The 56,236-nt window shown below is 63.2% G+C and carries 60 protein-coding genes, 1 tRNA gene and 1 pseudogene (1 of these 62 cut by a window edge); 51 read left to right on the forward strand and 11 right to left on the reverse strand.

Annotated elements, in window-relative coordinates; all coding sequences use genetic code 11:
* The 6 genes and pseudogenes from ABSH63_RS04445 to ABSH63_RS04470 all read left to right on the forward strand — a co-directional run.
* A partial coding sequence (locus tag ABSH63_RS04445; RefSeq protein ID WP_352888226.1) for an integrase core domain-containing protein occupies positions 1-109 on the forward strand: 109 nt, incomplete at its 5' end.
* A 33-nt stretch (positions 110-142) separates the two neighbouring features.
* Positions 143-394 (forward strand): annotated as a pseudogene (locus ABSH63_RS04450) (Tn3 family transposase); the annotation flags it as partial.
* 295 nt (positions 395-689) lie between these two features.
* Positions 690-1,721 (forward strand): CBASS cGAMP-activated phospholipase, encoded by a 1,032-nt coding sequence (locus ABSH63_RS04455; protein WP_211307163.1) that lies wholly within the window; start codon positions 690-692, stop codon positions 1,719-1,721.
* A gap of 9 nt (positions 1,722-1,730) precedes the next feature.
* The gene (locus tag ABSH63_RS04460; RefSeq protein WP_110263733.1) at positions 1,731-2,900 is read left to right on the forward strand and encodes a CBASS cGAMP synthase; all 1,170 of its coding nucleotides are present in this window, start codon (positions 1,731-1,733) and stop codon (positions 2,898-2,900) included.
* Between the two features lie 2 nt (positions 2,901-2,902).
* The gene (locus tag ABSH63_RS04465) at positions 2,903-4,588 is read left to right on the forward strand and encodes a ThiF family adenylyltransferase (RefSeq protein ID WP_352887818.1); all 1,686 of its coding nucleotides are present in this window, start codon (positions 2,903-2,905) and stop codon (positions 4,586-4,588) included.
* Positions 4,573-5,061: a Mov34/MPN/PAD-1 family protein gene (locus ABSH63_RS04470; protein WP_170123871.1), complete on the forward strand. Its 489-nt coding sequence runs from the start codon at positions 4,573-4,575 to the stop codon at positions 5,059-5,061. The genes ABSH63_RS04465 and ABSH63_RS04470 overlap by 16 nt, the downstream gene beginning before the upstream one ends.
* A 34-nt stretch (positions 5,062-5,095) precedes the next feature.
* On the opposite strand, the gene ABSH63_RS04475 is transcribed toward ABSH63_RS04470, so the two are convergent.
* Positions 5,096-5,464 (reverse strand): hypothetical protein, encoded by a 369-nt coding sequence (locus ABSH63_RS04475; RefSeq protein WP_110263736.1) that lies wholly within the window; start codon positions 5,462-5,464, stop codon positions 5,096-5,098.
* A 183-nt stretch (positions 5,465-5,647) separates the two neighbouring features.
* Here ABSH63_RS04475 and ABSH63_RS04480 point away from each other — a divergent pair, with 183 nt between their 5' ends.
* The 5 genes from ABSH63_RS04480 to ABSH63_RS04500 all read left to right on the forward strand — a co-directional run bounded on the left by ABSH63_RS04480 (position 5,648) and on the right by ABSH63_RS04500 (position 9,135).
* Positions 5,648-5,872 (forward strand): helix-turn-helix domain-containing protein, encoded by a 225-nt coding sequence (locus ABSH63_RS04480; RefSeq protein WP_110263737.1) that lies wholly within the window; start codon positions 5,648-5,650, stop codon positions 5,870-5,872.
* Between the two features lie 262 nt (positions 5,873-6,134).
* A complete protein-coding gene (locus ABSH63_RS04485) occupies positions 6,135-6,491 on the forward strand; it encodes a hypothetical protein (RefSeq protein WP_110263738.1) in 357 nt (118 codons plus the stop codon).
* Between the two features lie 274 nt (positions 6,492-6,765).
* Positions 6,766-7,299 (forward strand): hypothetical protein, encoded by a 534-nt coding sequence (locus tag ABSH63_RS04490; protein ID WP_352887819.1) that lies wholly within the window; start codon positions 6,766-6,768, stop codon positions 7,297-7,299.
* Between the two features lie 12 nt (positions 7,300-7,311).
* Positions 7,312-8,064 (forward strand): metallophosphoesterase, encoded by a 753-nt coding sequence (locus tag ABSH63_RS04495; protein ID WP_352887821.1) that lies wholly within the window; start codon positions 7,312-7,314, stop codon positions 8,062-8,064.
* A 99-nt stretch (positions 8,065-8,163) separates the two neighbouring features.
* On the forward strand, positions 8,164-9,135 hold the full coding sequence (locus tag ABSH63_RS04500; protein ID WP_352887822.1) for a 5' nucleotidase, NT5C type: 972 nt from the start codon (positions 8,164-8,166) through the stop codon (positions 9,133-9,135).
* Between the two features lie 105 nt (positions 9,136-9,240).
* On the opposite strand, the gene ABSH63_RS04505 is transcribed toward ABSH63_RS04500, so the two are convergent.
* Entirely contained in the window at positions 9,241-9,534 is a 294-nt protein-coding gene (locus tag ABSH63_RS04505; protein WP_352887823.1) for a helix-turn-helix domain-containing protein, read from the reverse strand.
* Between the two features lie 641 nt (positions 9,535-10,175).
* On the opposite strand from ABSH63_RS04505, the gene ABSH63_RS04510 reads away from it, so the two are divergent.
* From ABSH63_RS04510 to ABSH63_RS04590, 17 genes are all read left to right on the forward strand, one after another.
* Positions 10,176-10,286, forward strand: a tRNA-Ile gene (locus ABSH63_RS04510).
* Between the two features lie 26 nt (positions 10,287-10,312).
* Complete coding sequence (locus tag ABSH63_RS04515) at positions 10,313-10,801, forward strand: hypothetical protein (protein ID WP_352887825.1); 489 nt, start codon at positions 10,313-10,315, stop codon at positions 10,799-10,801.
* The gene (locus ABSH63_RS04520) at positions 10,798-11,292 is read left to right on the forward strand and encodes a hypothetical protein (RefSeq protein ID WP_352887827.1); all 495 of its coding nucleotides are present in this window, start codon (positions 10,798-10,800) and stop codon (positions 11,290-11,292) included. Before ABSH63_RS04515 ends, ABSH63_RS04520 begins: the two co-directional genes overlap by 4 nt.
* A gap of 7 nt (positions 11,293-11,299) precedes the next feature.
* A complete protein-coding gene (locus ABSH63_RS04525) occupies positions 11,300-12,073 on the forward strand; it encodes a metallophosphoesterase (protein WP_352887828.1) in 774 nt (257 codons plus the stop codon).
* Positions 12,070-12,972: a metallophosphoesterase gene (locus tag ABSH63_RS04530; protein ID WP_352887829.1), complete on the forward strand. Its 903-nt coding sequence runs from the start codon at positions 12,070-12,072 to the stop codon at positions 12,970-12,972. The genes ABSH63_RS04525 and ABSH63_RS04530 overlap by 4 nt, the downstream gene beginning before the upstream one ends.
* Positions 12,969-14,540 carry an AAA family ATPase gene (locus ABSH63_RS04535; protein WP_352887830.1) on the forward strand — a complete coding sequence of 524 codons (1,572 nt, stop codon included), beginning with the start codon at positions 12,969-12,971 and terminating at the stop codon, positions 14,538-14,540. Before ABSH63_RS04530 ends, ABSH63_RS04535 begins: the two co-directional genes overlap by 4 nt.
* 94 nt (positions 14,541-14,634) lie before the next feature.
* A complete protein-coding gene (locus ABSH63_RS04540; protein WP_352887831.1) occupies positions 14,635-15,420 on the forward strand; it encodes a metallophosphoesterase family protein in 786 nt (261 codons plus the stop codon).
* Between the two features lie 2 nt (positions 15,421-15,422).
* Positions 15,423-15,848 (forward strand): hypothetical protein, encoded by a 426-nt coding sequence (locus ABSH63_RS04545; protein WP_352887834.1) that lies wholly within the window; start codon positions 15,423-15,425, stop codon positions 15,846-15,848.
* Positions 15,849-16,048: 200 nt separating this feature from the next.
* On the forward strand, positions 16,049-17,293 hold the full coding sequence (locus tag ABSH63_RS04550; RefSeq protein ID WP_352887835.1) for a cytochrome P450: 1,245 nt from the start codon (positions 16,049-16,051) through the stop codon (positions 17,291-17,293).
* Positions 17,294-17,409: 116 nt separating this feature from the next.
* A complete protein-coding gene (locus ABSH63_RS04555) occupies positions 17,410-18,828 on the forward strand; it encodes an FAD-dependent oxidoreductase (RefSeq protein WP_352887836.1) in 1,419 nt (472 codons plus the stop codon).
* A 14-nt stretch (positions 18,829-18,842) separates the two neighbouring features.
* On the forward strand, positions 18,843-19,598 hold the full coding sequence (locus tag ABSH63_RS04560; protein ID WP_352887837.1) for a glucose 1-dehydrogenase: 756 nt from the start codon (positions 18,843-18,845) through the stop codon (positions 19,596-19,598).
* Complete coding sequence (locus tag ABSH63_RS04565; RefSeq protein WP_352887838.1) at positions 19,595-21,277, forward strand: AMP-binding protein; 1,683 nt, start codon at positions 19,595-19,597, stop codon at positions 21,275-21,277. The genes ABSH63_RS04560 and ABSH63_RS04565 overlap by 4 nt, the downstream gene beginning before the upstream one ends.
* 6 nt (positions 21,278-21,283) lie before the next feature.
* The gene (locus ABSH63_RS04570) at positions 21,284-21,484 is read left to right on the forward strand and encodes a ferredoxin (protein ID WP_352887840.1); all 201 of its coding nucleotides are present in this window, start codon (positions 21,284-21,286) and stop codon (positions 21,482-21,484) included.
* A gap of 100 nt (positions 21,485-21,584) precedes the next feature.
* Positions 21,585-21,926, forward strand: a complete 342-nt coding sequence (locus ABSH63_RS04575; RefSeq protein ID WP_352887842.1) for an SCP2 sterol-binding domain-containing protein — start codon at positions 21,585-21,587, stop codon at positions 21,924-21,926.
* A gap of 289 nt (positions 21,927-22,215) precedes the next feature.
* Positions 22,216-23,775 (forward strand): efflux transporter outer membrane subunit, encoded by a 1,560-nt coding sequence (locus ABSH63_RS04580; RefSeq protein WP_352887844.1) that lies wholly within the window; start codon positions 22,216-22,218, stop codon positions 23,773-23,775.
* A 20-nt stretch (positions 23,776-23,795) separates the two neighbouring features.
* Positions 23,796-25,010 (forward strand): HlyD family secretion protein, encoded by a 1,215-nt coding sequence (locus ABSH63_RS04585; RefSeq protein WP_352887845.1) that lies wholly within the window; start codon positions 23,796-23,798, stop codon positions 25,008-25,010.
* Between the two features lie 11 nt (positions 25,011-25,021).
* Positions 25,022-26,578 carry a DHA2 family efflux MFS transporter permease subunit gene (locus ABSH63_RS04590; protein ID WP_352888227.1) on the forward strand — a complete coding sequence of 519 codons (1,557 nt, stop codon included), beginning with the start codon at positions 25,022-25,024 and terminating at the stop codon, positions 26,576-26,578.
* Between the two features lie 25 nt (positions 26,579-26,603).
* Here ABSH63_RS04590 and ABSH63_RS04595 read toward each other — a convergent pair whose 3' ends face one another.
* From ABSH63_RS04595 to ABSH63_RS04635, 9 genes are all read right to left on the reverse strand, one after another.
* The gene (locus tag ABSH63_RS04595; RefSeq protein WP_352887847.1) at positions 26,604-27,146 is read right to left on the reverse strand and encodes a MarR family winged helix-turn-helix transcriptional regulator; all 543 of its coding nucleotides are present in this window, start codon (positions 27,144-27,146) and stop codon (positions 26,604-26,606) included.
* Between the two features lie 151 nt (positions 27,147-27,297).
* The gene (locus ABSH63_RS04600) at positions 27,298-27,960 is read right to left on the reverse strand and encodes an START domain-containing protein (RefSeq protein ID WP_352887850.1); all 663 of its coding nucleotides are present in this window, start codon (positions 27,958-27,960) and stop codon (positions 27,298-27,300) included.
* 145 nt (positions 27,961-28,105) lie between these two features.
* Positions 28,106-28,849 (reverse strand): transglutaminase-like domain-containing protein, encoded by a 744-nt coding sequence (locus tag ABSH63_RS04605; protein ID WP_352887851.1) that lies wholly within the window; start codon positions 28,847-28,849, stop codon positions 28,106-28,108.
* A gap of 97 nt (positions 28,850-28,946) precedes the next feature.
* Positions 28,947-29,804: an alpha/beta fold hydrolase gene (locus ABSH63_RS04610; RefSeq protein WP_352887852.1), complete on the reverse strand. Its 858-nt coding sequence runs from the start codon at positions 29,802-29,804 to the stop codon at positions 28,947-28,949.
* Between the two features lie 63 nt (positions 29,805-29,867).
* On the reverse strand, positions 29,868-31,028 hold the full coding sequence (locus ABSH63_RS04615; protein WP_352887853.1) for an acyl-CoA dehydrogenase family protein: 1,161 nt from the start codon (positions 31,026-31,028) through the stop codon (positions 29,868-29,870).
* A 5-nt stretch (positions 31,029-31,033) separates the two neighbouring features.
* A complete protein-coding gene (locus tag ABSH63_RS04620; RefSeq protein ID WP_352887855.1) occupies positions 31,034-31,858 on the reverse strand; it encodes an SDR family NAD(P)-dependent oxidoreductase in 825 nt (274 codons plus the stop codon).
* A gap of 39 nt (positions 31,859-31,897) precedes the next feature.
* On the reverse strand, positions 31,898-32,317 hold the full coding sequence (locus ABSH63_RS04625) for a MaoC family dehydratase (protein WP_352887857.1): 420 nt from the start codon (positions 32,315-32,317) through the stop codon (positions 31,898-31,900).
* Complete coding sequence (locus ABSH63_RS04630; RefSeq protein WP_352887858.1) at positions 32,314-32,772, reverse strand: MaoC family dehydratase N-terminal domain-containing protein; 459 nt, start codon at positions 32,770-32,772, stop codon at positions 32,314-32,316. Before ABSH63_RS04630 ends, ABSH63_RS04625 begins: the two co-directional genes overlap by 4 nt.
* A gap of 13 nt (positions 32,773-32,785) precedes the next feature.
* On the reverse strand, positions 32,786-33,967 hold the full coding sequence (locus ABSH63_RS04635; protein WP_352887859.1) for a lipid-transfer protein: 1,182 nt from the start codon (positions 33,965-33,967) through the stop codon (positions 32,786-32,788).
* Positions 33,968-34,160: 193 nt separating this feature from the next.
* Here ABSH63_RS04635 and ABSH63_RS04640 point away from each other — a divergent pair, with 193 nt between their 5' ends.
* The 23 genes from ABSH63_RS04640 to ABSH63_RS04750 all read left to right on the forward strand — a co-directional run.
* Positions 34,161-34,667: a Zn-ribbon domain-containing OB-fold protein gene (locus tag ABSH63_RS04640; protein ID WP_352887862.1), complete on the forward strand. Its 507-nt coding sequence runs from the start codon at positions 34,161-34,163 to the stop codon at positions 34,665-34,667.
* Positions 34,668-34,727: 60 nt separating this feature from the next.
* Positions 34,728-35,870 carry a thiolase family protein gene (locus ABSH63_RS04645; protein WP_352887864.1) on the forward strand — a complete coding sequence of 381 codons (1,143 nt, stop codon included), beginning with the start codon at positions 34,728-34,730 and terminating at the stop codon, positions 35,868-35,870.
* A 54-nt stretch (positions 35,871-35,924) separates the two neighbouring features.
* Positions 35,925-37,331 (forward strand): aromatic ring-hydroxylating oxygenase subunit alpha, encoded by a 1,407-nt coding sequence (locus tag ABSH63_RS04650; protein ID WP_352887865.1) that lies wholly within the window; start codon positions 35,925-35,927, stop codon positions 37,329-37,331.
* Positions 37,328-37,708 (forward strand): Rieske (2Fe-2S) protein, encoded by a 381-nt coding sequence (locus ABSH63_RS04655; protein WP_352887866.1) that lies wholly within the window; start codon positions 37,328-37,330, stop codon positions 37,706-37,708. The genes ABSH63_RS04650 and ABSH63_RS04655 overlap by 4 nt, the downstream gene beginning before the upstream one ends.
* Positions 37,709-37,754: 46 nt before the next feature.
* Entirely contained in the window at positions 37,755-39,734 is a 1,980-nt protein-coding gene (locus tag ABSH63_RS04660; protein ID WP_352887867.1) for an oxidoreductase, read from the forward strand.
* Between the two features lie 116 nt (positions 39,735-39,850).
* Positions 39,851-42,001 (forward strand): TonB-dependent receptor, encoded by a 2,151-nt coding sequence (locus ABSH63_RS04665; RefSeq protein WP_352887868.1) that lies wholly within the window; start codon positions 39,851-39,853, stop codon positions 41,999-42,001.
* Between the two features lie 54 nt (positions 42,002-42,055).
* The gene (locus ABSH63_RS04670) at positions 42,056-42,352 is read left to right on the forward strand and encodes a hypothetical protein (protein WP_352887870.1); all 297 of its coding nucleotides are present in this window, start codon (positions 42,056-42,058) and stop codon (positions 42,350-42,352) included.
* 12 nt (positions 42,353-42,364) lie between these two features.
* A complete protein-coding gene (locus tag ABSH63_RS04675; RefSeq protein WP_352887872.1) occupies positions 42,365-43,567 on the forward strand; it encodes an OmpA family protein in 1,203 nt (400 codons plus the stop codon).
* Positions 43,568-43,635: 68 nt separating this feature from the next.
* Positions 43,636-44,796: an acyl-CoA dehydrogenase family protein gene (locus ABSH63_RS04680; protein WP_352887873.1), complete on the forward strand. Its 1,161-nt coding sequence runs from the start codon at positions 43,636-43,638 to the stop codon at positions 44,794-44,796.
* A 25-nt stretch (positions 44,797-44,821) separates the two neighbouring features.
* The gene (locus ABSH63_RS04685; RefSeq protein ID WP_352887876.1) at positions 44,822-45,946 is read left to right on the forward strand and encodes an acyl-CoA dehydrogenase family protein; all 1,125 of its coding nucleotides are present in this window, start codon (positions 44,822-44,824) and stop codon (positions 45,944-45,946) included.
* 94 nt (positions 45,947-46,040) lie between these two features.
* The gene (locus ABSH63_RS04690; RefSeq protein ID WP_352887878.1) at positions 46,041-47,186 is read left to right on the forward strand and encodes a hypothetical protein; all 1,146 of its coding nucleotides are present in this window, start codon (positions 46,041-46,043) and stop codon (positions 47,184-47,186) included.
* Between the two features lie 241 nt (positions 47,187-47,427).
* Positions 47,428-47,742, forward strand: coding sequence for a 2Fe-2S iron-sulfur cluster-binding protein (locus tag ABSH63_RS04695; protein ID WP_352887881.1), 315 nt, complete (start codon positions 47,428-47,430; stop codon positions 47,740-47,742).
* A gap of 19 nt (positions 47,743-47,761) precedes the next feature.
* Positions 47,762-48,739: a thiamine pyrophosphate-dependent dehydrogenase E1 component subunit alpha gene (locus ABSH63_RS04700; protein ID WP_352887883.1), complete on the forward strand. Its 978-nt coding sequence runs from the start codon at positions 47,762-47,764 to the stop codon at positions 48,737-48,739.
* 14 nt (positions 48,740-48,753) lie between these two features.
* A complete protein-coding gene (locus ABSH63_RS04705) occupies positions 48,754-49,737 on the forward strand; it encodes an alpha-ketoacid dehydrogenase subunit beta (protein ID WP_352887884.1) in 984 nt (327 codons plus the stop codon).
* 38 nt (positions 49,738-49,775) lie between these two features.
* Positions 49,776-50,006 carry a biotin/lipoyl-containing protein gene (locus ABSH63_RS04710; protein ID WP_352887886.1) on the forward strand — a complete coding sequence of 77 codons (231 nt, stop codon included), beginning with the start codon at positions 49,776-49,778 and terminating at the stop codon, positions 50,004-50,006.
* Entirely contained in the window at positions 50,003-50,782 is a 780-nt protein-coding gene (locus tag ABSH63_RS04715) for a 2-oxo acid dehydrogenase subunit E2 (RefSeq protein ID WP_352887888.1), read from the forward strand. The genes ABSH63_RS04710 and ABSH63_RS04715 overlap by 4 nt, the downstream gene beginning before the upstream one ends.
* A gap of 217 nt (positions 50,783-50,999) precedes the next feature.
* A complete protein-coding gene (locus ABSH63_RS04720) occupies positions 51,000-51,719 on the forward strand; it encodes a DUF3450 domain-containing protein (RefSeq protein ID WP_434223245.1) in 720 nt (239 codons plus the stop codon).
* 53 nt (positions 51,720-51,772) lie between these two features.
* Positions 51,773-53,149 carry a MotA/TolQ/ExbB proton channel family protein gene (locus ABSH63_RS04725; protein ID WP_352887890.1) on the forward strand — a complete coding sequence of 459 codons (1,377 nt, stop codon included), beginning with the start codon at positions 51,773-51,775 and terminating at the stop codon, positions 53,147-53,149.
* Between the two features lie 23 nt (positions 53,150-53,172).
* Positions 53,173-53,730 (forward strand): MotA/TolQ/ExbB proton channel family protein, encoded by a 558-nt coding sequence (locus ABSH63_RS04730; RefSeq protein ID WP_352887892.1) that lies wholly within the window; start codon positions 53,173-53,175, stop codon positions 53,728-53,730.
* Positions 53,727-54,134: an ExbD/TolR family protein gene (locus ABSH63_RS04735; RefSeq protein WP_352887894.1), complete on the forward strand. Its 408-nt coding sequence runs from the start codon at positions 53,727-53,729 to the stop codon at positions 54,132-54,134. Before ABSH63_RS04730 ends, ABSH63_RS04735 begins: the two co-directional genes overlap by 4 nt.
* Positions 54,134-54,544 carry an ExbD/TolR family protein gene (locus ABSH63_RS04740; protein ID WP_110263773.1) on the forward strand — a complete coding sequence of 137 codons (411 nt, stop codon included), beginning with the start codon at positions 54,134-54,136 and terminating at the stop codon, positions 54,542-54,544. The genes ABSH63_RS04735 and ABSH63_RS04740 overlap by 1 nt, the downstream gene beginning before the upstream one ends.
* Positions 54,545-54,549: 5 nt before the next feature.
* Positions 54,550-55,233 carry an energy transducer TonB gene (locus tag ABSH63_RS04745; RefSeq protein WP_110263774.1) on the forward strand — a complete coding sequence of 228 codons (684 nt, stop codon included), beginning with the start codon at positions 54,550-54,552 and terminating at the stop codon, positions 55,231-55,233.
* Positions 55,230-56,236 carry the 5' portion of a tetratricopeptide repeat protein gene (locus tag ABSH63_RS04750; protein ID WP_352887896.1) on the forward strand. 409 nt of this gene lie beyond the right edge of the window, so the window shows 1,007 of its 1,416 coding nt (coding positions 1-1,007); its start codon is at positions 55,230-55,232; its stop codon lies off the right edge, out of view. Before ABSH63_RS04745 ends, ABSH63_RS04750 begins: the two co-directional genes overlap by 4 nt.

Raw genomic sequence — 56,236 nt, forward strand, 5'->3', positions numbered from 1 at the left:
GTGGATGCTCGAATACAACGAAGACCGACCCCATGACTCGCTCGGCGACATGACGCCAGTCGAGTATTCTCAAGCCGCCAGGAACTCTACTTTTGAACTGTCGCCTTGACGGGGAAGCTTACGCCATGACCGCGGCCGTCGGCCCGAGGAGCTCATTGCGATCTCAAGCGCACTCACGCTGCTGACCAACATCGTCATTGCCTGGTACGCCTACCGCATGCAGGGCGCCGTGAAGGCGCTTCGAGCCAAAGGCATTTCGATCTCCGACGACGTGCTTCGCCACACCCTGCCGAACCGGTGGGAGGGCGTGAACTTCCGCGGGACATTCAAGTTCCCAATCGAGCGCTACCGCGCGGCACTGCTGATCGACAGCCCGGCTCTCAAGGTTGGATAGGATGTAAGTCAAGGAGGGGAGGCCCGACACTGAGGCAGGCCTGCTTTTCGGTCGGCGGACGAACCTGTCCCGGTCGAAAGGTTTCGAAGCCGCTCAACTTCGCCACCTTGCTCGCCAGTTCTGCCCTCTGCCGCGGCTCGAATGGCAATAATAGTCAATAGATACATGGACATATGTTATTTGTACCGCGAACCCCTTGATCTATTGCGGCCAATCACTATATGTAGCTACTGCGGGTAGCTGCCGACACAACCCCTTGTGCCCCAGTCCGCGAATCGGCCCTTGGGGAGTAATGGTGCAAACCACGACAGCTGCCAGCACGGATTCAGCGCGGTCTGATCGCTTTCAGATTCTCGCGCTGTCCGGCGGCGGATTTCGCGGACTGTTCACCGCGAAGATCCTTGCAGACATCGAGCAACACATCGGCAGCCCCGTCGCCACCCGAGTCGATCTTCTGGCTGGCACATCGATAGGCGGAATTCTCGCGCTGGCGCTTGCAATGGAAATTCCAGCAAGCGACATGGTTCGCTTATTCGAGAGGCACGGTGCCGAGATCTTCTCAAGGCGCCGGTTGACGCTTCTCGGCACGTTGAAATCCACCTACACGGCCGAGCGACTCCGAGACTTGCTGCAGCAGGACGAGCTGTTCGGGGGGCGGCTGCTGTCGGCATGCAAGCATCGTGTGATCGTCCCATCGATCAATTACAGCACGGGCAAGCCCGTCATCTTCAAAACTTCCCATCACCCTAACTTCGTCGGTGATCATCGACTGCGACTCGTCGATATCGCTCTAGCGACAAGCGCCGCGCCGATGTACTTCCCGCGGCACGTGTTCGAGAACAGCCAATACGTTGATGGCGGCTTGTATGCGAACGCCCCTGGCCTGCTGGCTTTGCACGAAGCTGAAAAATTTCTGGGCCAGAGGGCCGACAACGTCTGGGCCGTATCGATTGGAACCATGTCGTCGCGGTTCACAGTCAATCCCTCGCGAAATCGCAGCGGAGGCACCTGGGATTGGGGCGGATGGTTTCCGGCGAATGCGCCAAAGCGCCTTTTCGGTCTGGCGATTTCGATTCAGGAGTCTACTACGCAGTTCATGCTGAGCCATCGGCTTGATCAACGATACATCCATGTCGACGAGACGCTGACCGACGAGAAGGCCAAAGCCGTCGCGTTGGACAAGACCGATGCCGCTGCGCGGGAGGCGCTGCTGGGTTCCGCTAGTGAAGCATCGAAGACCTGCCTCGGGAATCCGGATTTCAGGCGGTACCTGCAACACGCTGCTCCAGCCCCGCAGTTCTTTCACACCGAAAAATCCCCCCAGTAGAGATAAACCGTGCTCAAGCTCAACAAGCTGTTCCTTTATGAGACCCGTCCGGAGCCGTTCGGCCGCCAGATTGAGCCAGAGCCCTGGCAAAAGCGCTTTCTTGTCGAATGCAAAAACAAAATTCGTGACCATCTGCGGGACGGCATTCGCCAAGCCAGCAAAACGGTGCTTGGCATGGATGCGATGGTGACGCCCAAGTTCCGGACGCAGGGGTCCTGGATGTACCAGACCTGCGTACGACCGGCCGAGCTTCCACCCCAGCAGATGGACTGGGACTATGGCGTCTACCTGCCAGCGAAGCTGTGGGAGAACCAGCGGCCAAAGGTTGCTGCGAAGGTGTACTTCGAACTGGTGGAGGGGCTTCTGCAGGGCCTCTGTAAGCAAGAGGGTTGGAAGCTTCTCGAGGGCAGGGCGTGTAAAGACACCTGCATCCGCATCGAAGTGGATTCGTGGGCACACATCGATATCCCGCTGTACGCCGCACCCGAGGAGCAGTTCGCGCTGATCACGGAGCGCGTGGAGTTCGCCCAAAGAAGCGCGCTCAACAAAGCGCAGGCGGGGGTGCTGGATACCTTGGAAGAAGAGCCGTTCGCATGGGAAGACCTTGAAACGATTGTGATGGCGACGCGTGCCGGTGAGTGGAAGCCGTCGGACCCTGGCGCGGTCGCTCAGTGGTTCCAGGACTGCATCAGCGTCCACGGCGAACAGCTGCAGCGGATTTGCCGGTACGTGAAGGCTTGGCGCGACTTCCACTGGACCACCGGCGGACCTAGTTCGATCCTGCTGATGATCATCGTTGCGCGGGGATTTGTTCCGAATCCGCGTCGCGACGACTTGGTGCTGGAAGAGGCGGCCGCGCGACTTGCGAGCGAACTTCGTGGCAATGTGTACGAAAGGGCCATCGGCGACGGAACGGAAGACTTCAATCGCCTCAGCGCGACCGAGCGCACCTTCGCGGCCGACGCCGCCGCGTCGCTTCGTGCCGCGCTCCGGCAGGCGCGAGGCCGCAGCGCTGTCCAGAAGGCTGAGGCCATCAACGACCTCCGCCGGCAACTCGGTGACCGAATTCCCTTCATCGAAGACTGGGTTGAGCTGGAGGCAGGTGCGATTGACGCTGTCCAAGCTTCAGCGCCGCAGTACGTTCCGAGCCCGAAGGTGAAGACGACCACCGCTGGCTAGACGTGCTGGACGCTCAGACGCTGGGCGAGGTGCTGCGCGCGCTAAATTCCCGTGGCTTCAGCGCGCGACGCAGCAGGGGCGCACGCAGGGTCTTTGAAGGACCGCTGAAGCTTTCTCGCGGCACTGTTCCGGTTCGACTTGTGGTCGAGGACTGGGAGTTTCTCGACTACCCGCGCATTCAGTTGCTGGATCGACCATCGTTTCTGCCAGAACTGCTCCCGCATGTCACTGCCGATGGCGATTTTTGTTATCTACGCCCTGAAAGCCTGGTGCTTGACCGCTTCAATCCAGTGGGCGCAATCCTATTATGTATTGCGGAGGCACGCGACGTCCTCGATGGACTGGTGCGCAACCCCGCGAAGCAAGCGAAAGACATACAGGACGAATTCCTCGCGTACTGGGCGATCAATCAGCGGTGGACGTGGAAGCTTCTAGTGGGGACAGTCGACGACGGCGCCAGTCAAGCGCCGGTTTTCAGGCTGAAGCGGGACGAACAGCAGCTGCGGGTCGCGTCCACGTCTTCCGACGAGGTTCGCGCGCTGGCGAGTTCAATTGGATACCCCACCGTTGAGGATAGCTCGTCGTACTTTCGGATCCTGAGGTCAACCGTCTATCCAGCGGCTCCAGCAAAGAATCTGCCGGCAACCGTCAAGGAGCTTTTCGCTTATTTCAAGACGTGGGATCCAGCGCTCAACAGGGAGCTGCAAGTATTTCTGGAACACGACAAGGACTACCTTGGGTTCAAGGGCCTCATGCTCGCGATCGAAACGCCGGCAGGGTGGCTCGGTGTCAGCTTCAAGTTCGACGAACTCGTGCGGCAGGGCTATCGGAGGAAGCCTGCCCATTTCAAGAACTGGCTTCACAACGCGGGTGGTCGGACTGAGATCACGCGAATCGTAGTCGAGGATGTGTCGCCGAAGTTCGTACACTCCCGGAACTTGATGTTCAGGGATTTGACCGACAAGAAAATAACGCTGGTCGGATGCGGGGCTATCGGTGGCTTTCTCGCTAAAGCGCTGTCCGGCATGGGGGCGGGGAGGGGGCGTCGCGGCGCGCTCATGCTGCACGACCCGGGCACCATCGGACCGGAGAACGTTGGGCGGCACTACCTCGGAATGAATAGCTGGGGGCTGCCGAAGGCCGAGGCTATGGCCGATGACCTGAGACGCCAGTTCCCTGGAATCGTCGTGGAGTCCAAGGTTGGCGCAGTTTCGCTGAACCAGAAGCTGCTGATGACGGATCTGCTCATTGATGCTACGGGCAAGGAAGCGGTGAGCGAGATGCTCAATCACTATCGACTTGCAGCAAATCGTACGGTGCCGCCATTCCTGTTTGTGTCTGTACGTGGAAATGGCGAAGCCGTCCAGGCGCTGTGGACGGACGACAGGAGGTACGCGTGCTTCCGCTGTCTTCGAAGGCCTCCCGGTCCGCATTACTTTCAAGACCGATTCAAGTTGCTGAATGCATCGCCCATTGAAGGCTTCAAGGGATGCCAAGCCTTCACTCCATACGCTGTATCTGCCCCGATGAGTGCGGCGGCACTCGCCACAGACATGGTCGCCGACTGGCTGAAAGGAAATGTATCTCCGCGGTTTCGGACGCGAGCTATGGAACGGGCCGACGTGAATCAGGTGAAGAACAAAGATCTCGAACCGATCGCTGGATGCCCAGCATGCCAGGCACGCTAGTTCTTCCGCGTCCCGGCGAACGCGCTGCATGGATACTGATTGAGGACAGCGTCGTCGCCCAGATTGCGTCACATCGACAGCGATTGCTTGGAGACAGCGAAGCTGGGGGAGTGCTGCTCGGGTATCGGCGTCAGAAACATTTGCACATCGTGCATGCGACCACACCAGATCACGAAGACTCGCGGACGCGCTTCTCGTTTGATCGTCTGGACGAAAGCCATGCCCGAATTGCCGCCAAGCATTGGGCACTTACGGATGGGCGTTGCGACTATTTGGGTGAGTGGCACACCCATCCGGAGCGTTATCCGACGCCGAGCGGAGTTGATCGGCGCGAATGGCGCAAGATTTACGAACACCGCTCGCGGCCCCTGCTGTTCTGGATAGAAGGCACCGAATGCCGATGGATTGGAATGGCGCACAAGTCGCGTCTTGTCGTACTCGAGTCGTCAGTCGAGGGTGTCGGCCAAGCCTAGACGAGCCAGACAGCAAATTGCTCACAGGCCGCGGTTATCGCGAGTAGGAGCCTAGGGCGCCGCGCTCAGCAGATCGTCGGCGACGATACTCCGGAGCGTGCTCCTCCAGAAAGGCTGTCATGGCCTCTCGCAGCTGCAGGACATCAGCGGGAAGCTGCAGACTCAACGTTCTTGCGATCTGTAGCGCGTACTGAACCTGCTTTTCAGAGGGTGGTAACGGCGCGCGTTCGAGCAAGTCGGTGACGATCGTGACGAGTCCTTGGACGAACTCAGTCGCAGAGCGGTCAGGGTGGCCTTTTTCGGCTCCCTTCGTGAGCAACGCAAGAACCCGGTCCTCGATGTGCGGCTCGAATGGCAGCTCGATCGACAGCTCGTGATCCCCGTAGACCAAGCGGAATGACACTGATGACGCCTCCACGACAACGGGCCCACAGTGTTCGACCGCAGCGGAACGCCCATCGGCCTCCCTCCGGGCTTGTCCGCTCGGAAGCCATGGGCCGGGCACCACGTTCCGCTCGCGCCGGCATGCAGATTATTCCCAAGTGGAAATGGACCGTCCAGTCCTGCGCCCTGACGCTAGCTTCCTATGCGGAAGCCGGCGACGAAGTTACGAGAACTGCTGGGTGTCAACGTACGGCGGCTGCGCCAGACAAAGAACCTGACCCAAGAGGAGCTGTGCGCAAGAGCGGACATGGGTCAGTCGTACCTCAGCCAGGTTGAATCGGGGCTCAGGTCGGTATCCATCGACGCCATCGACAAGCTCGCTCGGGCCTTGGGAGTGACGCCAGACCAGCTCCTCAAGAAGCATTGACAGCTGCCGGCACCCCTCGACAGCCGTATTTCCAGTAGGCAATAATCACCCTGTCGGCGCCTCCCGGCGCAACCAACCCTGTCGAAGTGGCCAGCGGGCAGTCCGAAGCCGCGACAGGAGCCGGGAAACGCGGTCGAAACCAGCCAGTTCAACTGGCAAGCAAAGGTTCGACCGTAGATTCCATGCCGACTTCCACCAGCTTCCTCCAGAATCACGCCGCTTCTGACCGCGTTACTTCGCTCACGCGCGAGGAAGTCCGGTGATGGACGGCTTGCAGATGGGACCGCTGACCGGATCTGGCCTGGACGGCTACATCGCGAGGGAAGAGGTGATCTCTCAGGTGAACGCTTGCCCGGACAAGCAGTATCCGGAGGTCACCTGGGTCCAGTATGGAATCGTTCCGACGAATCAAGTGGCCGTCATCGCGAGCTGCGGACCGGCGAAGTTCTTTGCAATGGCGCCGTCTCCGTTGTTGTGGCCCGGCATGGCCGACCGCATCTTCGGTACCGACGTCGCCGACCTACAGCTTGGCCAGGCGCTCGCTGATCATCTATGGGAACGCCACGGCGCTGAGCTGATGGCAGAAGCGCTGCGCGTTCGCGGGCAGGCTGGCGCATGACTGTCGCATCCGAATCTGCCGGCAGGTTCCGCAGACTCCTCGTGTTCCGTCGTCGCGGCAGTCCCACCCAGGTTCTTCGCGTCCTCGAAGACACAGAGGGTTGGCACTACGTGGTCAGGCTGGCTGGCACAGCGGACTTCGGCCCCTACGTGCCGGCAGAGATCACCAGCGCGTTTGATGTTGAGGCCGAACCCTGCGCCACGCACGATCTCACGAGCCCCTCGCCCGAGAGTGGGCAAAGCGGTGCCATTCCCGAATGAATCGGAGCAAACCGATGCCAGCCATTGAACACTTGACCACCAGCGCGCAGTCGGCGCTCAGGAAAGGTCTTGCCATTCCGATGCTTGTCGAGCATTGCCCGCCTGACATGCCGGATCACGTGCTTACCGTCATTGGACTGATCGACACGCGAACCTTCGAAGGCGTGTTCGTTCCGAAGGATTTCTCCGGGGGCGAACTCGTCAGCTTGGACATTCCAGGCGTTGACGTCGAGTTATTCAAGATCAAGACCGACTGCGAAGACGCTCGAGCGGTCCATGAGCTTTGGACGCTTTGGCACGGCGGGGTCTGCGAGAGATATCTGAGCCTTGTCCGAACGATTGCGCTCCGCCTGTCCCTGGCGCAGCTGGGGCAGGTATTGGAGTCCGCGAGGCCCGTTGAATCAGCCGCGGGCGGACCAACGGAACCGGGCGCGAAGCGCCCCTCAAAGCGTCGTGCAGCGAAAGGAAAGCACGCCAGACCGATTGACGATCGCAAGAAGCGGGGCGCAACCAAGCCCCGGAAGGGGCTTGCCGCCGGCAAGCGTTGACGGCGTAGGCTGATGAAGATTCGTATCTATTCCGATCTGCATCTCGAGTTTGGTCGATACGCGCCGCAGTTCAACGAGCAGCGTGCCGAAGAGCTCGTCGTTCTCGCAGGCGATATCGATGTTGGGCTCGAAGGCGTGCGCTGGGCAGCGAGAACGTTCCCGCACGTTCCGGTGGTCTACGTTCTCGGCAACCACGAGTACTACCGAAATGATCTCAACTCAATAGTGGCGGAGTGCAAAGCTCTGGCGCTGGGTACGAATGTCCACGTGCTTGAGCGCGGCGTCTACGACTGCATGGGCCTTCGAGTCCTTGGCGCCACGTTTTGGACAGATTTCGGGGCCCTCGGCGCAGAGTCGGCAGACCTCGCGATGCGATGGGCAGAACAGTCCATGGCCGACTTCCTGCTCGTTCGCGATCACGGGCAGAGACTCAGACCTCAGCGGACGGTCGAGCTGTTCGCACAAAGTGCCTACTGGCTCGATCGGCAGATCGCCGCGGCCGATCGCCCGGTTCTCGTTGTCACTCACCATGCGCCGACGCTGAAGACGGTAGCGCCGTACTTTGCCGGCCAGATCAGTACGACCGCCTTTCACTCGAACGCCGATCATCTGCTGCGCGCGCCGGTGCGGATGTGGGTGCACGGCCATACCCACTACAACGCCGACGGCCTCGTCAACGGCGTTCGCGTCCTCTCCAATCAGTGGGGCTACCCGGACAACGAAGCTATCGGGTTTCGTCCGCACGGACAGTTCACGTTCGCCTGACAGAGGGAATGCAGCAGCGACTGATCTGCCATGCCTCAATCGCCGGATATGGAAAGCCTCCGAGTGGGGGACGCTAACGTCAGCGGTCCCGAAGGCCGTGTGCGTGCACAACTGCGCGTTTTCGTCGACATGGATGGCGTGCTCTGCGATATCGCAGCGGCCTACATGGATGCGGCGCGCACGCATCCAGACGTCGCGTTTCCTCAAAGCATCCCGGGGCTCTTCGCATCACTGCGCCCTATGAGCGGTGCGGTTGAAGCGGTGACACAGCTACGGAGCGATCCGCGCTTCGACGTCTGGATCCTTTCGGCGCCGTCGACGCGCAACCCGGCGTGCTACTCGGAGAAGAGGGTCTGGGTAGAGAAGATGTTTGATTATCCGCTGGCGAAGCGCCTGATCTTGTGCTCAGACAAGTCACTGCTCCGGGGCGATGTACTGATCGATGACAACGTCAGCGGAAAAGGGCAGGACCGATTCGAGGGTGAGCTGGTTCACTTCGGCTCTGCACGCTTCCCGACGTGGGACAGCGTCCTCGAGTATCTGCATCTGCGCTCTGAGTCTGGTGCTTCCGGCGCCGCTCGACCCGACTCTGGCGCTGCTGCCATCGGAACTCTGCTGAGCCGAGCGAGTGGCGCAGGGCCCAGGGGCCTTCATACCGAAGGGGCGCGTGCCACCCGGACGCTGAGCAAGTGGAAGGATCTCCAGGAGGCGCACCCGGAGTCGCTGACGGGCGAGGCGTATGCGGCCATGCTTCGGGGAGAGACGGTAAACCCTTGGGGCTCGGAGACCACTGGCGCCAAGCATTTGGGTGCCGCGTGGCGCGTCCATTCCGTCGCGGCCCTCCCGGACTATTGCCTGCGCGTCATCTTCATCGATGGGGTGACTGGTGTCGTCCGAATGAGTCGGCTGATTCAGTCGGACCGCGCCGGCGTGTTCGCGGGGCTGCGCGATCCCGCCCGATTCGCTGATGTTCGTGTCGAGCTTGGCGCGGTGTCGTGGCCCGGCGGAATTGATCTTGCGCCTGACGCGATGCACGACGCGATCGCTTCATCGGGCGAGTGGGTTCCGTGAGAGGGAGAGGCGCTCCCCAATACCTGAGTGCCGTCGGAGATGCTCAGCCAGTGGTCGAACTGGCGCTGTCGCTTCGCAGGGGCGAATCTGCCTGATCAACGAGGTCTACGACAAGCGCAGGTGAGTCAAGACGACCGTCGCCGGACGCTTACTGAGCGCCGGCAGCGTGGCGCGCAGATGCGAGCGATCCATGTCCTTGACCGTGCGCCACGCCAGGCCCGTCCAGTTCGCCACCGCAGAAATGCTCATGTGCCGGCACAGCGCGCTGATCAGCTCGGCCAGGCGATGGGTGTAATGCGCGCCGGCCGCAACGAAGTCCAACTGCTCGACGCGCCGGTCGCGCGCACCGATGGCGATCTCCAGGTATTCGATGTCCAGCGCCACACGATGGCCGAACATCGGCACGTCCCACACCGTGCGCCGCAGCCAGCGATCGCTCCGGCCTCGTGCCCGGTCCGTGGGTCAATCGGCCGATACCGCGCATCGCGCCGGCAATGCACCCGCACCACGCCACCCCCCTTCCACCGTCACCGCGTTGACGACTTGCCCGCGCAAGCCAACAATCCCCGTTGGGATAGTCGTCCCCATTTGTCTCCGTACTCGAAAGCCTCAAGAACTTTCGTTCTAAAGAGACTTAGCACGGGCGGCTATCCCTTCTTTACCTCAGGCGACTGCGCAAGAGCCCGTCTCCATGATTGATCGGCGAGGGGCTCACCAAGCGGTGCCGGGAGTTGGCTGCCAGCGCAGTACGGCGCCCGAGTCTGCGCTCGAGCTGCGCTGTCCGGACAGAGTTCTGAGTGATCGGAACCCGCCGGTCGTTTGCTCGGGGTATGCGATCAGTGCGTCGCTCGATCACGCGTCAGCTGGCGATCTGCCAACGTCGTCTTGGGCGGTCGGCCTCCGATGATGCTCTCAGCCTCTGGCCCCTATTTCTGAACACCATCCCGCTTCCAAGTGATGCACAATATCGACATGTCGATCTTCACCGATCAATTCCTCATACCCGGCGGCATACGCGTGGTAACGCGCGCTATTGCCATGCCCGGGTAGCTCAATGGTTAGAGCAGCGGCCTTATAAGCCGACCGGTCCTTTCGGACCGCTTCGCCAGATCAGCGACAGGTTGCCGGTTCAAGTCCGGCCCCGGGCACCACTCAGTTGGTTCTCCGGAGTATTCCTGTGTCTGCACTCAACCGCTTCACCCCCGAGCAGCTCGACGCGCTCAGGCGCGGTCGCGCCATCCCGTTCCTGATCGAGCACCGCGACAGCACATGCCCCGGGCGCACCCTGTCCGTCATCGCCACCCTCGACGACGAACAGTTCTGCGGCCTGTTTTTGCCCGACGACAAGCCGGACTGCGATCTGGTCACGATTCCGATCGATGGCCCGATGCTGCCCGAGCCGTACCCCATCACCAGCGATGCACCCGACGCCCGCGTCATCCACCGGCTCTGGTCAAACTGGGAGAACGGCGTGCGCGAGAGGTATCTCTCGTTCTTCGCGCTGATGGGCCGCGTGCTCGCACGCGACCGACTCGACGCGGCCCTCCGGGCTGCGCCGCCGCCGCGCGAGCCCGACGCTCCCGCATCCAAGCCAAAGGTCCGGTCCGCGAAGCGTGCCACCTCCAGGCGCGGCGCCAAGCCCCGCCAGAGGAGGCCTCGCGCATGAGCACCCGATCCACACACCCCGGCAACATCTTCGCGCGCGAGCGCGACAACATCGCGTCCCTGAAGGCGGTCTACCCGCACCAGTTCCCCGAGCCGTCGTGGGCCTATAGCTGGCCCGACGGCTGGCACCGGTTGGTCACCGACGCCTGCGCGGCCCTGGATCGCCTCGCGCCCGACGGGCGCTGGCTCCAGATCAAGGAAAAATTCGGCGGCCTGCGCCTGTATTACCACGGCGGGCCGCTGCGCTTCGACGTCCACACGCCCAAGGGCGTGATCAGCGGCTCGCTGGATCCTGACGGTGGTCCCGTCGCGCCGACCGATCTCAACCGCCTCATCCACCAGCTCGAGGAAGACAGCGGCCTGACCTGCGCGCGGTGTGGCGGCGCCCATGGCGTGGGCCGCGCCATCAATCTCACAGGATGGTGGATCACCGCGTGCGAGACCTGCGAGCCGCTGATCCGCGCCCACCGCGCACTGCCACACGGGGAGTAATCGACCCATGAATATCCGCATCTACTCTGACCTGCATCTGGAATTCGGACGCTTCGACTCGCCGTTCAACGAGCGCGGCGACGAGCAACTGGTCGTGCTGGCCGGCGATATCGACGTCGGGTGCGCCGCCATCGGCTGGGCAGCGCACACCTTTGCGCACGTGCCCGTCGTCTACGTGCTCGGCAATCACGAGTACTACCACCACAACTTCGACACGCTGCTCGAGCAGTGCCGCGAGCGTGCGCGCGGCACCAACGTCCACATCCTCGAGCGCGATCATCTCGACGTCGGCGGTATCCGCGTGCTCGGCTGCACGCTGTGGACCGACTACAAACTCTTTGGCGCGGAGCGCATGCACGAAGCGCGGCAATGGGCCGAGGGCTCGCTCGCCGATCATTGGTGCATCCGCCGGACAGGCGGCCAGCACTTCACCCCGGCCCACGCCGCCCGGTCATTCATCGAAAGCGCGCACTGGCTGGACTGGCAGATCAGCCAGGCCGACCGCCCGCTGCTCGTGGTCACCCACCATGCGCCGACGCCGGCCACGATCGCCCCGTTCTACGCCGGGAAGATCAGCAACGCCGCATTCCACAGCGATGCCGAGGACCTGCTGCGCGCGCCGGTGCGCATGTGGGTCCATGGACACACCCACTACAACGCCGACCTGCTGCACAACGGCGTGCGCGTGGTCACCAACCAGTGGGGCTATCCGAGCGAGGACATGCTCGGCTTCCGCCGCGACGGGCTGTTCACGTTCCCGGACGGGGGTGGTGCGCCATGATCTACCGCGAGTCACACCTCGAGTTCCAAGACGATCCGGCGCTGCCCGCACGCGGGCGCTTCCTGATCGTCGGCGACGTCCACGGGCAGATGGCGATGGTCATGCGCCTGGTGCGCGCGACCGGCTACGACCCGTTCAAGGACCGGATGATCGCGCTGGGTGACCTGGTCGATCGCGGCCCGGCCCCGGCCGAGGCGCTGCGCTGGTTCGCCGGCGGCACAATGCGCACCAGCCTGCTCGGCAACCATGAGGCCCTGCTGCTCGACTCGGAATTCGTGCGCGAGGCGCACAAGGTCTGGTTGCACAACGGCGGCACGTGGAGCGAGACGCACGATCCGTTCGATCTCAACCTGCTGCGGCGGCTGGTCATCGGCTTTCCACTGACGATCCGCCTGACGCTCGCTGACGGCAGACGCATCGGCCTGGTGCACGCCGAGGTGCGCCCGGGCACGAGTTGGAAGCAGCTGCAGCGCAGCCGCTACGACATCGGCGATGCGATCCACGACTGGAGCGACACCAGCGTCGCCAGCCTGATCTGGGGGCGGCAGCGTTACTTCTGCTACCGGCATCTGACGAAGCTGCCGCCGCCGGAGGCGATCGACGCCGACGCCCGCGCGCGGATCGCGCTGCTGCTCAGGCCGGTGCCGGGCGTGGATCTGGTGATCGGCGGCCACACCGTGATCCCGACGCGCGAGCCGGTGCGTTTCGGTGCGCACCTGTTCATCGACACCGGTGCCTACCAGGCCCCCGACGGCCGGCTCACGGCGGTGGATCCGGATGCCGGGGTGTACTGGCAGGTCGGGCATCGCGACGACCAGCAGTGGGGGCCGCTGCCGCTGCCGGCGCCCTTCGAGTCGAGCCTGCCGCGCCATCTGCGCCCGCGGAGGTCGCCGCGATGAACGACGATGATCTGGTCGCCCGCTTCGACGCGCTGGGGCCGGTGCCCGACTGGGGTGATCACCCGGCGGGGCTCACGCGCCTGCTGGCGCTGCGCGTACAGGCCTTGTGCCGTGCGCAGCAGTTCGTCCATCGACGCACGACGCCCAGTGGCCCGCAGGCGTGTCTGCTGGCGCGCGACCTCGGGTCGGTGCTGCTCGCGTACCTCGCCGAGGCCGGCATCGACATCGAATTGCAGCAGACCACCGCCCCCGGCGAGGCCTTCACGTCCTGCTACGGGACCGTGCCGTTGGCGGCCACCGCCCGGCTGATGCCGGCCGCAGTCACGCTGTTCCAGCCGCCGATGGAGCACCGCCTGCTGCCCGCTGCCCTGGGCATCCCCGCCTCGGTTGCCGCGTGGGCGATGGCCGCGGAACTCGATCGCGTGCACGGCTCAAGCGACAAGATCCGCGAGTTGATCAGGCAGGCCCATCCACTGGACCCTGCATGGCGCTTGGCTTATCCGGATCTGGCGGGCCGCCACCCGCTGCCGCTCGCTGTCTCCGTGGTCGTCCCGCAGCCGCCGCCACCACCCCGCCGCCGGCGGCGCCGTGGCGTGCAGGCCTGGACGCTGGCCGACGAGGCGCTGATCCAGGACCGGCTGTCGGTGCTGTCACAGCTCAAGGAGCGCAAGCCGGCCACCGAAACGGCGCTGGTACGTCTTGGCCTGCGCTGCATCCGCACGCTGCCGCTCGCCACGCAGCGCCACGCCAATGCGGTCGAGTACCTGGCACGGCGCTTCCCCAATTTCGAGCCGGCCTGTCGCTGGGTCGCTGACCAGATCCGCTTGTGCGCGATCATGCGCGTGCCTCTGCACTTGCCGCCCGTGCTGCTGCTGGGCCCGCCGGGCATCGGCAAGACGATGTTTTGCCTGGAGCTCGCGCAGACGTTGGGCGCCGAGGTGTGCGTGCGCTCGCTCGCCGAGCTCTCTGCCTCATGGCTGATCTCGGGGGCGAGCACGCAGTGGGCCGGCGGGCGGCCGGGCGCCATCGCCGAGCATCTGGCGCAGGTCGAGCCGGATCGGGTGCCGTGGTTTGTCTTCGACGAAATCGACAAGGCCGCCGGGGACCGCGGCTTTCCGGTGGGGCCAGCTTTGCTCGGCCTGCTCGAGCCGTTTACCGCGCAGCGCTTTCGCGACGAAGCGCTGGAGATCGAGATGGACATCCGGCCGGCGGGCTTCATCTTCACCGCCAATGAGCGGGAGCGGGTGCGCCCGGAGCTGATCAGCCGGCTGCAGGTCATCGAGGTGCGTGCACCGACACGCTTCGAGATGCCCGCGGTGATTGCCTCGGTGGACGCGCAGCTGCGCAAGGAGCGGCCGCAGCTGGGCAAGGCGTTTGCATCGATCGAGGCGTCGGTGCTGCTACAGCTTGAAGCGGTGGCGCCGCGCGAGCTGCGACGGGTGCTGCTGGCCGGCTATGCCCAAGCGGCGCGGCGCCCGGTGCATTCGCGCGGGCTGCGACGGTTGCTGGCGACGGACTTGCCCAACGCACCGCAGTGCGCGGAGCCGTCCGAGCACCGGGTGCACTGATGCGGCGTCAGGGACATCGTCGATCACCGCAAGGCGTGCGCGGTGGTGATGGGCGTGATGAGCGCACGCGTGATGGCGGCAACCGGAGACCAAGGTGCTGATCTGTGCGGCGGGCGACATCCATGGGGCGATGGACCGGCTGTATGCGGACGTACTCGACTTCGAGGCGCATCTGGGTCGGCGTTTCGACTGGGTGCTGCATGTCGGCGATTTCGGGATCTGGCCGGACCCGGCCCGGGTCGATCGAGCGACGCGCAAGCACGAGGGCGCGGGTGATTTCTCGATCTGGCTGCAGGCGCGTCGGCCGGTGCCGCGGCGCACGCTATTCATCAAGGGCAACCACGAGGACTTCGATTGGCTCGACGCGCGGCACGACCGGGAGGTGTTACCCGGCTTGTTCTTCCTACCGAATGGGCGGACTTTCGATCTGGCAACCGCGCACGGTCGCGCGATCCGGGTCGGCGGTGTCGGTGGCTGTTACGGGCCATCGGACTACGCACGTCGTTCGCAGGGGCTGCGGGGCTACGCCAAGCGACACTACACGCACGATGAGGTGCAGCGGCTGTCGGCCGCCGACCGCGTGGCCATCGTACTGACCCACGATGCCCCGGCCGGCGTGCGCTTTCCCCGTTACCACGGCGGCCGCGAATTCGTGAGCGAGGCGAAGGGGCTGGATGCGATGCTGGCGCGCGTGTCGCCCAGCGTTTGCTTCTTCGGACATCACCACACGCGGATCGATGCCGAGGTTGCCGGCGTACGCTGCATCGGGCTCAACAAGGTCGCGCATCCCGGCAACCTCGTGGCGATCGATATCGAGTCCAGACTTGGGGATTGGTGGGTGGTTGGGGAGTGGGGAGGGTATGCGTCTGACATTGCTTGAGCTTGGAGATCTTTCTCAGGAGTTCGTGGCAGCACCCTATGCCAGAGCGGCTGTTGCCGGGCCAGTCTGCGGACAACGCCGTCACTCTGTGCGACCGGCTTGAAGCGCTTCGAACGTCCAGTACGCAGGACTTTGACTGGCTGATCGACAAGTGGCTGAGCGCGACAGAATCGGAGCAGGGCTTGATTCGGCTCGATTACGACGACGAGGTGTATCGCATTCGGCGGCTCGCCACCAGGCGCGGCGTCTCGGTGCAGATCGAGACGCTGCCGGTTGCTCGTAGCCGGTGCGATGGGAAGTCTCAGCTGGTCCGCGCACGTATCCTTTGTGTGGATGCCGAAGGGCGAGTGATCAAGCGCTCCGCTGGGCCCGTGCGATGGGTGATGTCCTGGGGTGCGACGCTGTCTGGCGTTTCGGTCATCTCCTGAGCGCGTAATGGGCTTACCATCTGCGGCTCGGTCTCGCTGAATGCGGGATTGCTTCTCCCTCGGGAGCGAATGTCTTTGGGAGGAGCTGCCCCTTTACGATCCGTCGCCCCGATGATATCGTTGAGCGGTGAACTATCGGGAAACGACGACGGCGCCAAGGCGGTTGCGACGTCAAACCCGCATAATCGGAGGACAATGTGATGGTGCCAGACGACGTCAAAAAGCCGAGCGAGTTCAGCTTGATCGATCCAAAAGTGCAAGAGTGCCCTTACGACTTCTATGCGTCCATGCGCGCCCACGACCCGGTGTACCAGATGCCGGAGTCGGGCTTTTATATCGTAAGCCGGTACGAAGACTGCATGGAAGCGCTGGGAAAGCCCGAGATCTTTTCCAGCAAGATGGGCTTCCGGATAATGGAAGACCCGCCGGAAGTGAAACGTATATTCGAGGCTGCGTACGGCGACATCGTTGATACCCTCGTTACCAACGACCCTCCGTCGCATACGAGGTTCCGAAAGCTCGTAAACACTGCGTTCACTGCGGCGCGGGTAGCGAAATTGGTGCCGTACATTGAGCAGGTTGTTTTTGAGACGCTGGAGCAAATCACTGGGCGGCCGGAGATCGACGTCGTCAAGGACTATGCTGTCCCGATTCCGATGAAGATTATTGCGGACCAGTTGGGCGTTTCGCGCGATGACATGGATCGGTTCAAGATCTGGTCCGACGCGAGCGTCGAGCCGTTGGGCGGAATGATTGACAAGGCGCGCTACATCGAGGTGGCAAAGCTGATCGTCGAGATGCAGCGGTACTTCGCCGATAGAATCGAGGAGCGTCGCGTAGAGCCACGCGACGATATGCTTAGTGACCTGGTGAATGCAAGATTGGAGGGGGAGCGTCCGCTGGATCTCCAGGAACTGCTCTCCGTTATTCAGCAGCTTCTCGTCGCCGGCAATGAAACAACGACGAACACGATCAGTTCGGGTGTACTGCTGCTCTGTAGAGATCCCCAGACATTCGCCAAGTTGCGCGCGTCACCGGAACTTTGCGGCAACTTCGCGGAAGAGATTCTGAGACTTGAATCACCGGTACAGGGACTTTTTAGAAAAACGACGCAAGAGACGGTACTGGGCGGGAAGAAGATTCCGAAGGGTGCAATGGTGAACCTGCGTTACGGGTCCGCCAATCGGGATGAAGCCAAGTTCGAATGCCCGGCAGACATCAAGCTGGATCGTCCCAATCCCCGCTCGCACCTCGCATTTGCAGCCGGTATTCATACCTGCATTGGTGCTCAGCTTGCCAGGAAGGAAATCGAAGTGGCGATGAGAGTTCTGGTAACGCGATTGAAAGGCGTTCGGCTTTCATCAAAGCAAGGACCGCTTGAGTATTATCCAACGCTGATTCTCCGCGGTTTGAAAACCTTGCGCGTCGAACTCGACTGGGCGTAGTAAGCTCCGGCGTAAAGCGAGCGCCCGATTTGGGAATCTGCACGCCGCTGAGGACCCGCAGGAAGACCCGCAGAGGGCGCGGCGTGTGTTGTGAAGCGACATGAAGGAGGAGAACGGTGGCTAACAACGATTACGACGTCCTCGTCATCGGCGGCGGTGGTGCCGGCCTTAGCGCTGCATGCAGAGCCGCCGAAGAGGGGGCACGCGTCGCGGTCGTGGAGGCGCACAAGTTCGTTGGCGGCTCCACGGCGCTTTCCGGGGGTGTCTTTTATGCGGCAAACACTTCTGTTCAGAAGGCGGCTGGGATCACCGACAGCGCGGAAGCGATGTTCGAGTACTACATGACCTTGAATCAGCACAAGGTTCATCCATCGATCGTGCGAGTCCTATGCGATGAATCCGGAAACGCCTTGGAATGGCTGCGCTCGCTGGGTGTCGAGTTCCTGCCAGAGAAGCTCTACGTCTCAGGGGTCGAATCGGTCGCACGGGGGCACGCTCCAACGCAGGCCGGTGCAGGAATTACTGCGGCGCTAGAAGTAAAGGCCAGGGAGCTCGGCGTCGACATTGCGTGCGGAACGCGGGTTCGGAAGTTGATTGTCGAAGGCAGGCGAGTGGTGGGCGCCGATGTTGGTGGTGCCCCGGTTCGCGCAGGGTCGGTCGTCGTCGCGACAGGCGGCTTCGGACATAACCGTTTATTGCTAAACAGATACTACCCCGAGGCAGCAGTCCATGGAGATTGGACGTGGGCGATCAGCGCCTACACGTGCCGGGGAGATGGTTTGTTAATGGGGATGGAAGCGGGTGCCGATCTAGACGGCTTGAATCGCGGTCTGCTTCTGCCAACGCCAGGATTCTATAAAGATCTGGACGTCATGCTGCCGAGTTGGCTGGTCCTCGTGAACCGTGATGGCAGACGCTTCGTCCGGGAAAACGTCGAATACGCCGTGATGTCGGGGGCTATCAAGGAGCAGCTTGGGGGTACGGTTTTTGCGATTTTTGACGACGATGCCCGCCAGCACGGGAAGCCGGATCCTGCTTACGAGGCCTATTACAAAAGCGGTCTTCTGACGTTCAACTGGAGCACGGACCGGTTGGACGAGCAGATCAAGAAGAAGAAGGTCCTTCGTGCAAGTTCAATCGAAGAACTCGCCGAGTTGGTCGGCGTCAACGCCGCCACGCTGGTGACGACCATCGATCGATACAACAAGGATGTGGAAGCGGGGCGTGACGCCCTCTTCGGCAAGGATGCGTCCTTGATGCGCACAGTCGTCAAGCCGCCGTTCTATGCTGCCGAAATCAAGCCAGCCATCGTTTGCCTGACGTCCACCGGTCTTCGAATCGATCAGGAAGCCCGCGTTCTGAACGATGCCGACATTCCGATTCACGGACTTTTCGCTGCGGGTGAGGTAACGGGCAGCGTCCTGGGTGAACGCTATGTAGGGGGCGGAAACTCGATCTGCAATGCCGTGGTATTCGGGCGAATTGCCGGGCGCGAAGCCGCCAAGCACGCGATCGCCGCGTCGACGACGGCGTAATCTGGAGGCTCAAAATGACGAAGCGGCTAGAGGGAAAGGTTGCCCTCATTACTGGCGGGGCATTGGGTATTGGATTGAAAACGGCCGAGAGGTTCGCAGAGGAAGGGGCAGCCGTCGCGATCGCGGACATTCTGGTCGAGCAAGGACGGCAGGCAGCCGAGGCCTTGGGTGGAGATGCAACCTTCATCGAACTCGATGTGACTAACGAAGCGGGCTGGCAGGCCGCCATTCAGACCCTAAAGGCGAAGCATGGCCGCTTGGATGTGCTGGTCAACAACGCTGGAATCAGTCCGTTCGGAACGATTCAGGATACGACGTACGAGCTCTGGAAGAAGGTGATGGCCGTGAACGCCGATAGTGTGTTCCTCGGCTGCAAATCGGCCATGGGTCTCATGCGTAAAACCGGCGGTGCCATCATCAACCTGTCGTCCATGATGGGCATCCGTTCGGACGCCAATCTTGCCGCGTACAGCGCCAGCAAGGGGGCGGTCCGCCTCCTGACAAAGTCGGTGGCCCTGCACGGCGCGCCATACAAGATTCGATGCAACTCCGTTCATCCCGGCGGTGTGCAAACTCGAATGCTCGACGATTTTCTCGGCGTACTACCGGACAAGGACGCTGCGATGAAAATGGTCACGCAGCAGGTGCCGCTGGGGCGAGTCGGGCAGCCCGAAGACATTGCCAATGCAATCCTCTATCTGGCCTCGGATGAGGCCTCTTGGGTGACGGGCATCGAGTTGTGCGTGGATGGAGGATCGCTGTTGCTATGAGCACTCGACTGACGCGTGACCCTAGCGGGTGGCTGACGCACACGTTTGACTGGCAGTCCATCGAGAGCCGGTCTTGTGACGTCAAGATGCGTAATACAACAGCCGCAACATGCCTTTGGGAAAAGGCGAAGGAGCGGAGCGACGAAGTTGCGATTTACTTTGATGACGGCAGCCAGCTTACGTACGGGCAGCTTGCAAGAGAGGTTCACGTCGTCGCGGGGGCGCTGCGGGGGCTGGGGTTGGAGGTCGGCGACCGGGTGAGTGCGCAGCTGCCCAACTGGCGCGAGTTCGTCTCGATCAACCTTGCTTGTTGCGCACTCGGCTTGGTTTTCAACCCTATCATTCCGATCTATCGTGGCGCCGAGCTTGGATTCATACTGAGAGACGCGGGTACAAAAGTCCTTTTTATTCCCGAAGAGTACCGCGGCCTGAACTACGTCGAAACGATACGTGCTCTCAGGGGTAACCTTCCTGCGCTGGAACATGTCATTGTCGTCCGACCCGCAAGCGGCGTCGCCGCGCTCAAGCAGCTCGGAGCTACAGGGCTGGAGACATTTCTGTCCGCGCGTACGGACAAGTCTTCCATATATCCTGAGGTCAGCCCTGATCATGTCAAACTTCTGATGTATACGTCCGGAACCACCGGCCAGCCCAAAGGGGTGTTGCACACCCACAACACCCTGAACCGCGTGGTGGACAACATACTGGCATTACGTCAGCTTGGACCCGCTGACGTGATGTTCATGGCATCACCGGTAACACATGTCACCGGTTACAGTGCCTGCGAGATGCCGCTAACGACGGAAGTCAAGGCCGCCATCATGGAGCGTTGGGACAAGGCGCGGGCGGTCGATTTCATTGAACGGACGCGCTCGACATTCAGCGTCGGCGCAACGCCGTTTCTGCATGAGCTTGTCCAGGAATGCTCTCAGCGCGCGAACCGATTGCCGACGATGAAGCATTTTGCTTGTGGGGGCGCAGCGGTGCCACCTGAGCTGATTCGCCAAGCGCATCGCGTCTTCGAGCATTGCCGATGTTTCCGGGTTTACGGCAGCACAGAAGTGCCCTTGGTCTCCCAAGGTGTGACAGAGCGGAGCTTGGAGGAGCTTGCCGCAACGACGGATGGTCGCATTTTCAACTATGAGGTAAGGGTGGTGAGTTCAGAGGGGGCGGTTCTGGGGCATGGTCAAGAAGGGGAGCTATTAGTTCGCGGCCCAGCAATGATGGTTGGGTACACGGATGCCGAAAGCACTCGGGCGTCCCTGACCGACGATGGTTTTTTTCTGACAGGCGATCTCGGCTACGTTACCGAAGCGGGTGACGTCGTCATTACCGGCAGAAAGAAGGATCTCATCATTCGCGGCGGCGAGAATATCAGCGCAAAGGAAATCGAGGACGTTCTCCATACGCACGAGCTGATTCAGGAAGCTGCAGTGGTCAGCATGCCGCATCCGCGGCTCGGTGAAGGCATTGCGGCATACATCAAGCTCTCGGATCCGACACGTCCGGTGTCGTTGGGCGATGTTGCGGCCCACATCGAAAGCAACGGCCTCGCGAGGCAGAAGACGCCCGAGCGCATTGAGTTCATCGAAGAGTTTCCCCGCACGGCGTCCGGCAAGATCCGAAAGGATTTATTGCGCCAGGATATTCGGACAAAGCTGGCCGGAACGGGGAGCTGAAGAAGAATGCGCGTAAAAGTAGATCGGGATTTGTGCTGTAGCTACCGTGCCTGTGAACAGCAATGCCCGCAGCTGTTCAAGCACGACAGTGACGGCATCGTATTCGTTGAGAACGAACAGGTGCCCATTGGGCTGGAAGGCGCAGCAGCCGCAGCCGCCTCGGCCTGCCCGCAGGGCGCGATTCGGGTAATCGACGAGCAAAGGTGAGCGAGGCGGCCTCGATGGCGCCGATCCTGATCGTACTCGAGGGCGGTGTATCGGGGTGCGTAAGGAGCGAGGCGCCGCAACGTCAGGCGCCGTTTGTTAAGTGAATTTCATTGAAGGAGATTTCAAAATGTCTGGGAATAATCTGGTTCATAAGCTTCCAAGCGTGTTTAATGCGGAGGCGGGTGCCGATGTCGACTGTGTAATTCAGTTCCACCTGTCCGAGCCTGCATACGTCAGCATTACCGGCGGCAGCTGCACATCGCACGCGGGCATCGCCGAAGCTCCAGATCTCTCGCTGACGATGGCAGACGACTTCCTGGAGCCACTGCTGCGCGGCGAGGTCAACGGCATGGCAGCCCTCATGACCGGCAAGCTGAAGTTCTCCGGGGATATGGCGCTGGCGCAGAGGATATCGACTCTCTTCGACATGGATAAGCTGTGACGTTCGGAGCGACGCCATCGCCGCGATGCGTGGCTTGGCCGTCGCTCGGGACCATGCGTTTTTAGGCCTGTCCTTCAAATAGACTTAAGTTTAGCCCCCCGGTCGCTGGAGGCACGGTGTGCCACTAGCTTCCGTGGGGCTGGTCGTCCGTCCCACCGTGTGCAGACGTCCAGAGTTGGGCGTCTGGTTGCTTGTCTCTTAAGACATGAAGAGCGGCATACGGCAATTCGCAGCGATCGACCAATCGAGGGCCACCCCGCATGCCGCATATCCGAGGGCTTCGCTTGCCATGCACGCCAGCCATCCAGTCGTTGCTTGGCCTACACGCCAGAGCTTGCAGATTACGCTCTTGTGTAGCCAGCCTGTGACGCTTCCGTCTGAGCGCCGGAAGAGTCGACAGCCTGCGAGAGTTGCCGTTCTTGCAGCGACAGGTTCCCTGCTTGCTTGTTCCCTGATCGGATGCGTGCTCCCAACGCCGAAGGAGCAGTCCCCGAAGCTGTCAGTGGAGTTACCGCCTCTTTGGTCTGTCGCAGACCGGCAACATATGGGAGACGCGCCGCGGTGGTGGTGGGCGTTTCAGGATCCGCAACTCAACGGGCTCATCAAGCGGGCGTTGGCGTCATCGCCGGACTTGGCAGTCGCCCGTTCGCGAATCGAAAAAGGCAACGCGGCGCTCGAACTGGCCCTGGCTGATACCGGGGTTCGGGTCTCGCCAGCGGCGCAGTTGTCACGCCAGCGCCTCAGCCAGACCGGTGTCGTCGGTACGCTGTCAGATGTGGTCGGGGCAACCTGGTACGACCTGGCGAACCTCGGTGTCAACATTGACTGGACCTTCGATCCTTGGGGCAGAAGAGAAGCGGAGGTTGCGGCGGCTGCCGGGCGCGCACAGGCCGTGGCGGCTGAAGGACAGATGGCCATCCTGACGATCACGACCGCGCTGGCCGGTGCCTACTTCAACTGGCAGGCAGATGGCGAGCGCCTGGCAACGATAGAGGAATTGATTTCTGCGCTTGAGCGGGCTCGGCGTCTGAAAGTGCTTCGTGTGGCACAGGGAATCGATCCGGAGGCGGGTCTCGCTGACGCGGACATTCACCTCGAACGAGCCCGAGAGCTCAAGGCGATGGTGCGATTCACGCAGCGACTCAATCGACTGTCGATGGCTGCGATGATCGGCATCTCGGCTGACGAGCTCCCACAGCTCAGGCGTCGCAGTGTTCCGCTAGACCAACTCCGGTTACCGGAGGACGTAAGCACCGGGGTTATTGCGAGGCGTCCGGATCTGATTGCCCGTCGCTGGCTGGTGGAGGCTGCAGTGCACGACGTGGCCAAGGCGCGGGCGGGGTATTTTCCGGACCTCCGACTTTCCGCGCTCGCTGGGCTGTCCTCCACCGATCTGGGCGAGCTGTTCGACCCCGCAAGCCGGGTCTTTCAGATCGGAGGAGCGGTCTACCTGCCGTTTTTCGATGCAGCGCGTGTTCGCGCTCGCCACGGCGTCTCATCCGCACAGATGGAGCAGGCGGTTGCCGAGTACAACGCGGCCGTTACAACAGCCATCAAGGAAGCCAGCGAAGCTGTCTCCAGACTCGAACTGCATCACGCTCGACACGGTGCAGCGATGAGCCGGCTCGCCAGCTACCGTCGAACATATGAAGCAACGAGCGCTCTCACAAGGCAGGGCGTCCAGGACGAGATCGCGGTGTTGCAGAGTCAGTCGCAAGTTCTGGGCGCGAAGGAGGCCGGCCTGCAGGTTCAGGGCGACGTTGCGGCAGCCTATGTGCGTCTGATCATGGCGCTGGGCGGGGCGGCGGCTTCGCTTCCGGCAGAAACCGCCGTAACAGGCTCCAATTGAGAGTGAGCAGAGGGGGGAACATGTCGGATACTGAAAACGCGACTGCGAGCACGTCAAGGCGCGCCCAATGGCGGGCAATAGGCGCAGTGGTGTTGCTGTGCGCGCTGGCGGGCGCTGCGGCACTGGCATGGTGGGGGCTGGTGCTGTCCAAACGAGTGACCACGGACAATGCGCAGATTGCGAACAGTCAAATTCCCGTCATGGCTCAAGTGCCGGGAACCGTTGCGACGGTGCATGTTGCCGATACGCAGCGAGTGAACAAGGGTGATGTCCTGTTGGAGCTCAACACCGTCGACGCCCAAGCTGCACTCGATCAATCAAGGGCGGCCTTGGTACGCGCCATCAGTGAAGTGGTCAACCTTCGTGCGCGCGCCGCTCAGGCACAGGCTGCGGTGGCGTCGCACGAGGTGGCGCTTGAGAATGCCGAAAGAGACTATCGTGCAAGGATGCCGCTGAAGGGGTCGGGCGCGCTGGCCCCCGAGCTGCTTAGACATGCCAGCGCCCAGGTGACCCTGGCGCGTGCGGAACTCCTTGCGGCGAAAGAACAGGCGAAGGCGGCCGCAGTTCTCGCTGGGGCGAGTGACATAGCGCTGCATCCCCTGGTCCGCACGGCAAGGGCCGATCACCTCAAGGCCTGGCTCGCGCTTGGGCGAACGCGAATCCACGCGCCGCTTTCCGGGACCGTCGCGCAGCGCGTCGTGGATGCGGGTGAGCAAGTCGCCCCCGGCGTCCAGCTGATGCGCATCATTCCGGCGTCGGGCTTTTGGGTGGATGCCAACCTGAAGGAAACGCAGTTGCGCCATGTGCGGGTCGGACAACCCGTAACCGTGACCCTCGATCTTTATGGCCGCAGTCGGGAACTGCCGGGTCGCGTCGCCGGCATCAGCGCGGGGACAGGCGCCACGTTTTCGCTGCTCCCCCCCCAGAATGCCGCAGGAAACTGGGTCAAGGTTGTTCAACGTGTGCCCGTGCGGATCGAGCTGGACGAAAGCGCACAATCTGACGAACGCTATCCGCTGTTCGTCGGCCTGTCGGCGCACGTCCGGATCGATACGCGGGACCGCAGTGGTCCAAAGCTTCGGCCTGTCAGCGCGAGCGGCCCGGAGCGGACGAGTCTTGATCAAGAGACGGTGCTGGCCGATCGGCATGATCAGTTATCAGCGTCCAGGGCCGCGGCAGAGTTTCGTCAAACGCTGCTGGAAGTCGTCGGCAGCCATGCCCCCGATGCCCCCTGAGCGTGGTGTCTATGCCGCCTAAGCACGAAGATGCGCCGCTGCGCGGCTGGCGATTGTTCCTGACCGTACTCGCGATCAATGTGGCCGCATTTCTCGAGATTCTAGACCTCTCCATCGTCAATGCCTCGGTGCCCGCGGTGGCCGGTACGTTGGGGGCGACGCAGTCGGAGGCGACGTGGGCGATCAGCGCCTACGCCCTGGGCGCGGCTGTCATCCAGCCGGTCACGGGCTGGCTGACTCGACGGTTCGGCGAGGTCCGCCTGTTCATGGGATCCACTGCTCTGTTCACCTTCGCATCCGCGCTCTGCGGCGCGGCGCCGACCCTCGAGTCGCTAGTCCTGTTTCGCCTGCTGCAGGGGATCGTTTCCGGGCCGATGTTTCCCCTGTCGCAATCGCTGATGTGGAATGTCGTGCCGGAACGATGGCACGGGATTGCGCAGGGTGTATGGGGGATGGTCGTCCTTGTCGCGCCCGTCTGCGGGCCGCTACTCGGTGGATGGCTGACGGACGAATACTCCTGGCGCTGGGCCTTCTACATCAACGTGCCGCTGGGCATCGGCGTAGTCTCAATTCTCTGGACGTTTCTGGGCCATAAAAAGGAAACCACCGAACGTATTCCAGTGGATGTTGCCGGCTTCGTTCTCCTGTTCCTGGGCGTGGGTGCCTTGCAGGTTGCGTTCGACAACGGGCATCAGAAGGATTGGTTTGAGTCCTCGTTTATCGTTGTCACGATGATTGTTTCCGTGGTCGCACTGCTCCTGTTCACTGCATGGGAACGATACGAGCGTTACCCCGTTGTCGACTTCACATATTTCCTGCGCCGGAACTTCTGGCCGAGCGTGGCTGCAATCGCGCTGGGCTATGGCGCGGTGATCGGCGTGCTGGTGACCTACAATCTCTGGCTGCAAACCACCATTGGCTACTCCGCAACACTCGCGGGCCTCGCGCAGGTGCCTTTTGGCGTGGCCGCGATCATCACGGCCGCGCTGATGGGCGTATTCAGCGCCAGGATTCCGTTGCGGACTACAGCAACAGTCGCCTTTGTCCTGTTCGCGGCCGGCTCCGTCTGGCTGGCCTTCGTTCCAGCCGACGCGACATTCTGGCAGTTGTCCGCGCCTCGGGTTCTGCATGGGATAGCCTCGCCGCTGTTCTTCATCATGCTCAGCGACATCAAGCTCTCGGGCCTGCCGCCGGAGCGGCTCGCAGGCGGGACCAGCCTGTCGAGTTTTGTCAGGACGTTGGCGATGAGTCTGTTCACTGCGCTCTCCGTAACGGCCTGGGATCAACGGGCCGATACCCATCACATTCTGTTCGCGGAGCGGACATCCCCCATATTCCTGTCGGCGGTTGCCCCCAGTGCGAATGGTGGGCCGGCTCCCGCGCCCGTCACCTTGCCGGCGCCGGCCGCTGAGCTGTCGATGCTAGATGCCGTAGCGACATTGAAAGCCAGGACACTCGCATTCCATGACGTGTGCTGGCTCTCGGCAATGGTCTTCCTGCTGGCCATTCCGCTGATCTGGATACCGCGCGGTCCCTTCGTTCGCGGCCGCGCCGCGGGAACTCATTGATTCATGGAGTGCCGCCGAGATGAGGTCATGCCGCGCGGAAGTCGGCGGAGAACACAAGGCCTCTTTGTCCGCGGTCAAGCGACTCAATCATTTTTCGCAGAAGGCGCTCGAGCAGGTCGAGCTCGCTCCGGCTGAAGTCGGACAGGCAGTCCGAGAGCAGCGGAGCGAACTCACCCACGCACTTCGAAAGAAAGCGTTCGCCCCTGGCTGTGATCGCGACCGATCTGCGGCGCGCATCTCGCCGGTCTACCACGCTGGAAACGTACCTGCTCTTGACGAGTGAATCAAGAATTCTCGTCATGTTGGCCCGCGTCTGCCCCACCAATTCGGCCAGTTCGCTAGGCGACGAAGTCCCGTTGTCGCAGCTACTCAGAATGGCGAGGGTGTGGAATTCGCTCCCGTTGACCCCGGCCGGGCTCAGCAGTTTCTCGAAATAGTCCCCGACAGAAATATCGGTGGCACGAAGAACTCTGAGCACGTGAATCGTATTCTGCGGAAATCGAGGTATTCGCGCCTGAAGCTTTTTGGCGCTGAGGTCAATGGCCCTGAGCCGGTCAACTCCCTTCATCAGATGTCCTAGGTTGGATGCTTAGGTAAGAATCGTCAGTTACGGGTGCAATTATGTTGCAACGTGTTCAGCGGCGCCAAATCCGCTTTCCCTGAGTAGATCTGCGGTGGTGCTGTGGACGGGGCGAACCGACGACAGCGGTAGAAGCGCCTCAGCGCGCCGCCGGCTCGGCGATCTGCACGTGGCTGCTTCCGGCATCGTGCGCCTCGGCGATCTGTCGGATACTGCGCAACATGCTCTCCGGAACCTCAGCGGACATGGCGTTGATCAGCCATGAGGGGATCGGACCGGCGGGCTCTACGTGGGTCAGCAAACGCACGCGGGTTATTCCGGAGTCGGCCTCCGAAAGTTGCCAGTGCTCCCGAGCCTGGAGGATGCGGACGAAATCGGCGTTTTGCGGCACCTCTTCGTCCGGCGTGGCGACCGACATGATGTTCACTCCCTGATGCTCGTGGGTCACGCGCGTCGTCATGACGACGTCACGGTCCTGAACCGGCCACGGCAGATCGATCTGATAGTAAGCGAGATACGCCAGATCCCCGTCGCGCTTTAACAGGCGCGCCTGCTGGCACGTCGGATCCCACTGCACACGCCGTGAAACATCTTGAAGCAAGGCCGCAACGGCATCCAGATCGGCTGGAACGTCCGTCTCTGCCCGGATTTCGTCGATACTGGACCCATCGACGGCACGCCTGTACACCGAAATGCCGTCGGCGCTTGTGACCAGCTTCCAGTCTGCACCCGCCACCAGCTCGTCGGGCGGGGTGCCAGCCGAAGCAAGACATGAGAGTGAGAGAAGGGCGAGAACGAACACGGCTGCACCTGATGTTTTAGTCGTCATCTACAGATCTCTGTTGTGGTTGGCCATGGCGACCTCGCCGCAAACTCTGCCCAGTCCTCACGGCCGGGCGCCGCCATCGACGGCAGGTGACGCAGGCAATCGCCGTACCGAGGTCCGCTCACTCTGAGGGACTACTTGACGATTGCCCGACGGTCACGTCGGCAGTCTTTGACTCAGCATCCGGACGCCTTGCCGGCACCGGCTGGGTCTCGCGCGCCACGTCGTCGTCAAAGTTCGCGTCGCTGAGCCGGCTCATGTGCCCGTAGTGTTCGGCGAAGGTCCGCACCATCTCGTCCAGTGGAACATCAGCGAATTCCCCCCGCATTGACAGATACTCCATGTGGCGGTTCCCGGCGCGATCGAACGGATGATAGATCGAATCGGCACGACCATCGAACTCCAGCGGCAGCAGTCCGAAGCGCTCGCACAACTCGATGTTGAATGCCGGCGTCGCCTTGAGCCACTGGCCGTTGATCTGGATCGACGTGTAGCCATGCCAGAAGAACAGGTCGGTCTTCATGGTCTCGCGCAGGCGCGCGGTGGACAGATGATTGCGCACATCGGCGAATCCGACCTTTGCCGAAATTCCGACAGCGCGACAGGCCGCGGCCAGCAAAACGGCTTTGGTGACGCACCAGCCGCGCCCGGTTTCCAGCACGCGGCTGGCGCTCAGGCCATGCTGAGTCAGCACCAGATCGTAAGGGTCATAGCGGAAACCGTCACGCACCGCGTAATACAGTGCGGTCGCACGCGCACAGACGGCGGTCGAGGTGCCCTGATGCCGATGCGCAAAGTCCCGTACCTTCGGGTGGTCGGCATTGATGATGGCCGTGGGGGCGAGAAAGTCCTCACGAGCGGTCACGATGAACTCCTGAATTTCCTGGGATGGCGCGAAACGCGTGATCTTCGGGGGAAAGGTTCGACTTCATCTGTGCTCCATTTGATGGTCAAGCACGTGTTCAGCGACACAAGGTGCCGTCAGGAAGCCGGCTCCGGAGAAATTCGATGACCGCATTGCTGAAGACGTCGTTGCGGTCGCCGGCGACCATGTGGCCGGCGTTCTGCACGTCAAACAGTTCGGCATGCGGAATCAGCCGCTGCAGCTCGCGCGCGCCCTCCGGGCTGACCACGTCGCTGGATTCGCCACGGACCAGCAGGGTGGGGACGCAGACACGCCGGGCGGCCTGCTCGCGGCGCTCCTGGTCCACCAGCGCCTCGCCGGCACTGGAGCGTGTGGCATGGTCGAGGAAGCGTGGATCCCAGTGCCAGTACCAGCGTCCGTCCTCGCGCTGCCGCAGGTTCTTGCGCAAGCCGGTGGTGCCGCGCGCCTGACGATGCGGATTGTATGCGGCCACCGCAGCTGCCGCTTCATCCATACTGGCAAAGCCACCCGTATGGGCACGCATGAAGTCGAGCACGCGCGCGATGCCATCGGCTTCGAGCCGTGTGGCGATGTCGACCAGCACCAGGGCGCGCGCAAAATCCGGCGGGCCCTCACCGATTGCCAGCAATGAGGTGAGTCCGCCCAGCGACGCGCCGACCAACGCCGGCGGCGAGCGCAGCGAGGCACGAACAGCCGCGAGATCGGCAACCAGCGCGTCGGCACTGTAGTCGCCGTCCGGCGCCCACGGGCTGTCGCCGTGACCGCGGGCGTCGAGGGCGATCGCGAAATATCCGGCACTGGCGAGCCTTCGAGCCGTGCGGGCCCAGGCGTGCCGGGTTTGTCCGCCGCCGTGCAGCAGCAGGACGGGCGGCCAGTCGCTCTCGCCGGCGACCTCCGCCGCCAGGCGCAGCCCGTGGGCTCCGCACAGTTCCATCGGCCGCAGAGGGACGGTGTCTCGTTCACTGCCGGTTGTCGGGAGCGTTCTCATGAACCGCATTCACTCCAGCCCCCGCGCGATCAGCTCTTTCATGATCTCATTGGTGCCGCCGTAGATCTTCTGCACGCGGGCGTCGGCGTAGAAGCGCGCGATGGGATATTCCAGCATGTAGCCGTAGCCGCCGAAGAACTGCAGGCACTCGTCGACGATCTCGCACTGCTTCTGCGTGCACCACCATTTGGCCATCGAGGCCGTCGCGGCATCGAGCTTGCCCTCCAACAATTTCTGGATGCAGTGGTCGATGAACACCCGGCCGATCGTCAGCTCGGTCTGCCGCTCGGCGAGCCGGAAGCGCGTGTTCTGGAACTCGAGCAGGCGCTTGCCGAAGGCCTTGCGCTCGCGCACGTAGGCCAGGGTGTGTTCCAGGGCCGCCTCGGCGGCGGCGATGGCGCCGACGCCGATGATCAGGCGTTCGCGCGGCAACTGGTTCATCAGCTGGTAGAAGCCCTGGCCCTCACGGCCGCCCAGCAGGTTTTCGGCCGGTACCTGCAGATCCTCGAAGAACAGCTCGGCGGTGTCCTGGCCTTTCTGGCCGATCTTGTGCAGCAGCCGGCCGCGGCGGAAGCCGGGCTGCTCGGCCGGCTGTTCGACCACCAGCAGCGAGACGCCCTTGGCCGCCTCGGCCGGGTTGGTCTTGCAGACGATGATCAGCAGGCCGCAGTGATGGCCATTGGAGATGAAGGTCTTGGCGCCGTTGACCACGTAGCGCTCGCCCTTGCGCTCGGCGCGCGTGCGCACCGCCTGCAGATCCGAGCCGGTGCCCGGCTCGGTCATCGCGATGGCGCCGACCCATTCGCCGGAGGCGAGCCGGGGCAGCCAGCGCCGCTTCTGCTCGGGCGTGCCGCAGCCGACGATGTAGTGGGTGACGATCTCGTGGACACCCTTGGCCCAGCTGGTGTTGCCGGCGCGCGCCTGCTCCTGCAGGATCACCGCCTCATGGGCGAAGGTTCCGCCGGCGCCGCCGTATTCCTCGGGCATGTCGGTGCACAGCAGGCCGGCGGCGCCGGCCTTGGTCCACAGCGCGCGGTCGACGTACTGCTGCTCGTTCCACTGCTCCTCGAACGGCGTGATTTCGCTGGCGATGAACTTGCGGACGTTGTCGCGGAACAGCGCGAGCTCCGCGTTCATCCAGGGGGCCTGGTCCGGCGTCATGGTGCCCATGCCCATCATATCGAGAAGCCGCCGCCGCAGAGCAGCGTCTGGCCACTGACGTAGTTGGACTCCGGAATGCAGAACAGGTACACGGCACCCGCGGCCTCGGCCGGCGTGCCGCCGCGGCCCAGCGGCACCATGGCTTCCATGGTCTTGAGCAGATCGGGATTGACACCGACCTTGATCTTGCGGCCCTCGACGTCGATGCTCGCGTCCGAGCCGGCGACGGCCTCGGTGAGGCGCGTCTTGATCAGTCCAAAGGCCACGCAGTTGACGTTGACCTTGAGCCGGCCCCATTCCTTGGCCATGGCCTTGGTCAGGCCGATCACCGCCGCCTTGGCGGCCGAGTAGTTCGCCTGGCCGGCGTTGCCGCCGGTGCCGGCGATCGAGGAGATGTTGACCACCTTGCGGAACACCTCGCGCCCTTCGGCCGCTTCCTTCTTGGCCTGCACGCGGAAGTATTCCGAGGCGGCGCGCAGGATGCGGAACGGCGCCGTGGCGTGCACGTCCATGATCGCCTGCCACTGCTCGTCGCTCATCTTCTGGATCACGTTGTCCCAGGTGTAGCCGGCGTTGTTGATGATGATGTCCAGGCCGCCGAGCTGCTCGATCGCCGTGTTGACGAAGCGCTCGGCAAAGCCGGCTTCCGTCACGCTGCCGACGCAGGCCACGGCCTTGCCGCCCGCGGCTGCGATCGCCGCGACGGTTTCCTCGGCCGGGGCGGCATCGAGATCGTTGACGACCACGGCTGCGCCTTCGGATGCGAGCTTGAGGGCGATTTCCCGGCCGATGCCGCGGCCCGAGCCGCTGACGATCGCCACTTTTCCTTGAAGTTTCATGCGGAGTCCTCCTATATAGGGATTGGGGAGCGTTTCGTCCTAGGCCAGCGCCACCAGGGCCTCACCGGTGAGCTTGACCTCGCCCTTGTCGTCGACCACGCCGATCTCCAGCCGCGCCAGCGCCTCGCCGCCGCGCTCGATGATCTCGGCGACCTTGCCGTTGCAGGTGAGCTTGGCGCCGACCGGCGTGATCGCGGCAAAGCGCACCGAGAACTGGCGCAGCCGGTTCTGCGGCGTCCATTGGGTCAGGAAGCGGCCCAGATAGGCCATCGACAGCATGCCGTGCGCGAACACGTCGGGCATGCCGGCGGCCTTGGCGAAGTCGATGTCGATATGGATCGGGTTGTGATCGCCCGAGGCACCGGCGAACAGCGCCAGCGTCGTGCGCGTGATGGGGGCAAGCTTGAGCGGCGGCAGTTCCTGGCCGACCTTGACCTGCTCACGAGTCGGGGCGTTCATGCGGCTTTCTCCTGCGGATTGCGCACGACGATGACGCTGCGCGCCTCGACCACGGTCTTGCCCTGCGCATCCTTGATCAGCGAGTCCTTGACGATGAACTCCAGTGCGCCGCCCTTCTTGCTATAGATGTCGCTGATCTTGGACTCGACACTGAGCACGTCGCCGGCGCAGACCGGCGCGTGGTAGGTGAAGCTCTGCTCGCCATGCAGGATGCGCCCGATCGGCACGCCCAGGGTGTCGAGCAGCGTGGTCATGGTCCCGGCGTCGAGATCGGCGCCCATCAGGAAGGTCGGCGGCGCCGGCAGGCTGCGGTAGCCGGCGGCCTTGGCTGCCGCCTCGTCGAGATACTCGGGTCGCGTTTCGCCGGTGGCCTTGGCGAAAAAGCGCAGGCGCCCCTTTTCGACCTCGAAGCTCACCGTCGGCAGCTGCAGGCCGATGTGCTTGGTATCGATCACGTCGACCTCCGCTTCAGACGGCCTTGTACATCGTCACGACACAGGCGCCGCCCAGGCCGAGGTTGTGCTGCAGGGCCACGCGCGCGCCTTCCACCTGACGATCCGCGGCCTGTCCGCGCAGCTGCTGGACCAGCTCGGTGCACTGTGCCAGGCCGGTCGCGCCCAGCGGATGGCCCTTGGACAGCAGTCCGCCCGAGGGATTGGTGACCACGCGCCCGCCGTAGGTGTTGTCGCCGTCCTCGACCAGCTTCTCGCCGCCGCCTTCCGGCGCCAGCCGCAGCGCCTCGTAGGTCAAGAGCTCGTTGGTCGCGAAGCAGTCGTGCAGCTCCACCACGTCGACGTCCTCGGGGCCGATGCCGGCGGCCTCGTAGACCTGGTCGGCGGCGGCGCGCGCCATGTCGGAGCCCACGAGCTGCATCATGTTGCGCGCCGTAAAGGTGCTCGGCGTGTCCGTGGTCATCGCCTGCGCGACGATGCGCACGCGCTGGTCGAGCCCATTGGCCTTGGCAAAGGCTTCGGAGCAGACGATGGCCGCGGCCGCGCCACAGGTCGGCGGGCAGGCCATCAGGCGCGTCATCGGGCCGATCAGCACCGGCGAGGCCATGACTTCCTCCACCGTCACTTCCTTGCGGAACAGCGCGACCGGGTTGCGCGCGGCATGCCGGCTGGCCTTGGCGCGGATCTTGGCGAAGGTTTCCGCCTTGGTGCCGTACTTGTCCATGTGCGCCATGCCGGCGCCGCCGAAATAGCGGATCGCCAGCGGCACCTCGGACTGGCCGACCAGCTCTTCGCAGACCTGGTCGAAGGGCTCGAAGGGCGTCGGCCGGTCGTGGTAGTAGCTGCCGAGCGCGCCCGGCTTCATCTGCTCGAAGCCCAGCGCGATCACGCAGTCGGCGGCGCCCGATTCCACGGCCTGGCGCGCGAGGAACAGCGCGGTCGAGCCGGTGGAGCAGTTGTTGTTGACGTTGACCACCGGGATGCCGGTCATGCCGACGGGGTAGAGCGCCCGCTGCCCGCAGGTGGAATCGCCGTAGACATAGCCCACGTAGGCCTGTTGCACCTTGGCGTAGTCGAGGCCCGCATCGGCGAGCGCCCGGCGCGCCGCCTCGGCGCCCATCTCGTAGTAGGGCGCGCTGGCACCGGGTTTGGCGAACGGCACCATGCCGACGCCGCTGATGATCTGTGCATGTTTCATGATTCGCTCCTTTTATTCAGATACTTGACGGGTCCAGCCCCCGCGTCGCTGGCCCCGGTCGCATGCAGGGGCAGTGCATGGACCGAGCGGTCAATCGGCTCTCACCAGTGCGTTACGGCTGCAACGGTTTAAAGTGATTGTCGGATAGTTGACAGGTAAACTATATCATAAGTACGATGGTCACCTTGAAGTTGTGAAAGCCCTGATCGGTTCAAAAGGGCTCGCTGCAAGAACGAATGCTGCGGAGGAGATTCCTTTGGAAGGAAGGCTGAACGAAGGCGAGCGCTGGAGGTTGGTTGCTGACCGCCTGTTTGTCGTTGCCGATCATGAAACGGCACTGCTGGCCGGACGTTGTCGACGCACCGGGCAGCTTCGATTCCCTCTGCCAGAAGCCGGCGGATCTGAAGCGTTTGAAGAGGTCAGGCTGCCCAGCGCCGGAAAACTCTGGACCTTCACAGTTCAGCGTTTTCGGCCGAAGTCACCGTTCAACGACGGAATGGCGCATGACGCCGAGTTCGTGCCCTATGCGGTGGGCTATGTCGAGCTTGGAGACCTCCTTATCGTCGAGAGCCGAATTGTTGCGGCCGATATCGGGGCGCTCAAGATCGGCATGCCGATGCGGCTTGTCCGGGAAAGGCTGCGTCGGGACCCGGATGGCGTCGAGGTGATCACCTACGCATTTTCTCCGGAAGGGGCCTGACGCCGGGCCGCGGGCCACACCTGCAGTGCAATCCAGAGCAGACAGAAGAAGGTAAGGACGATGACGCATGTACACATCGTGGGCGCCGGCATTCACCCGTTCGGACGCCACCCGCGCAAGACCGCTCTTGAGCTCGGCGTTCATGCCATCCGGGAGGCCTTGGGCGAGGCAGGACTGGATTGGTCGTCGATCCAATGCGTATTCGGCGGTTCGGCAGCGGGCGGCGCGATCGACGCGCTGCTTCCGGAGTTGGGATATACCGGCGTTCCGACGATCAACGTGGCGAACGGATGTGCCACGGGTGGGTCAAGTCTGCTGGCCGCTTGTGCCGCTATCCAATCCGGTCAATACGATCTGGTGCTCGCGGTGGGGTTCGACAAGCACGAACGCGGTGCATTCAACGCCGATCCGCAGGCACTCGGCTTGCCCAAGTGGTACGGCGAAAGCGGCATGATGCTGACGACGCAGTTCTTCGCCATGAAGATTCGGCGCTACATGCACGAGCACAACATCAGCGTGGAGACGCTTGGCTTGGTTGCCGAAAAAGCCTTCGAAAACGGCGTTCGTGCACCTCATGCCTGGCGGCGCGAGAAGATTCCGCTGCCGGCCATTCTGGCCGCGCCGATGGTCTCGGATCCGCTGACCAAGTTCATGTTCTGTTCGCCCTCGGAGGGCGGCGTCGCCTTGGTGCTCGCGTCCGCGGCCAGAATGAAATCGCTCCGCTTGTCCGGCCCTCGTTTGCGGGCTGCCACCATTCGTAGCCGCCTTGCGGGTTCCTTCGAAGTATTTTCGCCGGCGCTGACTGTCCAGCGTGATCCGTCGCCGACCGTGCTCGCCGCGCGCGCCGCGTTCGAGGCCGCCAGCGTCAATCCGCGCGACATCGACGTTGCGCAAATCCAGGACACCGAGTCGGGCGCGGAGATCATGCATCTGGCCGAGAATGGCTTCTGTGCAGACGGCGCGCAGGACGAGCTCATTGCCGCCGGCCATACCCGTCTGGGCGGGAAGTTACCTGTCAATACGGATGGGGGCTGTATCGCTTGTGGTGAGCCCATTGGCGCTTCCGGGCTTCGGCAAGTGTACGAGAACGTACAGCAGTTGCGGCAGAGAGCTGAAGGACGGCAGGTCGAGGGCGCTCGCCTCGCCTACAGCCATGTCTACGGGGCGCCCGGCATTTCGGCGGTCACTATTTTGGAAGCTTGAACCAGATCATGGCGGTTGCCGGTAAACACGTACCCAGTTTGGAGGATGATCGAGATGGCTGCTGACGACTACCCCCTGATCAAAGGCGTTGCAAGCAAGGCCAGCCCTCTGGTGGAAGACCTTTTGAAGGAAGACCCACGGTCGACGCCGGCCTTGGATGCGAAGGGCAACCACTTTCCCGCGGAAAAACGGATCGACTTATCGCGTTACTTGTCGCCGGCTTTTGCGGAGCTGGAGAAGGAAAAGCTCTGGAAGCGTGTATGGCAGTACGCCTGCCGCGAGGAAGACATCCCCAACGTCGGCGACCGCACGGCGTACAGCGTCGGTCCGCTTTCGTACATGATCGTGCGGGTCGATGAGCGAACCATCAAGGCATACGCGAACAGCTGCCTGCACCGTGGTACTCGCTTGTGCGACGGCACGTCCTCGGGTGAGCGGATTCGCTGTCCGTTTCACGGTTGGGAATGGAATCTCGACGGCACCCTTCATCACATCCCCAGTCGCTGGGATTTCCCGTTCGTCAAGGACAACGAGTACCACTTGAAGGAAGTCAAAGTCGGTACCTGGGGCGGCTTCATCTTCATTAACCCCGATCCAGCCGCAGGGCCGCTGGAGGATGCACTGGGCGTGCTGCCGGAGCACTTCCGGTCCTGGGGGCCGGAAAATCATTTCACGTATGCCCGAGCGCGCAAGCGGATACGGGCAAACTGGAAAGTCACGATGGAGGCATTCCTCGAGTCGTACCACACCATCGAAACGCATCAGCAGATTCTTTCGACTCTCGCGGATGCCTCCACGCAGTACGAAGCCTGGGAAAGCGCCACCAGCCACGTCAGCCGTCTGTACTCGCCGATGGCGGTACCGAGCCCGCATCTGGGCGACGAAGCCTCGCGCGAGGCGGCTGCACTCGAGCTCGCGGAGAGTTTCATGATGCCGGGCATGGAGGAGATCCGGTTCAAGGTCGATCCCTCTTCGCCACTGTCTGCGCGTGCGCAGCTGGCTCAATGGCGCCGAAACCTGCTGCAGATGTTCACCGGCGCGGACTATTCGGCCTGGCCCGACGCGCTGCTTCTGGACGCGATTCAATACTGGATGTTCCCCAACTTCTGCCCTTGGTATGGAGAAGGCGGGCCGATCGTTTATCAGTTCCTTCCTGACCCCGGCAATCCCCAACAGTCCATCATGGATGTCCGGATATTGGCGCCGAAGCCAGGCAATGGCATCAAGTGCCCGCCACCGTCGCCGCCGGTTCACCTGGATTTCGATGAGTCATTTACCGACAAGGTACCGCTGTTCGGATCCTTGTCGATGGTGTTCGACCAGGACATGGCCAATATCCCCAGGGTTCAGGCCGGTCTGGCAGCGGCGCACGAGAGCGGTACGGACATCGTCTTTGGACGGTACCAGGAGATGCGCATTCGGTACTTGCACGAGATTCTAGACCGCCAGCTGTCGTTGTGAGCGGAGTAGGGATACGGCAGGACGGATTTGTTGCGGTCATTGCCGAAGCGGAGCTGCGCTCCGGTGAACAGCGGGCACTGACGCTATCCGGCGTGCCGTTGTTGCTGTGTCGTGATCATCGGGGGCAGCTTCATGCGGTGACCAACGTCTGTCCGCATGCCCTGCTGCCGCTGACGGGCGGAAAGCTTGAAGGATGTGCCCTGACCTGTCCCAAGCACGGCGCCCGCTTCGATCTGGTCTCGGGGCGACCATTGAACGAGGTGGCGGCAACGGGGCTGCGGTTGCATGAGGTGGCGGTGCGTGAGGGCAGCATCTGCGTCCGACTGGGCTCGATGACGCCGGCCCGGCAGCAGCGCCGGAGCTCAGCAACAAACTAGCTGTCCAGGGGGAGTCCCGAGTGCGAAGTGATATGGAGAAGACAACGTGGCCTTAACGCATGTGTTGACCCCGCTGAGGATTGGCGCGGTCGAGCTCAAGAACCGGGTCGTGCGCCCGGCACATGGGACCATGATCGGTGCTGGTTCTTTGAACGAGGATCTGATTGCCTACCACGAAGCCCGCGCGAAAGGCGGAGCCGCGTTGTCCATCGTCGAAATCATGGGCGTTCATCCCAGCTCGATCGGCTCGCTGGACGCGTCGGATCCCAGGCTCAACAAGATGTATCCCAAGTTCGTGGAGCGCATGCATGCCCACGGCATGAAGATTTTCCAGCAGCTCTGGCACGGCGGGCACAACGTGGCGCTGCCGCCTCTGGATGGCAGTCCGCCGTGGTCGGCATCCGACATACCCGGTCTGACGAGCGGCATCGTGCCGACGCCGATGACCAAGGCCATGATCGACGAAGTCATCGAAGCCTTTACCAAGGCGGCCCGGAGCTGCGAGTCCTGGGGTGTGGACGGCGTGGAGATTCACTGCGCGCACGGCTATCTGCCGGCGCAGTTTCTGTCGGCCAACACCAACAATCGTCAGGACGAATACGGCGGCGACCTTGAGAATCGTGCGCGCTTCATTCGCGAGCTTCTGAGCGCCGTGCGCGCGAGCGTGAGCCGGCAAACCGTGGTGGGCGTGCGCGTTGCGCCTGACGCTGTGCGGGGGGGCGCAGGCGTCGACGAGTATCGGTACGTCGTGCAGATGCTTGAAGCGCTCGGCCTGATCGACTACGTCAACATCTCCATGGGGAACTACCAGAGTTTCCCCAAGATGATCGGCGGCATGCATGAACCGGTCGGCTACGAGCTTGAGACCAGTAAACCGGTGGCCGCGGCCACCCGGCTGCCGACGATGGTGGTCGGTCGCTTTCGCACGCTGGAGGAGGCTGACCAGGTCATTCGCGCCGGTGAGGCCGATATGGTTGGTTTCGTTCGCGCGATGATCGCCGATCCGGATCTGGTGAAGAAAACCGTCGAGGGCCACCCGGAGCGCGTACGTCCCTGCATCGCCTGCAATCAGGGCTGCGTAGGCGGCATCTTTCAGCCCTTGTTCCCGCGCATGGGCTGCACGGTGAACCCTGCCGTCGGCTTTGAAGCCGGCATGGGGGAGGACAAGCTGCTGCCGGCCGCGAAGCCCAAGCGCATCGTGGTCATTGGCGGCGGGCCCGCAGGGATGGAAGCGGCACGCGTGGCCGCTCAGCGCGGACACCGCGTTGTGCTGTTCGAAGCTCAGCCCAAGCTCGGCGGCGCTTTGCGGCTTGCGGCGATGGCGCCCACCCGCGCGGGGATTCTGGACATTGCGGTCTGGCAGGAGGAGGAGCTGTATCGCCTCGGTGTCGATATCCGCCTCAACTCCTATGCCGACGTGGACGATATCCGACGCGAGCAGCCCGATCAGGTCGTGCTGGCCACCGGATCGCTGCCACGGACGGACGGGATTCAGCTCTCCAATCCGGGTGAGCCGATCGAGTTCGCCGATGGCGGCCGCATCATCTCCAGTCATGACCTCCTGCTCGACTCCGATCGCGATCTCGGCCGGACCGCTGTGGTCGTGGATGACCTTGGACACTATGAGGCGGTCGCCTGTGCCGAGCAGCTGGCCGTCAAGGGCGTGCGCGTGACCTATGTGTCACGGCACAACAGCTTCGCGCCGCTGGTTGAGACGGCGCTCATGTCCGAGCCGGCATTGGCGCGGTTGCAGCGGCACGCGTTCTCGCTGCAGCTGCGGACGCGCGCTGTGCGTGTGGAGCCCGGTGCCGTCTGGGTGCGTCCAACCTACGTCGATGATCGTAAGGCCGATCAGAAGCTGGAGGCCGACACCGTCGTGTTCGTCTCCCACAACGCCCCCAACAAGGAACTTTATCCAGTGCTTGTTGAAGCGGGATTGCGGGTTGATGTGCTCGGGGATGCCCGTTCGCCCCGCTTTGCCCAGACCGCGATTCGGGAAGGCTATTTCTGGGGCGCGATGCTGTAGTGCGGCCGCGACGTCGAGCCGGCGTCTTCGTTTTTTTGAGATGGAGGTCCTCGCTCGACAGTGAGCTGAAGGCTCCACGGATTGCAGTGCAAACAGGCGTGAGGAGAGTGCGAAACATGAGAAGTATGGTCAATTGTCGCTGGGCATTGATCGCAGTGCTGATGACGTGCGCGTCTGCATTCGCCCAGGACGATCTGGATTTTCTGTTGACGCCTGAGCAGGGACAGCCTTCGCAGACCCCGTCCCCGGACGCGCCGGCAGCTGTGCCCGAGGCCGAGGCGGAGTCGGCGGAAGCATCGCCGCCGCCGCCGGCGGCGCCTGTGCCCGAGGCGGGGCCTGACACGGCCGGCGGCTCGGTCGAGCCTGCCGCTGCGGCGCCTGCGAGGCGCCGGCCCAGCAGCCGTTTGGTCGAAGAGATCATCGTGACCGCGCAGAAACGCGAGGAAAACCTGCAGAACGTGCCAATCACGGTGCAGGCTTTCAGCGCCGAGCGGCTGGACGCGATGGGGATCACGACCCAGGAGGACCTGCCGCTGGTGACGCCGGGCATGACCGTCACCAACACCTCCGGCTTTTCAATTGTCTACATACGTGGCGTCGGCTCGGATACCTTCCTGATGGGCGACCCCAACGTGGCCACCTACATCGACGGGGTCTACCTTCCGTTTGCGGCACTGCAGGCCGGCCAGCAGTTTGGACTTGATCGCATCGAAGTGCTCAAAGGGCCGCAGGGAACGCTGTTCGGTCGTGGCGCCAACGGCGGCGCGGTGAATATCATCACCAAGCGGCCGTCGCTGACCGAGTCCGAGACGGAATTCCAGATCGGTTTCGACAGCTTCAATACCATTGAGGCCAAGCTGTTCACCAGCATTCCGGTGACGGACACAGTCGCCTTCAGCCTGTCGACGCTCTACAAGTCGGGCGATCACTGGTACGACGAGGACTCGCGCGCGGGCGGTGAGCCCTTGCCGAAAATCTCTTCGCAATCGGCGCGCCTCAAGCTGTTGTGGGCGCCGACGGAGCGCCTGGACGTGACGCTGTCATTCCTGAAGTCGCTCGAACAGGGCACCTCGTCCGGGTTGCAGGGCAATTGCGAACCCAGCCTGCTGGCGCGGCTGGTCGGCATTCGTCCGCAATGTGGTTATACCGTCGAGAACGACGTTCCTGTGTTCGCCCACACCAACAACACGATCTACAGCCTCAGCTCCACCTGGAACACGGACTGGTTCGATGTCAAGGTCCTGGGCAGCTATCAGAACCAGGAGCCGTCGGGTCTGTTCATCGATTTTGACGGGGCGCCGCAGCCGGTGGCGTATTTCGGCACGAAGAACGGGGCTATCAACCGGGTCGACACGGCCGAATTCCAGCTCGTGTCGAATGAAAACAGCTGGGGCGCGGACTGGCTGCGTTGGAATGCGGGCTTCTATTGGGTGCAATGGGACGCCCGCCTGGACCCGGTGTTTCTGGCCCTGGCCGGACTGGATCTATCGACCGGCGTTGAGAATGCAACGATTTCGCTGCCGCCGGGTCTCGTCGATCTGCTGGATGCGCTGCTCGAGCCGCTGCTGGGCTTTGGAGTGCCCTCCGGTCAGATCCGTCTGGTGGGCGCCAATACCCTGAATTCGCGTGCGCTGTACTTTCAGGCCACGGCCGACCTGAGCGAGCGCTTCGCCCTGACGGTCGGTGCGCGCGCCCAAGACGAAACCCGCTATTTGGATGAGTCCAGTTCCGGTCTGGGCGACACCAACGTCGATCCGGTGGTGTTCATCCAGCGCTACACCGGCCAGAAGCGCAACGTCAGAAGCCTGAAGCCGAAGGTGACGCTGGAGTTCCGTCCGGACCCCGGCCTGGAGCTGATGACCTACGCCAGTTTCCAGCAGGCGATCAAGGGATCGCAGTACAACCTGATCAACATCTACGACCCGCCGGAGGAAATCGAGCCGGAGGAGATGGATGCCTATGAAATCGGCATCAAGTGGTCGCCTTTCGGCGGGCTGGCGACCTTCAATGCCGCGGCGTTCTGGTACGAGATCACCAACCTGCAGGTGCAGTTCGTCTCCCTGCTGCAGGGTGGCGCAGTCACCCAGGAAAACGCTGGCGGCGCGCGCAACCGCGGTTTCGAGTTTGATGCCCTGGTGCCGCTGTTTCCCAACACGATCGACAATCTGATTCTGATCGCCAATGGCACCTACCTGGACGCGGTCTATACCGAATACAAAAACGGCAGCGGCTTTGATCCGGTGACCGGACTTCTGCAAACGGGCTAGGATTTTTCGGGCAATCGCGTCACGCGCACCCCGGAGTTTAGCGGCACGCTGGGCTTGTCGAAGACGACCGCGGTGCGCGGCGGCGAGCTCGAGATCGGCGCGGACCTGTACTACAACTCGGGATTCTTCTATCTGGCCCAGAACGCCCCTCAGGACGAGGAGGACGCCTACCAAGTTGTCAATGCGCGCGTGAGCTACCTGTACGACCCCTGGAATCTGCGCACGACGGTCTTCGGGCGCAACATCACCGACGAGAAGTACAACTACGGCCGCTTTCATGTCGACTTCGGCACCGCCGACTATCTGGCCCCGGGCGCGTCGTACGGCATCAAGTTCAACTGGCAGTTCTGAGGGGGAAAGACCATGACGCAGAAGAACACGCGTGATCTGCTGTGCGGCTTGGGTGCGGCTGTGCTGGCACTGTCGGCCCCAAGCGCGGTGGCGCTGGAAACGCGCGATGCGCCGCTGGAATCGGGGTCTTACTTCGCGCCGCTGGCCTCGTACCGCAGCGCGCTGGACGACTCGCAGTTCAAGGATGGCTACGGTGCGGCGGCCTTGTTCGGCTTTCGCGACGGCGTGTGGGCGATGGAGGCCGGTCCTGTATACCAGAGCTTTGCGACCGAGGCCGACGAGGATGCGACCGTGGTCGGGTTCACCATCAACGGGCTGCTGTTCCCGTTCCAGTCCCTGCCGCGGCTCTACGGCAGCCTGGGGTTCGGCGCGGTGGAAGTCCAGGACTACCCTGATCCGGCCGGCCGATTCACCGGCACTTTTCCAATCGTCAACGTCGATGCCGGACTGGGCTACCTGTTCCCGATCCAGTGGGGCAACTACGAGTTTGCCGTGCGCGCCGAGGCGCGCTATCAGTACGGTACGCGCGAGGAACGGCTGAATGCGGAACGTGAGGATGTGCCTGCGCCCCGCGACTTCAAGACCGCGGTAGCCAACCTGGGCCTGCATTTGCCGTTGGCGAACAAACGTCCGCCGCCGCCGCCGCCTGCGCCAGCGCAGGTGGTGCCGCCGGTCGCGGATGCTGACAGCGACCATGACGGCGTGCTTGATGCAGTGGACGAATGCCCCGGAACAGCGCCGGACACGCCGGTGGATGACGTGGGCTGCGCGCTTCCGCCGCCACCTCCGCCGCCGCCGCCTTGTCGCACGCCGGAGCCGGGCGAACGTGTGTCACTGGCCGGCTGCGGGACGGGTGATGTCATTGTGCTCAGGGGCGTCAACTTCGCGCTCGACAGCGCCGAGCTCGATCCCAACACGAGAACCCTGCTAGACGATGTGGTCAGCGAGCTGAACGACAACCCGCAGATCCATGTCCAGATCGTGGGGCACACGGACGCGCAGGGCTCCGACCAGTACAACCTGATGCTGTCCGACGAACGCGCGCGCGCCGTGATGGATTACCTCGTCGAATCCGGTATTTCTGCGGACCGCCTGACGGCGATCGGCATGGGCGAGGCCGAGCCGATCGAAAGCAACGACACCGCGGAAGGCCGCGCACTCAACCGACGCGTGGAGCTCAAGATCACCCAGGCCGGCAGTCCGGATGAAGACTGATCTGATTCGCCGAGCCCGTGTGAGCACAGCGTCGCCGCTCTCAACCTACCCCCCTCGACAGGCAGCCCGTGAACATTGACTTTACCCCGGATGAAGAGGCGTTTCGCGCCGAAGTGCGCGAGTGGATGCGCCAGAACGTTCCCCGAAGTCCGGAGGCGCCCAACTTCGGCATTCCCAACGACTACGAGCTGAACCGGGCGTGGGAGCGAAAGCTGGCGGACAAGGGCTGGCTCGCCTATTCATGGCCCAAGGCGTATGGCGGCCCAGGATGGACGGTGACGCAGCGCTACATCTTCGATGCGGAACGCGCGTTGGCGGGAGGACCGCCGATCTCGCCGTTTGGCGTGATCATGCTGGGTCCCGTGCTGATGAAATTCGGCAGTCAGGCGCAGAAGGACCGGTATCTGCCTGCCATACGAGATGCCAAAGAAGCTTGGTGTCAGGGCTTTTCGGAGCCGCAGGCCGGCTCAGATCTGGCAGCGTTGAAGACGCGCGCCGAGCGACGGGGGGACCGCTATGTCGTCAATGGCCAGAAGATCTGGACCACGCACGCGCATTGGGCGGATTTCATATTCTGTCTGGTACGCACAGACGCCGATGTTCCCAAGCAGCAGGGAATCTCGTTCCTGATGATCGACATGCGTTCTCCGGGCATCGAGATCCGGCCGATCCGCACCATCGATGGGCATCATCACCTAAACGAAGTGTTCTTCACGGATGTCGAGGTGCCGATCGAGAACTTGGTGGGCCAGGAAGGGCAGGGGTGGACGATTGCCAAATACCTGCTCGTCAATGAGCGGACCGGCATCGCCGGGGTTGCGGAGTCAAAGCGTCAGCTCGGGATGCTGCGGAAGGTCGTGGCCGCGGACCCCGCACGGGCGAGCGACCCCGCAATTGCCCGCCGCTTGGCCGAACTGAGGGTGCAGCTGCTGGCGCTCGAGTACACGCATCTTCGCGTCCTCGACCTGGCCGCGCGCGGCAGTCCGATCGGTTTGGAGCCGTCGGTACTCAAGATCAAAGGCTCTGAGCTCCAGCAGGCCATTTCCGAGGCGGAGCTGGAGATCGGCGGCCTGGAGTGTCTGCCTTGGCTGACGGATGTGTCGGGGTCGATCCGGACGTTCAAATGGGCCGCGGAGCGCTATAACTTCCTGCGCGCGTCATCGATCTTCGGCGGCAGCAACGAGGTTCAGAAGAACATCATGGCCAAGCTGTTGCTGGCGCAACATTGATTGCCGCATCGATCGGAGACTTGTTGTGGACTTTTCGCTGACTTCCGAACAACTGATGCTGCGCGACAGCGCGTCGCGTTACCTGGAAGAGAGTTACGACTTTGCGCAGTATCACCGCTCACTTGCCGCGGAAGGGCACTGCGATGCCAGTGTCTGGCAGCAATTTGCAGAGTTCGGCTGGCTGGGTATCGGCGTGCCCGAAGCTCTGGGTGGGCTGGGCGGCGATGCGATCGATGCGGTCATTGTCAACGAGGCGCTCGGAGCGGCGCTGGTCGTCGAGCCGTATCTGAGCGGTGCCTTGCTTCCCGCTCGGTTGCTGTTGCAGCTTCGCTCCGCAGACCTCCAGAGAGAGTGGCTGGAAGCGCTGGTTGCGGGTAAGCAGCAGATGGCTTTGGCGTACGCAGAGCGCGACGGGCGCGGCGATCCCGGCTACTGCGCCGTCACCGCGCGACCAGCCGGCGATGGGTACACGCTCACCGGGAGCAAGCAGTGTGCGTTCAATGCGCCGAATGCAAGTCACCTGATTGTCTCGGCGGACCGCGCGCCGCCTGCCGGGCAGGTTTCGCTGTTTGTCGTGCCCGTGAACGCCCCGGGTCTGACGCTGGAGTCCTATCCGGTGATGGGCGGCGGTGTTGCCGCGAATGTCCGGTTCGACGAGGTGCGCGTCGCACCGGAATGCGAGATCGAGGGCGGATCGGACGCGCTCGAAGCGGGCATCGACTTTGCGATCCTCGCGGACTCCGCAGCTGCGCTGGGTGCGATGGAAGCCGTGTTCCGAAAGACACTGGACTACGTGCGCACGAGAAAGCAGTTCGGTGCCCCGCTGGCGAGCTATCAGGTACTGCAGCATCGGCTGGCCGAAATGTACCTTGAGCTGGAGCAGTCGCGATCGCTCATCCTTCTGGCCGCGATGCGCACGGCCGCGGGGACCGCGGACGAGCGGAAACTCGCGGTGTCTAGCGCCAAGGTTTACGTTGGAGATGCGTCGCGATTGATTTCCCAGCAGGCCGTGCAGTTGCATGGCGGGATCGGTGTGACCGAAGAGCTGGATGTTGGCCACTACTTCCGCAGATTGACGGCTTATCGGCTGCGCCATGGCGATCGCGAGTTTCACCTCACGCGCGCGATGCGGTATGAGCCCTTGAACTGATGGCATCCGGCGGGCCCTGCTGACCAAGACGCGGCTGGATAGGTGAGTGACATAACCGAGTAACGGAGAAGGCGTCATGAGAGGAGAAGTTGACATGAAAGACATGAAAGCTGGAAGCGGTTGGACTGTATCTGCCACGCGGTATCGGCTGATCTGCGTGATCGGCCTAGCGGCGGTGCTGTCCGCCTGCGGCGGATCAGGTGACTCGCAGACGCAGCCTGCCGCGCAGGACAAGGCCGTTCAGGCCTCGCCGATGTCCGGTGCGCTCGACCCGCTGCAGGAGTCGCTGAGCATCGACGGTGTTCAGGCCTTCTCCGATCAGGCTGTTTCTGATGCGGCACTGCGCAGTGTCATGCGCTGCGCCGACGTGATGCTCAGCCAGGCCGTCCTGGATTTGGGCGACCAGATGCTCAGTGCGCTGCGCGATGCGGCCGAGTTTTCCAATCCGGCGCTTCTGCAGCCGGATCAGACCGCGCTGTCGCAGCGGTCGCAAAGCCTGGTGGTCGGCATCGCCGGCTTTCTGGGGGCGCTGTCCGGCGACGATGCGGCCTGCGCGCGCTCGCAGTGGACACTTGGCGAGATCGGCACGGTGCTCGGAGCATTCGACGGCGGGCCACTTGAGCCCTTGACCCGTACACTGGGTCCGGCGCTGGAGCGCGCAGCATTGCGCTCGACCGAGGGCTCTGTCGACATCGCGGCCTTCAGTGCCATGCTCGACGATCTTGATGTTGCGATGCAGGGCGCGATGCCGCAGCTGGCCCCGGAGGTTCGCGACACGCCGGTGATCGGCGGAACTCTACACGCTTTGGCGCAAGCACTGAACCAGGCGGCCACGCTGTATCGTACGGCGCTGGTGTTCGACGAGCCGGGCGTCGCTGCTTCGCTCGAGGCCTTCATCGCGGCCGTCACGGGCAACGTGCTGACCGAGCTGGTGCCGGTGGCTGCCCTTGAGAAGCAGGCGCCGCAGGCCATCGCGGGCTTGGGGATCGGCAGCGCGCAGATTCAGGACGATGCGGATCAGGCCTCAGCGGAAATTGTCGCCAAGGCTTCGAGCGGCGCACCCTTGCAGGATTTGTTGTGGACCGTGGGGAACCTGACGCGACCGCTCGCGGCCCAGCTGCTGCTAGTGCTTGTCCCCGCGATAGCCACTCCGCTACTTGGTGCTGGCGCTCCGGTGGCTGACATCGTACTCAGAGTGGCGGTTAACTTGTTGTCGGGGCTTCTGGGCGGCATTCTTTAGAAGTTGAGGCAGCGGCTATTCGACGCGTCCTTATGTTTATTGGTGCGGCGCTCCGCTTATGGAGCGCCGGCCAACAGACAACAGCGGGTTCAGGCTACTAGCGCACCTACTGCTTCGCGGCGATCCACTTTTAATCTCACGCGGACAGGTAGATAATACCGAGCTGAACGACTGGTGTATTACCCATAAAATGGACGGAACATTCGAATGCGGTACCCAAACAGAAAAGCGGACTGAGGCGATGTTCGCCATCGTGTTTGTCAACGGAAACCAGCGCTGGACGGCAGAAGTCGCGCCGGGCGCAAATCTGGCCGGTGCAGCAGTGGAGAACGGAGTGGCGGGTGTCGATGCCACGTGCGGCTTCTGTTGCAGTTGTGCAACCTGTCATGGCTACGTCGGCGAGGCCGGCATGGCCGTGCTGCCGCCGCCGTCCGAGGACGAGCGCGCATTGTTGGAGGCACTGGATAGCGTGCGGCCGGACAGTCGCCTCTTGTGCCAGGTCGAGGTTACACCGGCTCTGGATGGCTTGGTCATCGAGGTCGCCCCCCATCAGTAGCGAACCAGGAGAACCGCTGATGAAATCACCGACATGGAGCAAGGAAACCGGTCTGGCCATCTTTAAAAAGATGGCGCTGATCCGAAAGAACGACGAGCGCTTCATTGCAACGCTCAAGTCCGGCAAGCTGATGATGCCGTATTACTCGGCGCGCGGACAGGAATGCATTCCGGCGGCGATCAGCATGCACCTGGACACATCGGATTACCTCGTGACGATCTATCGGGGCATCCACGACATGCTGGCCAAGGGCGTGCCGCCGAAGCTGATCTGGGCCGAGTTGGCGGGGCGTGCCACGGGTGCGTGCAAAGGCAAAGGGGGGCCGATGCACGTCACACACCCGGAAGCGGGTTGCATGGTCACCACCGGCATCGTGGGTGCGGGCCTGCCGATCGCCTGCGGGCTGGCGTGGGCATCGAAGCTGAAGAACGAAAAGCGGGTCACGGTCTGCAACTTCGGGGATGGGGCAGCCAATATTGGTGCATTCCACGAGTCACTGAACCTGGCCTCGGTGTGGAAGCTTCCCGTGGTGTTTGTTTGCCAGAACAACCGCTACGCGGAGCACACCGCGTACGCCAAGGGCACTGCTGTTGCGCGCATTTCGGACCGCGCTGCGGGCTACAGCCTTCCGGGCGTTCATGTCGACGGTAATTCGCCGGAAGCCGTGTACGCGGCGGCGGCGGAGGCGGTGGAGCGCGCGCGGGCTGGCGAGGGGCCGACTTTGATCGAGGCCGTCACGTTCCGGTTCAACGGTCACCTGATTGGCGATATGGGGGAATACATTCCCAAGGCGGAATATCAAGCCGCAGTTGCGGCGGATCCGTATCCGGCGTTTCGTGCGCGTCTGATCGATACGGGTGCGGCGACCGCTGAGCAGCTCGACGCGATTGAGGGCGAGACGGAGCGCGAGGTCGATGCAGCGGTCGAGTTCGCGTTCTCCAGTCCGGTCTGCGGGCTCGAGGAACTGGAGCGCGACGTGGTCGCGCTGTCTGCCTGATCTGGAGAACTGACATGAGCGAGTCAACAAATATCGCGATGGCCATCAACATGGCGCTGGAAGATGCCATGGCGAGCGACCCACGCGTAGTTGTGCTGGGAGAGGACGTGGCCGATCCGGAGGGCGGCGGCATCCTGAAGGTGACAATGGGGCTGTCGAGCAAGTTTGGCGAGGATCGTGTGCGATCCACGCCCATTTCCGAGATGGGCTTCATCGGCGCAGCCGTGGGGGCCGCCATCGCAGGCATGCGCCCGGTGGCTGAGATCATGCTGATGAACTTCACAGCCGTGTGCATGGACCAGATTACGAACCATGCGGCCAAGATCCGCTACATGTCGGGCGGTAAGACGCATGTGCCTCTGGTGATTCGCATGATGACCGGATCGGGCTTTCAGAACGGCGGGCAGCATTCGGACTTTCTGGAAGCCTGGTTCTGCCATACCGCGGGCCTGAAGGTCGTCATGCCCTCGACCACCGTCGATGCCTACGGACTGATGCGCGCGGCGATCGCCGACGAGGACCCGGTGATCTTTGTCGAGCACATGGGGAGCTACTGGGCCCCGGGGCCGATGCCCCAACGCGGTGAAGCGATCCCGCTTGGCAAAGCCAAGATTGTCCAGGAAGGGAAAGACGTCACGCTGATCGGATACAGCCGCTCGATGATCGATCTGCACGGCGTGATGGGCAAGCTGGCGAAGGAGAACGTCAGCGCGGAACTGATTGATCTGCGTACGGTGTCACCGCTCGATATGGAGACAGTCCTGACGTCAGTGAAAAAGACCGGGCGCGCAGTGATTGTCCATGAAGCATGCCGCTCCTTTGGTGTGGGCGCAGAGCTTAGCGCACGCATTCACGAGTCGCTGCACGCCGATCTCAAGGCGCCTGTGCAGCGCGTGGCGTCCAAGGACATCCCGGTGCCGTTCGCCAAGCATCTGGAGACCGCGTACCTCTATAGCCAGTCAGATATTCTCAATGCGGTTCGGCGCACGATGGCCTGATTGCGCACTCCCAAATCATTTGCGTGGATTGATTACTCGTGAGCACCTCGATCATATTGCCGAAGCTGGGATTTTCGATGAGCAGTGGGACGTTGACTGAATGGCTGGCGGCAGACGGAAGTCAGGTCACCAAAGGTCAGCCGCTGTATTGCCTGGAAAGCGAGAAGTCGGTGGAAGAGATCGAGGCTCCCGAGAGCGGCACGCTGAAGATCGTCGCGCAGGCGGGCCAGGAATACGAAGTGGGTACCGTGCTAGGCGAGATCGGATGATGCCGGGTTCCAATGCGCAAGCGGGCCAGTCGTCTGCGGATCTGGGCGACGTGGCGGCGGAATACCGAGTTTACGGCGAGGTCGAGGTTCTGCCGCTTTCAAGGATTCAGTCGATCGTCGCCCGCAACCTGTCCAGGAGTTGGACGCAGATTCCTCACGTGACACATCACGATGAGCTCGACATCACCGTCCTGGAGCAGGCGCGGCCCAAGCTCTCGGAGGCGAGCGGGTTCAAGCTGACGGTGCTGCCGTTTGTGATCAAGGCCGTCGCGGAGGCGCTCAAGGCGTTTCCGCAATTCAACGCATCGCTCGATGCCAGCGGTCAGCACCTGATCTTCAAGAAGTTCTACAACGTCGGCGTGGCGGTCGACAGTCCGAAGGGGCTGTTCGTGCCGGTGGTTCGCGCGGTCGACGAACTGAGCGTCAAGGCGATTGCGGAAAGGATGGCGTCGCTGGTCGCCCTGGCGCACGGCAAGGGTCTGCCGATGAGCGAAATGAGTGGCGCGAGCTTCTCGGTGTCGTCCCTCGGCAGTGTTGGCGGTACGGGGTTCACACCCATCATCAACCTCCCCGAAGTGGCGATCCTCGGGCTGACCCGCACGCGCCTTGCGCCCCGGCCGACCGGCAGCGGCACCGTCGAGTGGCGCTCAATGCTGCCGGTGTCGCTGTCTTACGACCACCGGGTCATCAACGGTGCCGACGCGGCGCGGTTCTGCCGGTTCGTCGAAACGGCAATGGAATCTGGCATTTCTGCGGGGCATGTCGCGGAGCCATGACCTGAGAAGGTGCCTAGGAGCAGCGCAGCGTTCGACGCGACAAACCAGTGTGATCGCAAGACAGTCTACTCAACTAAACGTGCGAACCCGGGATCAGCGAATGACTGGTCGGGTTTGAGGAGAACAACAGATGAAACGGGTTGGAATCAGCCGGCATGGAATGGGCGGTCACGGCGCCGGATTGGCGAGCCGCATGGCGCCGCTCATTGCGCTTGCCATGTCTCTGGGCGCCCCCGCCGCGACCGTCCCCGAAGTGATCGAAGCGGGCAACGAGTGGCTGGTGGCGCAGGCCTCGAGCCAGGACCGGGTTGATGCGTTGGGCGAGCAGCGCCGCAGTCTTGCGGACGAATACCGCACGGTGCTGCGCGAGATCGAGGGGCTTGAGGCCTACAACCGCCAGCTTGAGCGCCAGCTGCGGCTTCAGGGCGAAGAGATCGCGATTCTCGACGACAGCATCGCGCAGGCGACGACGGTGGACCGCCAGATCCTGCCGTTGATGCTGCGGATGGTCTCGGCGCTGGAGCAGTTCGTGGCGCTGGACATCCCGTTTCTGCCGCGCGAGCGTGCCGAGCGCCTGCAGTTTGTGCTCGAAGCCATCGACCGGGTCGACGTCACCGTGGCCGAGAAATTCCGCCAGGTGCTGGAGGCCTACCTGATCGAGCTCGAATTCGGCCGCACCATCGAGGCGTATACCGGCGCCGTCGACGTCGACGGCCAGAAACTCGAAGTCGATTTCTTGAGAGTGGGCCGCATCGGCCTGTACTACCAGACTCTCGACGGCACGCAGAGCGCGCGCTGGGACGTGGACACCAAGAGCTGGGTGAAGCTGCCGGCGTCCGACCGCAACCCCATCCGCGAAGCCATCCGCGTCGCGCGCAAGCTCACCGCGCCGAATCTGCTGACCCTGCCGCTGCCGACTGCCGGAGACGCGTCATGAACGGCAGTTTCCCCACCCGTTTCAAGCGCCCAGTTTCCAGTTTCCAGACAAGCATGAGCCACGCGCTGCGCAGTCTTGTGATGGCCGGCCTGCTGGCCAGCGCCCCGGCCTTTGCCCAGGACGACAGCGCGGCGACGCTCGACGAGCTGCTCGAGCAGGTGCGCACCAAGACCCTGGCCGACCAGGGCCAGCTGCAGCAGCGCGAAGCGGAATTCGCCCGGGCTGTCGGCGAGCAGGCCAATCTGCTGGCGCAGGCCAAGGCGCGGCGCGACGCCCTCGAAAACCGCGGGTCGGAGCTCGAGGCCCGCTTCGACCTCAACAAGCGCGAAATCGACACCCGCCAGCAACAGCTCGACGACAAGCTCGGCGCGCTCAAAGAGCTGTTCGGCATCTTCCAGCAGACCTCGGGCGACCTGCAGGGCATCTTCTTCGACAGCCCGATTTCCGCGCAGTACCCCGACCGCACCGAGTTTCTCGAAGCCTTCGCCAAGAAGATGAGCCGTGCCTCCGAGATCTCGACGATCGAGGAGATCGAGCGGCTGTGGTTCGAGCTGCAGCGCGAAATGACCGAGACCGGCAAGATCGTGCGTTTCGAAGCGCCGGTGCTGCTGGCCGACGGCACGCAAGGCCAGCGCGACGTCATCCGCCTGGGCGCGTTCGACGTCGTCTCCGCCGATCCGGCCCGATACCTGTCGTGGCGCGGCGAAACGCAAAGTCTGGCCGAGCTCAAACGCCAGCCCGGCGGTGACACCCTCGACCGGCTCGACGACTACGCGAGCAGCACCGATCCGGTGGCGCGCATCGACCTCGACCCGACCGGTGGCTCGCTACTGGAGCGCCTGGTCGAAGCCCCGGGCCTCGGGGATCGCATCGAGCAGGGCGGACTGGTCGGCTACGTCATCCTCGCGCTGGGCGCGGTCGCGCTGCTGGTCGCGCTGGAGCGCCTGATCACCCTGTCCATCATCGGCGCCAAGGTCGCGGCCCAGCGCCGCAACCTTGACAGCCCGCAGACCGGCAACCCGCTGGGCCGGGTGCTGATGGCGTACCACGAAAACCGGGGCGTCAATGCCGAGACCCTGGAAATGAAGCTGGGCGAAGCCGTGCTCAAGGAGCTGCCGAGCCTCAACCGCTTCCTGACCTTCCTCAAGATCATCGCCGTCGCCGCACCGCTGCTGGGTCTGCTGGGTACCGTGACCGGCATGATCAACACCTTCCAGGCCATCACCCTGTTTGGCACCGGCGACCCGAAGACCATGGCCGGCGGCATCAGCCAGGCGCTGGTGACCACCGTGCAGGGCCTGTGCGTGGCGATCCCGACGGTCTTCCTGCACAGCATCTGCAGTACGAGAGCCAAAGCCGTCGTGCACATGCTCCAGGAACAGAGCGCCGGCCTGATCGCCCAGTACATGGAAAAGGGCAGCCGCGCGTAAGCGCGGTCCCTGACCCCTGAGCAATGGACATCCTGCTCCTAGGCTTCTTCGACATCGTCGAGCGCATCCAGGACTTCCTGGAGGCGGGCGGGCCGGTGCTGATCGCGATCGCGGTGGTCATCTTCATGATGTGGGCGATGTCGGTCGAGCGCTTCGTCTACTTCAAGTGGGTGCTGCCGCAGCAGGAGAAAGCGGTCATCGACCTGTGGCAGCAGCGCAGCGAGCGTGCGAGCTGGCAGGCGCACCAGATCCGGCGGGCGCTGATCGCCGGCATCGCGCTCAACGCCCGGCTCTACCTGTCGACGATCAAGACCCTGGTCACCGTCTGCCCGCTCTTTGGTCTGATGGGCACGGTGACCGGCATGATTGCCGTGTTTGACGTCATGGCCTTCGCCGGCATGGGCAACCCGCGCCTGATGGCCTCGGGCGTGTCGCAGGCGACGATCCCGACCCTGGCCGGCATGGTCGGTGCGCTGTCCGGCATCTTCGTGATCGTCTGGCTCGAATCCACCGTCAAGCGCCGGGTCGAGCTGCTCGCCGACCACCTGACGATCGATATCGAGGGAAGCCGGAGCGCATGAAAATCCTGACCCAGCTGCCGCAGGAAGAAGAAGACAGCGCGATTGACTTAACGCCGATGCTGGACGTGGTCTTCATCATGCTGATCTTCTTCATCGTCACCGCGAGCTTCCTCAAGGAATCGGGTTTCGAGGTCAACAAGCCGGCGGTGCAGCAGCAGCCGCCGACCGAAGAGAGCCAGAGCATCGTGGTCAAGATCATGGCCGACGGCCAGATCTTCATCGGGCCGCGCCGCGTCGACGTGCGCTCGGTGCGCCCCAACATCGAGCGGCTGCGAGCGGAGAAGCCCGAGGCCCCGGTGGTGGTGCAGGCGCACGCCGAGGCGCGCAACGAGCTGTTGATCAAGGCGATGGACGCCGCGCGCCTGGCCGGCGCCGTCGACGTCTCCATTGCGGAGCTGAACTGATGGATCCTTTTAGCGCCGCCCAGCAAGCCGAAGACGACAGCGCGATCGACTTAACGCCGATGCTCGACGTCGTCTTCATCATGCTGATCTTCTTCATCGTCACCGCGAGCTTCATCAAGGAAGCCGGCATCGAGGTCACAAGACCCGAGGCCGAGACCGCCTACAAGCAGGACAAGGCCAACATCTTCATTGCGCTGTCGCCCACCGGCGAGATCTGGATCGACCGCAAGAACGTCCCGCCCGGACAGCTCAAGGCCACGATCACCAAGCTCAAGGCCGAGAATCCGCAGGGTGCGGTCATCATCCAGGCCGACAAGGACTCAAGGAGCAAGCAGCTGATGCAGGTGATGGACGCGGCCAGAGACGCCGGCGTCACCGACATTGCGGTGGCCACCGAGGCGCAGGAGTAAGGCGCATGCAGATCCACGCCAGCGCCCAGACCACCGACCTGTCCGTCGCCAGCGCCGCCGGCAACCCGGTCCGAAACTTCCTCAGGCTGGTGCTGGGCGGCTGCATTGCCGTGATCGTCACGTTTGCCCTGTACTGGCTGATGGCCGAGCTGGTCGCGGCGGGCCGCGAAGCGATGAGCGACAGTCCCAGTGGCAAGATCATCGACTTCGTGCGCATCAAGCGCGACCAGAACCTCGAGATCGAGCGGCCCAAGCCGGAAAAGCCGGACAAGCCGCAAGACGCCCCGGACGCGCCGCCGCCGCAGGTGCAGGCGCAGGCGCCGACCGCCGGCGCGGTGCAGATCGGCCAGATGCGGGTCGACAGCAGCTTGACCAGCGCCGGATTCCGACTGTCCGCCTCGGACGGCGAATACCTGCCGATCGTCAAAGTCGCGCCGATCTACCCCTCCAGAGCCCAGTCCCGCGGGATTGAAGGCTGGGTGCTGCTGCAATTCACCGTCACCGAAACCGGCGCGGTCCGGGATCCGGTCGTGCTCGAATCCGAGCCGCCGGGCATCTTCGACGAGGCGGCGAAAAGGGCGGTGGTCAAATTCAAGTACAAGCCGCGCGTCGAAAACGGGCGACCCATCGAAGTGCCGGGCGTGCAGCACCTGATCACCTTCGAGATCGAAGAGGGGCGGCGGCGATGAGGGGCATCCGTCATGTGATCCTGCCGCTGCTGACGGCGCTGCTGATCAGCGCGCCGGTCCACGCCCAGGACAGCAAGAAGCCTTCAAAACCGCAGACCAGGCAGACGCAATTCATCAGCCAGGCGGTTTTCAAGGATCTGGAGAAGGCCCAGCAGGCGATCGACGCCAAGGACTACGCCGCGGCGATCACCGCACTGGACGTGGTCAAGGCCCGGGGCGACAAGCTCAACGACTACGAGCGCGCGACGCTGTTCAACCTCTACGCCGCCGTCTACTACAACCTCGACGACACGCCCAAGGCGATCGCGTCGTACATCGAGATCCTCAAGACCCCGAACCTGCCGGAAGGACTGAGAGACAGCACCCTGTTTGCGCTGGCGCAGATGTATTTCGTCAGCGAGGACTACCCCAAGGCGATCCAGGTCCTGAACCAGTGGTTCAAGACGGTGCCCGAGCCCTCGGCGGACGCCTACGTGCTGCTGGCGCAGGCGCACTACCAGCTCGAGGACTTCAAGAAGGCCGAAACCGCGCTGATCGACGCCCTCAAGCTGGCCCGGCAAAAGCAGCAGGCGCCGAAGGAGAACTGGCTGGCCCTGCTGCGGGCCGTGTACTACGAGCTGGGCGACTACGCCAAGGCCGCCAAGGTGCTGGAGATCCTGGTCGCGCAGTATCCGAGCGAAAGCTACGTGCTGCAGCTCTCGGGCATGTACGGGCTGATGGGCGAGCAGAAAAAGCAGCTGGCGACGCTGCACGCCGGCTACCTGGGCGGCCTGGTCACGAGCAAGGGCGATCTGCTGAATCTGGCCCGGCTCTACCTGGTCGAGGACGTGCCGTACCCGGCGGTGCAGCTGCTCACGAAAGCCTTCAAGGACCAGGCGATCGAGCCGGACGCCGAGACCCTGCAGCTGTACGCGCAGGCGCTGTCACTGGCGCAGGAACGCGAAGCGCAGATCCCGGTGCTCAAGCGGCTGGCCGAGCTGACCGGCGAAGCCCGGCACTACGC

This window comes from Sinimarinibacterium thermocellulolyticum, assembly GCF_040327995.1.
In the GTDB taxonomy this organism is placed as follows: domain Bacteria; phylum Pseudomonadota; class Gammaproteobacteria; order Nevskiales; family Nevskiaceae; genus Solimonas; species Solimonas thermocellulolyticum.

Bases quoted from the DNA above. Each gene is read 5' to 3' on its own strand.
- ABSH63_RS04730 (WP_352887892.1), top strand. From the start codon at position 53,173: ATGGACATCCTGCTCCTAGGCTTCTTCGACATCGTCGAGCGCATCCAG.
- ABSH63_RS04525 (WP_352887828.1), top strand. From the start codon at position 11,300: ATGAATATCCGCATCTACTCTGACCTGCATCTGGAATTCGGACGCTTC.
- ABSH63_RS04585 (WP_352887845.1), top strand. From the start codon at position 23,796: ATGTCGGATACTGAAAACGCGACTGCGAGCACGTCAAGGCGCGCCCAA.
- ABSH63_RS04625 (WP_352887857.1), bottom strand. From the start codon at position 32,317: ATGAACGCCCCGACTCGTGAGCAGGTCAAGGTCGGCCAGGAACTGCCG.
- ABSH63_RS04480 (WP_110263737.1), top strand. From the start codon at position 5,648: ATGCGGAAGCCGGCGACGAAGTTACGAGAACTGCTGGGTGTCAACGTA.
- ABSH63_RS04470 (WP_170123871.1), top strand. From the start codon at position 4,573: ATGCCAGGCACGCTAGTTCTTCCGCGTCCCGGCGAACGCGCTGCATGG.
- ABSH63_RS04580 (WP_352887844.1), top strand. From the start codon at position 22,216: ATGCACGCCAGCCATCCAGTCGTTGCTTGGCCTACACGCCAGAGCTTG.
- ABSH63_RS04645 (WP_352887864.1), top strand. From the start codon at position 34,728: ATGACGCATGTACACATCGTGGGCGCCGGCATTCACCCGTTCGGACGC.
- ABSH63_RS04530 (WP_352887829.1), top strand. From the start codon at position 12,070: ATGATCTACCGCGAGTCACACCTCGAGTTCCAAGACGATCCGGCGCTG.
- ABSH63_RS04570 (WP_352887840.1), top strand. From the start codon at position 21,284: ATGCGCGTAAAAGTAGATCGGGATTTGTGCTGTAGCTACCGTGCCTGT.
- ABSH63_RS04590 (WP_352888227.1), top strand. From the start codon at position 25,022: ATGCCGCCTAAGCACGAAGATGCGCCGCTGCGCGGCTGGCGATTGTTC.
- ABSH63_RS04700 (WP_352887883.1), top strand. From the start codon at position 47,762: ATGAAATCACCGACATGGAGCAAGGAAACCGGTCTGGCCATCTTTAAA.
- ABSH63_RS04705 (WP_352887884.1), top strand. From the start codon at position 48,754: ATGAGCGAGTCAACAAATATCGCGATGGCCATCAACATGGCGCTGGAA.
- ABSH63_RS04650 (WP_352887865.1), top strand. From the start codon at position 35,925: ATGGCTGCTGACGACTACCCCCTGATCAAAGGCGTTGCAAGCAAGGCC.
- ABSH63_RS04505 (WP_352887823.1), bottom strand. From the start codon at position 9,534: ATGTTCGGCCATCGTGTGGCGCTGGACATCGAATACCTGGAGATCGCC.
- ABSH63_RS04720 (WP_434223245.1), top strand. From the start codon at position 51,000: ATGTCTCTGGGCGCCCCCGCCGCGACCGTCCCCGAAGTGATCGAAGCG.
- ABSH63_RS04690 (WP_352887878.1), top strand. From the start codon at position 46,041: ATGAAAGACATGAAAGCTGGAAGCGGTTGGACTGTATCTGCCACGCGG.
- ABSH63_RS04615 (WP_352887853.1), bottom strand. From the start codon at position 31,028: ATGGGCACCATGACGCCGGACCAGGCCCCCTGGATGAACGCGGAGCTC.
- ABSH63_RS04725 (WP_352887890.1), top strand. From the start codon at position 51,773: ATGAGCCACGCGCTGCGCAGTCTTGTGATGGCCGGCCTGCTGGCCAGC.
- ABSH63_RS04550 (WP_352887835.1), top strand. From the start codon at position 16,049: ATGGTGCCAGACGACGTCAAAAAGCCGAGCGAGTTCAGCTTGATCGAT.
- ABSH63_RS04695 (WP_352887881.1), top strand. From the start codon at position 47,428: ATGTTCGCCATCGTGTTTGTCAACGGAAACCAGCGCTGGACGGCAGAA.
- ABSH63_RS04665 (WP_352887868.1), top strand. From the start codon at position 39,851: ATGAGAAGTATGGTCAATTGTCGCTGGGCATTGATCGCAGTGCTGATG.
- ABSH63_RS04610 (WP_352887852.1), bottom strand. From the start codon at position 29,804: ATGGAACTGTGCGGAGCCCACGGGCTGCGCCTGGCGGCGGAGGTCGCC.
- ABSH63_RS04715 (WP_352887888.1), top strand. From the start codon at position 50,003: ATGATGCCGGGTTCCAATGCGCAAGCGGGCCAGTCGTCTGCGGATCTG.
- ABSH63_RS04635 (WP_352887859.1), bottom strand. From the start codon at position 33,967: ATGAAACATGCACAGATCATCAGCGGCGTCGGCATGGTGCCGTTCGCC.
- ABSH63_RS04520 (WP_352887827.1), top strand. From the start codon at position 10,798: ATGAGCACCCGATCCACACACCCCGGCAACATCTTCGCGCGCGAGCGC.
- ABSH63_RS04740 (WP_110263773.1), top strand. From the start codon at position 54,134: ATGGATCCTTTTAGCGCCGCCCAGCAAGCCGAAGACGACAGCGCGATC.
- ABSH63_RS04745 (WP_110263774.1), top strand. From the start codon at position 54,550: ATGCAGATCCACGCCAGCGCCCAGACCACCGACCTGTCCGTCGCCAGC.
- ABSH63_RS04485 (WP_110263738.1), top strand. From the start codon at position 6,135: ATGGACGGCTTGCAGATGGGACCGCTGACCGGATCTGGCCTGGACGGC.
- ABSH63_RS04595 (WP_352887847.1), bottom strand. From the start codon at position 27,146: ATGAAGGGAGTTGACCGGCTCAGGGCCATTGACCTCAGCGCCAAAAAG.
- ABSH63_RS04535 (WP_352887830.1), top strand. From the start codon at position 12,969: ATGAACGACGATGATCTGGTCGCCCGCTTCGACGCGCTGGGGCCGGTG.
- ABSH63_RS04495 (WP_352887821.1), top strand. From the start codon at position 7,312: ATGAAGATTCGTATCTATTCCGATCTGCATCTCGAGTTTGGTCGATAC.
- ABSH63_RS04560 (WP_352887837.1), top strand. From the start codon at position 18,843: ATGACGAAGCGGCTAGAGGGAAAGGTTGCCCTCATTACTGGCGGGGCA.
- ABSH63_RS04675 (WP_352887872.1), top strand. From the start codon at position 42,365: ATGACGCAGAAGAACACGCGTGATCTGCTGTGCGGCTTGGGTGCGGCT.
- ABSH63_RS04490 (WP_352887819.1), top strand. From the start codon at position 6,766: ATGCCAGCCATTGAACACTTGACCACCAGCGCGCAGTCGGCGCTCAGG.
- ABSH63_RS04735 (WP_352887894.1), top strand. From the start codon at position 53,727: ATGAAAATCCTGACCCAGCTGCCGCAGGAAGAAGAAGACAGCGCGATT.
- ABSH63_RS04565 (WP_352887838.1), top strand. From the start codon at position 19,595: ATGAGCACTCGACTGACGCGTGACCCTAGCGGGTGGCTGACGCACACG.
- ABSH63_RS04620 (WP_352887855.1), bottom strand. From the start codon at position 31,858: ATGAAACTTCAAGGAAAAGTGGCGATCGTCAGCGGCTCGGGCCGCGGC.